This is a genomic window from Streptomyces sp. Inha503 (assembly GCF_047215865.1).
GTDB lineage: Bacteria > Actinomycetota > Actinomycetes > Streptomycetales > Streptomycetaceae > Streptomyces > Streptomyces lycopersici.
Genome location: NZ_CP178360.1, coordinates 744737 through 801113 on the forward strand (window position 1 = coordinate 744737; position 56377 = coordinate 801113).

Consider the following 56377-nt stretch of genomic DNA (forward strand, 5'->3'; position numbering starts at 1 on the left):
CCCGGACCGATGGCTGGCCGACTTCGACAAGCTCTCCATCAAGGAGGCGGTCAAGCCGAAGATTCTCAAGGAGAACGCGGCCGGGCTGCTCGGCCTGACCAAACCGTGAGAGGTGTCGGATGCGCAACGAAGGACTGGGGTCATGGCCCGCACGCCGGGCCCGCAAGACCCCGCACCGCACGGCCCTGATCCACGGCGAACGGTCGACCGACTACCGCACCCTGCACACCCGCACCACCCGCCTCGCCCATGCCCTGCGCGCCCGGGGCATCAGGCGTGGCGACCGCATCGCCCACCTCGGCCCCAACCACCCCGCCTATCTGGAGACCCTGTTCGCCGCAGGCCTCCTCGGCGCCGTCTTCGTCCCCCTCAACACCCGGCTCACCGGCCCCGAGATCGCCTACCAGCTCGCCGACTCCGGTGCCAAGGCCCTCATCCACGGTGCCGCACAAGCCGGGCTCGTCGCCGGACTGCCCACCGACACCGGCGTACGGACCTGTATCGAGATCGGCGACGCATACGAACGGACCCTGGCGGCCGCGCCGACCGAGCCGATCGATGAACCGGTCTCCCCCGACGACACCTGCCTCATCATGTACACCTCGGGGACGACCGGCCGCCCCAAGGGCGCGATGCTCACCCACTCCAACATCATCTGGAACGCCGTCAATGTGCTGGTCGACCACGATCTGCTCGCCGACGAGCGCGCCCTGGTGTCCGCCCCGCTCTTCCACACCGCCGGTCTGAACATGATCACCTTGCCGGTACTGCTCAAGGGCGGCACCTGCGTTCTGGTGGAGGCCTTCGACCCCGGAACGACCCTCGATCTGATCGAACGGCACCGCATCACCTTCATGTTCGGAGTGCCGACGATGTTCGGCCAGGTGGCCCGGCATCCCCGCTGGGCGAACGCCGATCTGTCCTCGCTCCGCATCCTCACCTGCGGCGGATCCCCGGTGCCGACCCCGCTCATCGCCACCTACCAGCAGCGCGGGCTCACCTTCCTCCAGGGCTACGGCATGACCGAGGCCGCGCCCGGCACCCTCTTCCTGGACGCCGAGCACGCCGCCGACAAGGCGGGCTCGGCGGGTGTACCGCACTTCTTCAGCGACGTACGGGTCGTCCGGCCCGACCTCACCCCGGTCGGCACCGGCGAGACCGGCGAAGTGGTGGTGCGCGGACCACATGTGATGTCCGGCTACTGGGGGCTGCCCGAGGAGACGGAGGCCGCGTTCGCGGGCGGCTGGTTCCGCAGCGGGGACGCGGCCCGGGTCGACGAAGACGGTTATGTGTACATCGTCGACCGGATCAAAGACATGATCATTTCCGGCGGCGAGAACGTATACCCCGCCGAGGTCGAGGATCTCCTCCTCGCCCACCCGGGCATCGCCGAGTGTGCGGTGATCGGTGTCCCGGACGACGCATGGGGCGAGGTGCCCCGCGCGGTCGTCGTCCCGGCGGCGGGCGCCGAACTCGACCCGGAGCAGGTGCTTGGATCACTGTCCGGGCGGCTCGCCAAGTACAAGATCCCCAAGTCGGTGGTGTTCGCGGACGAACTTCCGCGCACCGCCTCCGGAAAGCTCCTCAAGTCCCGGGTGCGCGACCGCTACGGCACCCCTGCCCCTGAACAGGAAGCCGATTCATGAGCATCACCGTCAACGGCCTGGACGAGCTGAAGAAGCTCGCCGACTCGGACCTCGGCACCAGCGAGTGGATCGAGGTCACCCAGGACCGCATCGATACCTTCGCCGACGCCACCGACGACCACCAGTGGATCCACACCGACCCGGAACGAGCGGCCCAGGGCCCCTTCGGCGCGCCGATCGCGCACGGCTACCTCACGCTGTCCCTGTTCATCCCCCTCTTCACCCAGCTGCTGGACGTACGGGGCGTGGCCACCAAGGTGAACTACGGCCTGGACAAGGTGCGCTTCCCCGCACCGGTGAAGGCCGGATCCCGGATACGGCTGGCGGCCCGGCTCACCTCGGTCGAGGACGTACCCGGCGGCGTCCAGATCACCGTCGACGGCACGATCGAGGTGGACGGCGGCACGAAGCCCGCCGCCGTGGTGCGGAGTCTGTCCCGCTTCTACGTCTGACCTATCAGCGGATGACGCGGTCCGGGCGTCCGGCTTCCATGCGCACCGTGGTGCGGCGCGGATGCGGCTGCCGGACCCCTCACAGGCTGCATCTCCCGGCGGCCAGTGCTGTGATCGCGCACTCGGCCGCGTGCCGGGCCGCGAGCGCGGCGGGGAAGGGTCCGCGGCCGTGGGAGGCACGGTCGGCCGCCCCGCTCACGATCCGCCATTGCCAGGCGGTGGGTGCTGCGAGAGACGAGGGGTGGTGCCAGACGGGCCGTGCGGCCGAGGGCGCGTTCCCGGCCCGCTGGACCAGGACGCCGTGTACCACCCCGCCGATCACGGCGGAGGCGTGCCTCCCGCCGTCGTCGACGGTCCAGTCCAGAGGTGTCGGGGTTGACTCCGACACCTCCAGGAGGACATCGGCGAGGTCGGCCAGATTCCGGTACAGCGCGGCACGTACCGCGTCGGCGTGGTGTCGGCCCCAGTGGTGCGGAGCCCGTTCGGCGGTCGCGTCCACGAGGGCCTGTGCGGCGAGTTCGTCCAGGGGGTCTCGCCGTACCGGACGTCCCCGCGCCTGGGTTGCGGCAGCGCCCCACACGAGTTCGTCGCGGGTCACGGCGGTGCCACGAGCCAGCGCCCACAGGTCGGCGGGCCCCAGGTCGTCGACCGTGTGCTGGATGCAGAGGGCGGCCGCGTCCGACGGGGGCGGGACTTCGGCGTTCAAGAGGCCGGCGCGCACCTCCGTGGCCGCGCTCACGTCGCCCGGCTGTAGCACGCCCAGCGGCAGCGACCCGACCGCCTGGAGCACCTGCCCGTAGACCCGGCGTACCGGATGAGGTCCGGAATGTGACGATGGGCGCCCCGACAGTGCGCACATCGCGTCCAGCAGGTCCGTCGGCGGAACTCTCAGGCTGGTGCACGCCTTCGACAGACGACCGGCCATCCCGGCCCCTTTCGCCTCTCAGGGATGGTGCGGCCGGTCCGTCACGATCCCGGGACCGTGACGGACCGGCCTTGCTCTGCGCCGAGGTCAGCCGTCCAGCACCGCCAAAGCATCGACCTCGACGAGCAGCCCCGGCGGAAGCCGCGTGTAGACGGTGGTGCGGGCGGGGAACGGCTCGCCGACGGCCGCGGCGTACGCCTCATTCATCTCGGCCAGATGGCCGGGGTCGGTGAGGTAGACGCGGAGCATCACCACGTCCTCCAGTGCCGCACCGCCCGCCTTGAGCACGGCGGTGACGTTGCGCAGGGTCTGTGTGGTCTGCTCGGCCACCGTGGTGCCGACGACCTCGCCGGTGTCCGGGTCGAGCGGGAGCTGCCCGGAGACGCACAGGACGGGGCCCTTGCGGATGCCCTGGGACAGCGGGGCCGGCAGTGCGGGTGCGTCCTCGGTGGTGATGACGGTTCTGGTCACGGTACGTCCTTGATGGTGTGTCCTTGACAGAGGTGCGCATGGGGATGCGCGGCGGGTTCAGATCCAGGCCCGCCGTTCCTGGCCGCGGGGGTCGTCGGCTTGGGTCCACTCGGCATCGATGCGCATCGTGGCCCGGCGCTCGGTGTCGTACGGGTCCCAGCCGGGGTGGCCGTCCCTGGCGAAGCGGACCCAGGTCTGGTGCATGCGGGCGGCGAGCTCCACGGGGGGCTGGTCGGGGCCGAGCAGGGCGCCCGCCCCCCGCAGCTGAGGGAGTTGCGCGAGATCGAAGACGAACGGGAGCTCCACCGCGTGGGTGGCGCCGAGCTCTCCGTCCAGGGCCGGCGACCGCCAGGCGAACTCGTAGGCGAAGGTGGCGGACTGCGGGTGAGCGGCGTGCGCACCGGCCAGGGCCCAGCTTCCCGCGCCGAACAGCGCGTCGCCCATGATGGCGGACCGCAGCTCGCCGAAGGACGCCTCGGGGTGGGCCTTCCGGTACGTCTCGACGAGCCGCGTCGGATTCGGATGCGAGCGCGCCGCCGTGTCCTCGACGTCCTCGGCGGTAGAGGTGGCGTACATGCCCACGGGGACCAGATAGAGGTTTCCCTCCTCGGTGTTGGTCCCGATGAGCAGGTCGATGTCGGCGCTGAGGCCGGCGGCGACGGACTCGGCGGGCTGGGTGTCCAGGACCAGGCTGAAGGGGCTGAGGCCGATCAGCGGGTCGTAGTGCGTGTCGGTCCGCAGGTCGATGCCCGCGAGCCGGGAGGCGGCCTCGACCAGGCGTTCGTCGGGGATGTCCGCGAAGGTGCCGACATGAGGCTCGATGCCCAGCGCCTCGGCGGCGGCCTTGGTGACGCGCGCGGCCTGCTCGGTCGTGAACGCCCCCAGGCCGCTGCCGCTTTGCACGATCGCCCGGCGGAAGAGGCCACCGGCTTCCGGGGTGCCCAGGACTCCGCCGACGATGGTCGCCCCGGCCGACTGGCCGAAGAGGGTCACCTTGTGCGGGTCACCGCCGAAGGCGGCGATGTTCTCCCGCACCCAGCGCAGGGCGGCGACCACGTCGAGCAGGCCGCGGTTGGCGGGCGCCCCGGGGATGTCGAGGAACCCGGAGATGCCCAGCCGGTAGTTGAGGGTGACGAGGACGACGCCGTCACGGGCGAAGGCCGAGCCGTCGTACAGGGCGGAGCGCGTCGATCCGGCGACGAATCCACCGCCGTGGACGAACACCATGACGGGCAGATCGCCGTTCGCGGCCGCGGGCGTCCAGACGTTGACGGTGAGGTAGTCCTCGCCGCGACTCCAGCCGGCACCGAAGTAGGGGGACATGTCCACGGTGCCGAGTTTGCGCTCGGACTGGGGTGCGTTGGGTCCCGGCATGGTGGCGTCCCGTATGCCGTCCCAGGGCTCGTGCGGCTGCGGCGGGGCGAACCGGCCGGCGCCGCGGGGAGGGGTGGCGTAGGGGATGTTCAGGAAAGCGGCGGTGCCGTCGTCCTGGCGCAGACCGCGGACGGCCCCCTGCGCGGTGGTCACGACGGGGTCGGGGTGGTGGTTCACGGTGATGCCTTTCTCCGGGCCTCAGCCCTGCTCGCCGTACGGGGTGAACGGGGCCCAGCCCTTGACGGCGAACGTGCCGCCCTCGCGCACGACCTCGGCAGCGCCGTGGCCGCCGAAGTGTGCGGGGATCACGAGTGCGTTGTTGTCGGCCGCCCAGCCCAGCACCTTGCGGCGGGTGGCGCGGGCGCCGGCGGGGTCCTCGCAGAAGCAGCTGTTGGCGTGTGGTTCGAGGATCTGCACAGGGTTGTGCAGCATGTCGCCGACGAACACGGCGCGGTCCGTCCCGGAGGCGAGGGTCAGCACGGAGGAGCCGGGGGTGTGGCCGGGAGCCGCGTCCAGGCGCAGATCGGCGTCGATCTGGTGGCTGTTCTCCCACAGCAGCGTCTGGCCGGCCTGGTGGACCGGGGTCACGCTGTCCTCGAAGACGTTCTGGTTGCCGCGGCCGAGCAGCGGCTTGTGACCGTTCTCGGGGTTCCAGAAGTCGAAGTCGTCCTTCGGCATCAGATAGGTGGCATTCGGGAAGGTGGGAACCCAGCGCCGCCCGTCCAGGCAGGTGTTCCAGCCGACGTGATCGATATGGAGATGTGTGTTGATCACGATGTCCACGTCTTCGGGCTCGACACCAGCGCGCGAGAGATTGCCCAGGAAGTCCGTTTCCAGATGGCTCCAGACCGGCGCGTACGGGCGCTCCTTGTGATTGCCCACGCCCGTGTCGACGAGGATGGTCCTGCCCTCGCTGCGCAGCAGCCAGGTCTGGATCGCGGAGTTCACGATATTGGTCTCAGAATCCAGGAAATGCGGGGTGAGCCAGCGGGATCCGGCTTCCCAGACTTCCTTCGAGCTTTCCGGGAAGAAGGTGTCCGGCGTCATTTCGACCGACCCGTAGTATTCCCAGACCCGGGTGATGGTGACGTTGCCGAGCTTGATCTGTTCCATGGGGTTTTCCTCGATAATTCGAAGGCTTTCTTCAACGGTATGTGCGGCCCCCGGGGCCTGGTATCCGTCACGTGACTGCACCTGCCCGCATGCCCAGGGCACCGGGCGGGACCGCTTGTAGCCTGGGTGCGTCAAGGCAAGGCGGCTCCGATCGGAGAGCCACAATTCCTGGAGACCCCGTGGACGAGCACACAGGCGACCCCCGTGCGGTCGCGGGACCGCAGTCGGATGGGGAAAGGCCGCTATTCGGCCGGGACGCGGAGCTGGCACGCCTCTTTCGTGCGGTGGACTCGGCGTCGGCCGACCCGGTTCTGGTGCTTCTCGGTGATGTGGGTATGGGAAAGAGCGCGCTGCTGGACCGCGCGGTGCGCCGGGCCGAAGCGAGTGGCGCCCGCGTCCTGCGCGCCGAGGGCAGCGAATCGGAGGCAAAGCTCGCTTTCTCCACTCTGCACCAGTTGCTGCGGCCGGTGGCAGCTGAGGTGGACGGGCTGCCGGAGAGGCAGCGCGCGGCACTGCACGGTGCCTTCGGAGCGGGGCCGGCCCCGGCGGGACGCGACCCGATGCTGATCGGTGTCGCCGTACTGGGCCTGTTCTCAGCCCTGGGCGAGCGAGGGCATGTGCTCGTGGCCCTGGACGACGCGCAGTGGTTCGACCGTGCCTCCGTGGACGCGCTGTCCTTCGCCGCCGGACGGCTGGCAGGCGAACCGGTCACGATGCTGATCGCAGCCCGCGTCGGCGGTCACCTCCCGGGGCTGGACCGGCACGTGCCGACGCTCACTCTGGGACCACTCGACAACGCCGCGGCCGGCCGGTTGCTGGACCTCCAGCCGCGGCACCCGACCGGTCGGATGAGGACGCGGATCCTGGACCAGGCCGACGGCAACCCGCTGGCGCTGATCGAGCTGGCAAGGGCGGTCACCGCACACGATGCGGCCGCGAAGCCGCCGTCCACGGGCCCGCTCCCCCTCACCGATCACCTGGAGTGGATCTTCGCGGCCCGTCTGAACGGCCTTCCGGCCGCCACCACGCGCGCCCTGCTGCTCCTGGCCGCCATGGACACCGTCGACTCCGCGATCGCCGTGCTGCCGAACGCCGGGGACGACACATGGCCGGCCGCCGAGCAGGCCGGACTGATCCGACAGACCGGCGGGGACCTCCGGTTCAGCCACCCGCTGGTCCGGTCCGCCGTCTATCACGCCGCATCCTTCGATGCCCGGCGCGAAGCCCACCTGACGCTGGCCGAGCTGCTGCGGGACGAACCGGACCGGCGAGCCTGGCACCTCGCCGCCGCGGCCACGCCCCCGGACGCGGCCGTATCGGCGGACCTGGAGCAGACCGCCGACCGGGCCCGCCGCCGCGGCGGCCACGCGGCGGCGGCCAAGGCCCTGCAACGCGCCGCGGAACTCGCACCGCGTCGCGAGGACAGTGCCCGCCTGCTGGTCGAAGCCGCTGCGGCGGCCGTGCTCACCGGAGACCTCGCCTGGGTCGAGGAACTGGCCACCGCGGTACGCGCGCGTACCGACGACGCGTCGCTCCTGGCCGGCGCCACCGCGCAGGTCGGACGACTGGCAGCACTGACCGTGCGCCACGCCGTGGTCTTCTCCCGGCTGGCCGACTCGGCCGAGGAGCTGGCCGTCGCGCAGCCCGCCACCGCGCTGGATCTCCTGGCCGGCGCCGCCGTGGTCCGTTTCTACTGCGGAGAGGACGTCCAGCGGCACCGCATCGAGGCCGTCCTGCGGCGTCTTCCCCAGGACGCGTCCCACGCTTGGTTGCGCACCTGGGTGCGGGCCGTGTCCGACCCCTTCGGCGACCGGGCCGAACTGTACTCCCTACTCCCACGGGTCGCTGCCGAGGCGCGGCGCCGCCCCGACCGGCTCACCGCGTTCGCGGTCATGGCCTGGCTGCTGGACGAGACCCCGCAGGCCGTCCGCGCCTTCGACGAGGCATTCGACCGCTGGGGGTCGCGCGGGCCTCTGCCGGAGGGGCTGGGCGGCGCGGCCGCCTGGAGCTATGTGGAACTAGGAAGGTGGGGGCGCGCCCGGGAGGCATGCGCCCGCAGCAGCGCGCTCGGCGCGACGGCCGGTCTCGACCACGCCGTGGCATGCGCGACCGCGGTGGACGCCACCGTGCTGGCCTACCAGGGGGACGCGGCGGCGGCCCGCGCCCGGGCCGAGGACGCACTCGCCCTGATCGACCCGTTGGAGAGCCGCTCGGTAGCCGTCTATGCCCGGCGTGCGCTCGGCGCCACGGCCCTCGCGGAAGGCGCGCACGAGGCGGCGTACGACCACCTCCGCACGGTCTTCACGGCGGATGGCGCACCCGTGCACTACCACGCCTCGTATCCGGCCCTCGCAGATCTCGCCGTCGCCGCTGTGCGCAGTGGCCGGCGCGAGGAGGCCGCCGCGATCATCGAGCATTCCGCACGTGTGCTCGCGGCGGGCGCCTCACCGCGCCTGCGCGCGCTGATCAGCCGGGCCCGTGGCCTGCTTACCGACTCCGAGGACGCCGAGCCGCACTTCCGGGCGGCCCTGGCGGACCCGGTGCTGGAGCACTGGCCCTTCGAACGTGCCCAGACCCTGCTGGACCTCGCCGAGTGGCTGCGGCGGCGTCGACGCATCTCAGAGGCGCGAGCGCCGCTCACCGAGGCCCTGGAGACCTTCCGGCGCCTGGGCGCCCGCCCATGGATCGAGCGCGCCCGGGCCGAATCTCGCGCTGCCGGCATCGACGTCACGGACTCCACCCCCGACGCCCTCGCCGAGCTCTCCCCGCAACAGCAGCAGATCATCCGGCTCGCCGCCCGCGGACTGACCAACCGCGAGATTGGTGAGAAGCTCTTCCTCTCCCCGCGCACAGTCAGCTCGCACCTCTACCGCAGCTTCCCCAAGCTGGGCATCACGGCCCGCTCCCAGCTGCGCGACCTCGTCGAGGACACCTTCGCGACGGCCGGCCGCCAGGACTGAGACCACCCCCGGCGGCCGGAAGCAGTCATCTGACGCATACCGCGCGGTGTCCCTCCGCACCAGACTGGCCACGAGGCGAAGGCGGCAGCAACCGTCTTCGCCCGTGAATCCCGACGCCCGCCTGTCTCCGGACGCTCATGCATGGATGCCTATGCCAGAGGCGCAGGCCGGCCGGCGTTCCCCGGCGCCGCGCCCGGCCTCGCCTTCGCCGTGGCCGGGCAGCGATGGCCCCCGCCTCGAAGGAACGGAAATCCATGGTGGCTGCGAAGACAGCGGCGCTTTGGGACCGGATCGCCGCAGCCGACCCGGGGCTGCTGCGTCTGGCCGCCGGCCTGCGAGCCGCCCTCAGTCTGACTCTTACCCTGGCCGCACTGACCGCGCTGGGTCAGCCCCCTGTGGTGCTCCTGGCCGGCGGCTTCACGGCCGTGGTCACCTCGTTGGCCATCAGCGATCCGCACCCCCGCAACCAGTTCCGCACTCTGCTCGCCGGTGCGCCCGTGGCCCTCACGGCTCTGACCGCCGCGGGTTTGCTGGCCCCGTTCCCCCTCGTCTCCCGCCCGGCCTTCCTGCTGCTGATCTTCGCCGCGGTCTACGCCCGCCGCTTCGGACGACGTGGCCTGGACCTCGGGATCTTCGCCTTCATGGCCTACTTCCTCTCCCAGTTCGCAGCCATCCGAGCCCATCAACTCCCTGGCGTTCCTGTTCGCCTGCGTCTTCGGCATGTTCTACACGCCGTCCGGCAACTACTGGGCGGTGACCTTCTTCATCACCGGTTCCCTCAGCATAGTGCTCGCGCTCCTGCACACACTCTCACCGGAGCTCCTCTCGCTGCGTATCCAGGAAACCGCTCTGGGGGCCGGGTGCGGGATCCTCGCCGCGCTACTCGTCGTTCCCACAAGTGTCCGCACGGTCGCCGACGAGTGTCTGAGGGAACTGCTCGTCGTTCTCGACCACCTCATGCACTGCACACCGCAGGTCAATGGCCTGAGTCCCACGCCCGACGCACATGACCTCGACCAAGCGCTGGAAGCCTTCCGCAGGGCATGCCGTCCCCTCATGCACCCCCTCACCCCCCGCCGCGCCGAACGCGCCCGGGCCCGTCGCCTTCTCGAGCACGTGGAAACCACCGCCTTCCTCGCGCGAAGCCTCGCCACCGAAACCGGGCGAGCGGTGTGGGCGTCTGACGGCGCACCGTGCAGCGGTGGGGTGGGCGGCGGCGGTGCACCGAGGGAACCTGAATGTGGTCACGGCCGAGCACACCGATGACATCGTGATGTTCGGACGCTGGGTGGTGGCGCACCGGCGCCACTACTCCCCCGACCTCCACGGCCCGGAAACGCGCCGGACGAAGACCGATCCCCGCCCCTGATCCCGAGCGCCCGCTGACTACCCGAAGACCGGAGAACGCGTCACGCGGCAAGTGTCTGTGCCACCGCCATCGCGGGCAGACGCGCCGCCGGGATGCGTACGGGCGCGACCGGGCCATGAGCGGGCCATACGCGGTATGTGGTCTTGGCCGGATCCACCAGGGGCTCGCCGAGAGTGATCCGCCCCTGGGAGTACAGCCGGTCGCATACGCGGGTGGGCAGCGCGACATAGCAGCCGCCCCTGTTGGTGACGGAGTCGTACGGCTGCCAGTAGCCGTACCGGCGCCGTCCACTCGAGTGCACGGTGCAGAACACCGGAGTGCGGGAGTTGGACATGACGCGGAGAACACCGGCGTCGGCAGCCTCGAACGGGGCCTCGGAACGGGAGCGGGACGAGTAGAGGACCGGGGACATCAGGGCTGCCTTTCCGAGGGGCCGGGGCTCAAGATCAGCTACCCAATTAAAGCAGTGATTTGATCTCGATGGGGCCGCGGCCGAGCACAACTCCCGTTCAGACGGCGGGGCTTGAGCACCACTGGCGTTTCCCGCCGTGGTTCACCGGCGAGCGGCCGCGGCAAACCCGGTGTCGGCCTGTGGAGCCGGTGTAAGACCTCAACGGGAGTCCTCCCGGACGGGACAGTCGGTGACGAAGCAGGAAGGCCCACGGCGCGAACCGTAGGAATCCCCCTCGTTCCGGATCCGTACGCCCTCCGGTCAGGGTTGCGGATGGGCGTCGTGGGTGAGGAGGGCGAGCTGGACGCGGTTGTCCAGGTCCAGTTTGGCCAGGGCGCTGGAGAGGTGGGCCTTGACCGTGCCGAGGGAAAGGTGCAGGCGGGCGCCGATGTCCGTGTTGGACAGGCCCTCGGCGACCGCCTCGGCCACCTCGCGCTCGCGTTCGGTGAGCGACGCCAGCCGCTGCCGGGCGCGTTCGGCGCGGTCGTCCGGTGCGCCCGCCGCGTGCCGGATGAGGGCCCGCGCGGCGGACGGTGACAGCGCGGGCTCGTCGCGGGCGGCCCGCCGTACCGCCTCGACGATCTCCTCGGGTACGGCGTGTTTGACGAGGTACCCGGCGGCACCGGCGCGCATCGCCTCCAGCACCAGCCCGTGCTCGTCGAAGGTGGTCAGCACGATCACCTGCGGGGCCTGGGCACCGCGCCGGGTGAGCTCGCGGGTGGCCGCGAGGCCGTCCATGACCGGCATCCGGATGTCCATCAGGACTACGTCGAGCGCGTGTTCATGGACGGCGGCGGCCACCTCGGCGCCGTCCGCCGCCTCCCCCACGACCTCGATACCGTCCGCCCCGCGCAGCATCATCTTCAGCCCGGTCCGCACCAGGGGGTCGTCGTCGGCCAGCAGCACTCGGATCATCGCGTCACCTCGCGGGCCACGGTAGCCGGGCGCGCAGCGTGAAGGTGCCGTCGGCGGCGGCGTGGTCGAGGGTGCCGCCGTCGAGCCGGACCCGTTCGGCGAGCCCGGTCAGACCGGCACCGGTGCCCGGGACCGCCCCGTCCGCGCGTGGCGCGGCGGGCAGCCCGTTGCGGACCTCCACCGTGAGGCCGCCGCCGGGGCCTCCGGCCAGCCGCACGCTGACGGGTGTGCCGGGTGCGTGCTTACGGGCGTTGGTCAGGCCCTCCTGGGCCACACGGTAGACGGTCCGGTGAATTTGCCCTCGCACGGTGCGGATGGCGTCGGCGGTCAGCTCGGTGCGGAAGTCCACCGGCTGGCCCGTGGCCCGGGCGTCCGCGACCAGCCCGTCGATGTCCGCGATCCGTGGCAGCAGCGACACGGGCTCACCGCCGCCCTCCGCCCGCAGCAGGTGCAGCACCTCCTGCAACTCCTCCACCGCCTGGTGTGCGTTGCCCCGGATCACCTCGGCGCTCTCGGCGACCTCGGCACCGCTCAGCGCGGGCCCGGCGCCCGCCTCCGCCTGCCGGGTGCGGTAGGCCAGCGCGCCCGCGTGCACGGAGAGCAGGGAGATGCGGTGCGCCAGCATGTCGTGCATCTCGCGGGCGATGGCCTGGCGTTCGCCTCGGCGGGCGTCGGCGAGCCTGCGCTCGTGTTCGGCCCGGGCCCGCTCGGCGTCCACGCGCAGCCGCTCGAAGAGCAGCCGTCGGGAACGCAGGGCTCTGCCCGAGGCGAAGGCGGCCAGGAGGTAGGCCAGCGAGAACGCGACGTCGAGCCACAGGTCGTCAGCCGCTCCCGACATCAGCAGACCGGAGGGCACCATGCACACCGCGTACGCCCCGAGCATCAGCAGCGCCTGCCGCCAGCGCAGACGGAGCGCGAGGTTGGTGACGATCACCGCACCGGCAGGCAGAGCGCTGGTGGCCAGCGCCACCGCGGGCAGCCCGATCAGCGCCACGGCGAGCGGGGAACCGCGCCGCCACCACAGCGCGCAGCAGGCCACGAGCCCCAGCAGCGGGTCCAGTTCCGCCGCCCACCCCGGCAGTTCGCCCTGCTCCTTCACCACACCGAGCACGATCATGCCGAGGAAGACGGCCACGCAGAAGAGTCCCGCGTCCACCGCCCGGTCGGGCCAGGTGCGCCCGGCCGGGAGGGCGGGGTCGAGGCCGTTGGTCATGACGTGAGGGTATGCGGGCCGGGGAGGGCGGCACATCGGCCAACCGGCCAGACGTCCCCTGGCCATCGGTCTGACTCCCGCCGCCTTCTCCTGGACCGTCGGCGAATGGTGCCGACCCAGGTGGCTCCCGCAGGCTGCTGCCATCCGGAAGACGGGAGCGAAAGAGATGGGTGCAGTCCAGGTCAGCAGGGCGCGGTTGCTGCGGCTCGCGGGGGCCGTCGCAGTCGGCGCGGCACTGCCCGCCGGGTACGCCGCCGCGACGGAGTGGCACGACAGCGCACGTGCCCCGGCCGATCGGAAGCGGGCGGGGGACGCCCGGCCGGGCGGGGTGCGTTATCGCGGGGTCGTCTACGAAGTAGGCGAGGGCGAGACGCCTGCGACGGCGTGGAGCGCGGCTCGTACCCGCACCGATCTGCGGGCGATCCGCCACCAACTGCACGCCGACACGGTGAAGATCACCGGTGATGGCGTCGAACGCCTCACCCGCACCGCGGCCGAGGCGGCCGAGAACGGTCTGCGCGTCTGGCTGGAGCCGACCCTCGGCGATGTGCCCGCTTCGGACATCCTCGACCACCTCGCGGAGACCGGACGGTTCGCCGAACGACTGCGCCGGCAGGGCGTTCGGGCGCATCTGAACGTGGGTTGTGAGTTCCTGCTGTTCGTCCCCGGGATCGTGCCCGGCGCCACCGCGACCGAGCGGATCGAGAACCTGGTCAAGGGCGACTACGACCCGGTGCGGACCGCCCGGCGGCTGCGCCGCTTCACCGCACGGGCCGCCGCCGTCGGCCGCTCGGTCTTCCGCGGGCCGCTGTCGTACGGGGCCGCGCAGGACGAGGACGTGGACTGGGGCCTGTTCGACCTGGTGTGCATCGACTACTACGGCTGGTTTCCGAACCGTGCCGGGCACGTCAAGGAGCTGCGTACATACCAGCGTCACGGCAAGCCGCTCGCGATCACCGAGTTCGGCTGCTGCACCTTCGAGGGCGCGCCCCGCCTGGGCGGTATGGGCTGGGACGTCGTCGACTACGCCAAGACGCCGCCGCGGGTCAAGAAGGGGCTGGTGCGCAGCGAGCACACACAGGCGGCGTATCTGACCGATGTGCTCGATGTGTTCGAGTCGATGAACCTGTACGCGGCCATGGCCTACACCTTCGTGACGCCCGACGCCCCACACCGCCGCGAGCCGCGACTCGACCTGGACATGGCCGCCTACAGCCTGGTGAAGGTGATCCGGGACCGTCCGGCGGAGCCGGATTCCCCCTGGCACTGGGAGCCCAAGGAATCCTTCCGGGCCCTGGCCGGCGAGTACGCCCGCCACCGGCGGAGTCCCTGAGTGCGCGGCCGCTCATACGCTGGCTCATGCGCGCTCGTACGACTCGTCGGCACCGTACCGGCGCAGCAGCCACAGGCCGTACACCAGGTGGAAGGCGTACACGCTTCCCTGCCACCAGTCCGGGGCCGAGCCGGGAGAGCGGATCTGGAAGAAGTCGTCGAGGCCGTGGACGATCACCATCGGCCAGATCGAGCCGATCGCATAGCGCAGGGCGGCGCATGTGAAGCCGAAGAATCCGGCGGACAGCATCTGCCACAGCGTGTCGTCGAGCGGGTCGCCGAAGAACAGGAAGTTCTGGACGTGGCCCGCCCCGAAGAGGACGGCGACGCCGACGGCCGCGCGCATCGGACCGAGTGGGCCGAGGGTCTGCTGGACGAGTCCCCGGCTGTACATCTCCTCGTTGACGCCGACCCACAGCAGCGACACCAGGCCGCTGACCACCACGGTCGCGCTGCCGTCGAGGCCGGCCACGGTGTACGAGCAGGCGATCAGCAGCATCGGCGCGGCCAGCCACCAGCGGCGCGGACGGCCCGGCGCGGCCACCCCGGAGACGCGCAGCCACCCCCACCGCCACAGCACGAGCCACACCCCCGCGGCACAGATGGCGTTGACCAGGGTGGCGCCGAGGTCCGGGTACCAGGAGGGCGCCAGTGGGGGCAGGATGACCTCGGCGAAGAGCAGCAGCACGGTGTGCCATGCGAACGTCAACTCCACCGCGCCGCACAGTGGATGACGGATGACGTGGTCTTTCCACGACTGCATCACGGGGACGAGCGTAGCCGCGGGCGTGGAAAAGGGAACGCGGAGCCTTCGTGATCGAGATGATCTGGTCTTGCCCTGCTACTCCTGGCTGGACTTTCGGTACTGGGCCTCCTACGCCGGGCGGGTCCGGCGGGCGCGGTAGGCGCGTTGGCGGCAGGCGTCGGAGCAGTAGGTACGCGGGCGGCCGGTGGAAGCGGGGCGGGAGACGGGGTTGCCGCACTGCGGACAGGGAGTTTCGTAACGCTTTGGTGTTTCGTGGCGGCCATTGGACTGGTTCCGGACGAACGTCTCGATGCTGTCCAGCACGAGCCGGAGGCCGAACTCGAAGCCACGGTCGCGGGGGTGATGCAGGGCACCTGCCGCGCGAAGGCTCGCCACCATCGGATAGCGCGCCGGGACGAAGACGGCGTCCCAGAAGTGGGCGCGGGCGGCCCACCACTGCTCGTCGGTCAGGCCGGAATGCCGCTCGACGGCGGCCGCGTCGAGGGCGTCCCTGGCGGCGCCACGCACATAGGAGTCCACCATGTCGAACACATTGACCAGCGCCGCCGGGGGCAGACCGGTCGCGGTGAGCACCCGCAGGACGGATTCGTACCAGGCGAAGCCGTGGGGCCCCAGGGCGGGACGCCCGGCCGGAAGGCGCAGGATCCAGGGGTGACGGTGGTAGAGGCCCCAGTCGGCGCGGGCGGACAGCTCCAGCCGGGTCCGCCAGCCGCCCGGCGCGGCATCGGCCGGCGGGACTTCGCCCATCACGGCGTCCGTCATGAGGTCGAGCAACTCGGCCTTGCCGGGCACGTACCGGTAGAGCGACATCGTGGTGCAGCCGAGCCGTTCGGCGATCCGGCGCATGGACACGGCGGCGAGTCCTTGTGCGTCGGCGATCCCGACGCCGGTGCGCACGATCTGCTCAAGGGTGAAGGCGGGGCGCCGGCCTCGGTTCGGGCGCTCGCCCAGGCCCCAGAGCAGTTCCAGGCCGCACACGGCGCTCGCTTCCTCGCTGTGGCCGGATTTCATCCGCCATCACCCCGCCAGACGTTGACCACCACTCAGCGTATGCGTACAGCATAAACAATGAAATTGAACCGAATGACTCGTTCAACCATGGTCCTCGCCTGTCTCGCCGCCACCCTCTCCGGGACTCTCGCCGCCGGGCCTCCGGACCGGGCAGTGGCCCTGTCCCGGGAGCCGGTCGGCATGGATCCGGCCTGGCGACAGCAGGTGCTGCACGTCCCCGGCACGTTCGTGCGGCCCACATCGGTGACCGCCGAGGGAGACGGTGGCACCGTCACCGGCGCCGACGGGGCGTTACGCGAGGGCGGCGCGGCGGCGATCCTCACCACGACCGCCGCGCGGGGCGCGCGGCTGGTGATCGACCTCGGCGTACTGGCCGGAGGGTACGTCGAGTTGGGGATCCGGCGGGCGTCGGGCGCGCCGATCAGAGCGTCGTACGCGGAGGCGCGCCAGTACCTCGGCCCGGCCGGGGACGCCGATCCCGACCCCGACGGCTTCTTCTACGGGGGCCGGTCCCTGGGCACCGACGACGATCCCGACGGACGGGCGGACGTCTACGCCCCGCCGCGCGGATCCACCGTGCTGCGCAGCCCGGGGCTGCGCGGCTCCCAGCGGTACGTCGCGATCACGCTGGACGGGCCCGGTTCGCTCGCCCTGGACTTCGTACGGGTGCGACAGACGGCCTTCCCCGGCGCGTACGACGGGCACTTCCTCTCCAGCGATCCGGTGCTCAACCGTGCCTGGTACGCGAGCGTCTACGGCCTGGATCTGTCGACGGCCCGCGGCCGCCGTACCGCCGTGGGGCGGCCGTGGGTCGTCATGGACGGCCCCAAGCGGGACCGCACCGTGTACGCGGGCGACGTCCAGCTCGTGGCCCTGGCCGCGTACCAGCAGGGTGGCGCGTACCGCCGCGTACTGCGCGACACCATCAACCTGTTCGCCTGCCAGCAGCGGCCCGACGGCACGCTTCCGGCCACCAGCCTGATCGATGTGCCGTGCGAGCCCGGCGACCCCGGCCCGCCGGACGGGTCACCGGCCGGGTTCGAACCGCCGGGCGCGGCCGGGCAGGTCAGGCTCGACAGCTTCACCCTGCTGTGGGTCGTCAGCGTGGCGGACTACCTGCGCTTCACCGGGGACAGGGCCTTTGTGCGGCCGCTCCTGCCCGTGGCACGCCGCGCCCTGCGGTTCTTCGGCGAACACGCCCCGGACGCCGACGGCGGGCTGTTCCGGACCGCCGATTACGACGGGCTGCCCGCCCAGAACTGGCACACCCCGGACCGGGCCGCCGGCGTCGACGCCACCACCAACGCCGCCTACTACGCGGCGCTGCGCTCGCTGGCCCGGCTCGAGCGGTCCGTGGCGGGCGACCGGGGCGCCGCGGCGGCGCTCGACCGCCGGGCGCACCGGGTCCGGGCCGCGCTCCTCACCAGGCTGTGGGATCCGGCGGCCGGGGCCATGACGCTCAACACCGACGACCCGCGCCGCGACCACACCGCCGATGCCAACGCCGCCGCCCTCGCCTTCGGGGTGCTCGACCGACCGCGGGCCCGGCGCGCCATCGCATACCTGGACACGCGCCTCAGCGGTCCGTACGGCACGCTCACCACCCGGCACACCGACAACCCCTACATGACGCGGTACATCTCCCCGTATGTGATGGCCCAGGAGAGCCTGGGCCGGTTCCGCCACGGGGACGGCGCCGGAGCGCTCGGGCTGATCCGCACCGCATGGGACCACATGATCCGCCAGGGTCCCGGGACACCGTGGGAGGAGGCCGGCGCCGACGGGAAGCCTGCCGTGCCCCGGCCCGGAACATCGCTGGCCTGGGGCGGACACGTCGGCATGGCCCACGCCTGGAGTACCGCGGTGCCCGCGCTGTCGATGCATGTACTCGGTGTCCGGCCGCTCGCCGACGGCTACCGCACATGGGCGGTGGAGCCCGATCCGGTCGACCTGGGCTGGGCACAGGGCGACGTCCCGGTACCGGCGGGCACGTTGTCCGTGCGGTGGCGGCGCGGGGCGGACGATGACTCGTTCGTCCTCACCGTCCGGGCACCGGAAGGCACGGCCGGCCGGGTCGCTGTTCCCCTCCTCGACCAGGACCGCACCATCGCCGTGGACGGCCGGATCGCCTGGCACGACGGCCGCCCGTCGGGAGACGCGGGCCGGGGCGCCCACCGCGTGGGCGATACGGTCGTCTTCGAGGGGGTGCGTGGAACCGCCACCTTCGCCTGGGCGGGGTAGGTCCCGAGGCCGACGACGATCGACGACGTCGTACTGCCCGCCGGGACTGTATCCGTGTGGGTGCTCCCCCGCTTCGGCACGGTCGGGCGATTGACGTAGGTGTCACCGGGAGCGCCTCGACAACAGGCACTCCCGAAAGGCAACGGCGGCGGGCGAGCCGGTCGGCCCGATCGTCGTCCGCTGCAACGCCCACCTGGCCGAGCGTGCCGTACCGGAGTGGCGGGGCCACGCTGGACGCCCCTCCAGAAGAAGCCAGGATCACCGCCGCGGTCTTCGGCATCCTCTGGCACGACTTGGCCGAGACCGCGCGGCGGATCACCATCCCGATCGAGTTCGTGCTCCAGTGGGACGACGAGCACATCCCGCGCCAGTCGGGTCTGGCGTTGTTCGACGCCTTCGCCTCGAAGGAGAAGACGTTGCACGTCAACGCGGGCAGGCACAAGGAAGTGCCCAGGTTCGAGGCCGACAGCGCGGTCCGGTTCTTCGCCCGGCACCTCGCGGCGGCCCGTGAGCTCGCCGGTTCGCCCCCGCCGTCCGCTTTGGCCTGATCCCTGTGGCCCCCGTCTCACCGTGCCGGACACGATGGGCCTTATGTGACCGATCCACGGACACGAGGGGGAAGCACAATGCACGAGAAGTACTCGCCGAGGGGCTTATCGCGTGCGTCGGATTCGCGAGAGCTGATCACCAGGAAACCCGGCGCCGCCGCGCGCGAGCATGTGCTGGGATACCGGGGCTTCCGGTTCGGCGCGCGGCAGCCTCGATGTCGGCTGCTGGTGCCGGACGGTGTGGTGAAGGTGATGCTCGGGTTCGGCGAGCCGGTACGGATCGCCGACGCGGTGGATCCGCGCCAGTCCGTCACCGGAACCTCAATGATCAACGGCTTACGGGCCACCGCCACGCTGGGCGAGCACACCGGCCAGTTGTCCGGCGTGACGGTCATGCTGACGCCGATCGCGGCCTTCCGCTTCTTCGGCATGCCGATGGCCGAGCTGGCGGAGCGCAATCTGGACCCGGCCGATCTCCTCGGCCGGGAGGCGGGCCGTCTCCTCTGCCGCCTGTCCGAGTGCCGCGACTGGGCCTCGCGCTTCGCCCTGCTCGACGGGGTGTTCTCGGCCCGGGCCCAGGCCGGGCCGGTGTGCGCGCCCGAGGTGGTCTGGACGTGGCGGCGGCTGGGACGCACCCACGGCCGGATACGCGTGGGGGAACTGGCCGCCGAGACCGGATGGAGCCGCCGACGGCTGGAGCGGCGCTTCCGCGAGCAAGTGGGCCTGCCACCCAAGCAGTTCGCCCAGGTGCTGCGGTTGCAGGAGGCGCTGCGTCTTCAGGACGGCGGTCTGCCCTGGGCGGAGGCCGCGGCCCTCGCGGGCTACTACGACCAGGCCCATTTCGCCCGGGCCTTCAAGGACCGGGTCGGCTGCACGCCGGGCCGGTTCGGAACCCGCCGGGCGTCCTCCAAGCCCGGCGACCCGCTGGACTTCCTGCCCGATCAGGTCACCAGCGTTCTGCTCGCCGAGTGAGGGCCGCGCGCTCCCGGCGTCGCATTCGTACAAGACATCCCTTCTGCCGGATCGCGATGGTGGCGGAGTCGGCAGGCGCCGTCTGTCGGCTCGACCCAACATCGGCCCGCGCCCAGTCCACGGAGCCGGGCCGGACCCGACGGAAGGAGGGTGGACATGTACAGGACGCTCACCACGATGGGCAGCAGGCTGCTCGGCCTGTTCGTTCCCCAGGTGGAGGCCTCTGCCGTGCAGGTGAAGCAGTGCTGGCCGCAGTGCTGGCAGTGCAACCGGCAGTACGGCGGTCCGTGCGGCTGCAACGCCCGGTGCTGCAAGAACTCGGCCGGAGGCTTCGACTGCGCCGGTTGCGTGGGCTGCTGACACCACGCGGGGCCGCGCCGACCGCCGTCCGCTCCTGGGCGACGGCGTACGCGGCGCACCGCTGAACCACGGCGGACGGGCGGCCCCCGAGTGGCCAACGGGGGCATTCGGGGGCCGCCTTCACGCTCAGCCCGCACCCCTACCTCGATCGAAAGGGTTGCCGTGCAGTATCTGGTGATCGCGGTCCGGGCCATGATCGGCGTGGTCTTCCTGATCGCCTTCCTGAGCAAGTCGGCGGGGCGGGGCAGGTTCACGGCCTTCGTGGAGTCGCTGCCCGCCATGGGAGTGGTGCCACCGCGGCTGGTCGGACCCGCGGCGGGGGCCGTGGTCGCCGCGGAGGGCGCGGTCTGTGCCCTGCTCATCGTGGAGTACGACGGCGTCACCGTGGCCGGACTGGCCCTCGCGGCGGGGCTGCTCAGCGTTTTCGCGGCGGCGATAGCCCGCACGATACGGCGGGGAACGGGCGCCGCCTGCCGCTGCTTCGGGGCCTCGGCGGCCCCGCTCGGCCGCCGCCACCTGCTGCGCAATGTGGTACTGACCGCCGTCGCGGCGGCGGCCGGACTGATGACACTGGCGGACCCGGCACCGGCGACGGCGACGGGAGCGCTCGTGGCGGCGGTGGCCGGACTCGTCGCGGGTGTCCTGGTGACCGTACTCGACGACCTGGCCGAGCTCTTCAGTCCGTCCAGGGCCCGGCAGATCCCCGATTCGACGCGCGCACACACCATCCGAAGGCCATCCGCAACATCCGGGATATCCGGTACATCCGGGAGGAACGATGCCAGTCCTGATCAGCGCCGTGGTGCTCGTGGGGGCACTGTGTTCGCTGGACCTGATCCTCACCCTGGGCGTGATCAAGCGCCTGCGGGAGCACGGCGAGCTGCTGGCGGCGAGGCCCGTCGACCGGCCGCGCTCGGCGATCGAACTCGGCGAGCCGGTGGGTGAGTTCGCCACCCACACCGTGGACGGCGAGCCGTTGGGCCGCGCCATGATGACCGGGACCACCTTGGTGGGCTTCTTCACGCCGACCTGCGGACCGTGCAAGGAGCAGCTGCCGAAGTTCATGGAGTACGCCCGCACGATGCCCGGCGGACGCGATCGGGTGCTGGCCGCCGTGGTGGGCGATGAGGACCTGGCCGCGCCCATGGTCGCCGAACTGCGATCGGTGGCGAAGGTCGTGACCCAGACCCGCAACGAGGAGCCCATGGGCGCGGCGTTCGAGATCATGGCGTTCCCCACGGTGCTCATGGTCGCGCCGGACGCCGAGGGCGATGTCGTGGTCACCGACGACGCGGTGGACCTGTCCCGGCCGACGCTTCCGGTGTGAGGGCCATGCGCGGGCGAGGCGGCCACGAGGAGTCGGCGGGGGACACCGACCGCGCCCCTTCCGACGCCCCTTCCGGACACTCGGGGCGCGCCTCGGGGGGCTCGGGACGCGCCGTGATCGCGCTGCGGCGGCTCGCCGCCGTCTGCGCCGTCACCGCCCGCGCCGCCCCCGGCACCCTGCTGCTCCATATAGGGCTGTCGCTGCTGGTGAGCGCGTTGCCGGTGGTGACGGCGTGGCTGATGAAGCTGGTCCTGGACGATCTGGCGAGCGGTGCCCCGAGCACGCTGCTGTGGCCAGGTACGGCGATGGCCTGCATCGGTGTGACGGCGGTGGTGGCCTCGCAGGCCATGCGCTACGCGCGAGCGGAGCTGGACCGCCGGGTGGGGCTGGAGATGCAGGACCGGCTGTTCGCCGCCGTCGACGGGTTCGTCGGGCTGGGGAAGTTCGAGAACCCGCACTTCCTGGACCGCCTGCGGCTGGCCCAGCAGGCGGGCCACGAGACGGCCACCCATGTCGCGGAGAGCATCCTGGGCGTCGTGCGCGCCGGGGCGACCATCGGTGGCTTCCTCGGTTCGCTTTTCCTCGTCAGCCCCGTGATGGCGGGGATCCTGCTGGTGGCGGGGGTGCCGGTGCTGTGGTCGGAAGTGGCGCTGGCCCGGCGGCGGGCGCGGATGCTGTGGGAGGTCGGACCAGTCGAGCGGCGGGAGTTCTTCTACGCGGATCTGCTGTCGAGTGTGGAGGCGGCCAAGGAGGTCCGGCTCTTCGGAATCGGCCCGTTTCTGCGCGAGCGGATGCTGACGGAACGGCGTACGGCCAACGCCGCGAAGCGGGCCATGGACCGGCGGGAAATCGCCGTACAGACGGGGCTGGGCGGACTGGCGGCGCTGGTCTCCGGCGGTGGACTGCTCTGGGCGGTCCTCGCGGCGCGTGGCGGGGCGCTGTCGGTGGGCGATGTGACCATGTTCGTGGCCGCGATCGCCGGTGTGCAGGGGGCGCTGACCTCGTTGGCGGGCGACGCCGCGCAGGGCCAGCAGACACTGCTGATGTTCGATCACTACACGGCGGTGACGCGGGCCACCTCGGACCTCCCGGTCGCGGACCGGCCCCGCCCGTTGCCGGCACTGCGCCATGGAATCGAGCTCCGGGACGTCTGGTTCCGCTACTCTCCCGATCTCCCGTGGGTACTGCGCGGCGTCGACCTGCACATTCCGCAGGGCCGTGCGCTGGCCCTCGTCGGGCTCAACGGGGCGGGCAAGTCCACTCTGGTGAAGCTGCTCTGCCGGTTCTACGACCCGACGCACGGCGCGATCCTGTGGGACGGCGTGGACATCCGTGAGGTCGATCCGGCGCGGTTGCGGGAGCGCGTGGGCGCGGTGTTCCAGGACTATATGCAGTACGACATGACGGCGGCGGAGAACATCGCGCTCGGCGACCTCACCGTGCTGGCGGATCGGGGCCGATCGCGTGAGCGGATGCGTCAGGCCGCCCAACGGGCGGGAATCGACCGTCAGTTGGCCGCACTCCCCCGTGGCTATGACACCTTGCTGACCCGGATGTTCTTCACGGAGGAGGACAAGGACAACCCGGAGACGGGCGTGGTCCTCTCCGGCGGCCAGTGGCAGCGGCTGGCGCTGGCGAGGGCGTTCCTGCGCGATGCGTGTACGCGCCGCGAACTGATGATCCTCGACGAGCCGTCGGCCGGGCTCGACGCGGAGGCGGAACACGAGATCCACGCGTCCCTGCGAAGCGAACGGAGCACCCGTACCAGCCTGCTGATCTCGCACCGGCTCAGTGCGCTGCGGGACGCGGACATCATCGTCGTACTCAAGGACGGGCGGGTCGCCGAGCGGGGGGACCACACCCTGCTGATGGCGGTGGGCGGCGAGTACGCGCGGCTCTTCACCCTCCAGGCCGGTGGCTATCAGCTCTCTGCCGAGGAGTCTTCGGTGGCGCCGGAAGAGGCCGTGTGATGGGTCTGCCGGTACTGGGACTGGGGATGGCCCTGGGCGCGGCTCTCATCACGGGAACGGTGCTGCGGCGGACACTCGTGGTCGTGACCGTACGCGGCGGGAGCATGGAACCCACGTACCGCGACGGGGAGCGAGTGCTGGTGCGGCGCGGCGGACGGTGCGCGGTCGGGCACGTGGTCGTCGTGCGACAGGAGGACGGCGGGCGGTCGTCGCCCACCCCGAGCCAGGCGGTAGCGGCCGTCGGTACGGCACGAGAGTGGATGATCAAGCGTGTGGCGGCGGTGGCGGGCGACCGGCCGCCCCCGGGAGCTCTCCCGGAGCCGTACGCCGCCGGTGGCCCCGTCCCACCCGGGGCACTGGTCCTCCTGGGCGACAACACCCACAACAGCTTCGACTCCCGCGAGGCGGGCTACTTCCCCACGGCACACGTTCTGGGCACCGTCCTCCGGCCCCGACCCCCGGCCGACGTACGATGAGGACGCCACCGCCACGGGGACCGGGGTACCACACGAGGACGCACACGAGGAGCTGCTAGCGTCCGGCACCGTGAGCGACAGCGTGTACGTGGGCAAGGCGGGCAAGGACGCGGCACTGGACCGGGGGTGGCTCCTCGGACACTTCAAGGACGCCGGCGATCCGCGCCACAGCGAGGCCGTGGAGATCAAATGGGGCGTCCACCCCCGTGGCGACGAACGGGCGGAGTGGGTGAGGGGCGAGGAACGCACCGCTCTCCTGGTTCTCATCAGCGGCCGTTTCCGCGTGGAGCTCCCCGGCCGCGACGTCCTTCTGGAAGAGCAGGGTGATTACGTCGTGTGGGGACACGGAGTCGACCATTCGTGGTTCGCGGAGGAAGAGTCGGTGGTGCTGACCGTCCGATGGCCGTCCGTGCCCGGTTACGCGGTGGCGGAGAGCGGAGAACGGTGAAGCGCGACCTCGGAGCCGACCATTGGCCCACGCGGTCAGCCAGCGCGGCGGGTTCTCCGAAGGTCTCGCCGCACGAGTGCGTCTGGAGAACGGCAAGCGTGCCTTCGTCAAGGCGGCCAGCGCACTGGTGGCACCGGCGGTGGCGGACTTCCACCGCCGGGAGATCGCCGTGTCCGAGCGGCTTCCCGGGGAGGCGCCGGCGCCGCGGCTGCTCGACGCGTACGACGACGGCACCTGGGTCGTTCTGGCCTTCGAGGAGATCGAGGGACATCTGCCCGCCCAGCCGTGGCAGCGGAAGGAACTCGACAGAGTGCTCGCGGCGGTCACCGATATGGCGGAGGTCCTGACGCCATCGCCGGTGGACGAGGCCGTCTTGGGCGAGCCGCGTCTCGGAGGGTGGTCGGCGATGGCGGACGACGCCGCTGTCAGGGGCAGGGTCGAGGAGTTGTCACCGTGGGCGGCCCGCCATTTCGACCGGCTCATCGCTCTGGAAGAGAACGCTTCGCTGGATGGCGCCACTCTCCTGCACGGAGACCTGTACCCGTTCAACATCATGCTGACCGCGGACCGTGTCTTCGTCGTCGACTGGCCGCACGCCTGGATCGGCCCCCGCCACTGTGACGTGGTCACCCTGGTGTCAAGCGCCTCCCTCAGCGGCGTGGACCCGCGGCCGATCGCCGAGAACCACCCGCTGACCCGCGATCTCGACCCCGCCCGGATCAACGAGGTGCTCGCCCTGCACGCCGGTTTCCTCCTGCGGACCGCGGCCTCGGCGGGGCCCGGCGCCGATCCCAACATCGTGGCCATGATGACCGCATTGGGTCTCGCCTCACTGCGCTGGCTGCGCGGTGCTCACCCCTAGGCATACCGGCGACCGGGCGGGGCGGGCCCGTCCGGTCGCCCCGAGCCGCGTGGCTCATTCACCGACCGCTGTGAACCGGGTCGCCCGATAGGGGTCCAGCACATCCACCCGGACGTCGTCCAGGACCTCCGTGGCCAGCAGTTGTGCGAGACACGGGCCGAGGGTGATACCCGCGTTCGTGGTGACGCTGTGGACGTTGTGGTACAGGGGGCTGCGGCCGATGACGGGAAGGCCATCGGCGGGAACGATGCGGCGCCCGACGGTGACCTTCTCGATCTCCGCCCGCCGCAGTGGCGGCAGCACCGTGGCCGCCTCGGCCAGAAGCCCCTCGCCGTCCAGCCCCGCCGGGTCGGAGACCGGTGTACCGGTGTAGTGCCTGGCCAGCACCACCCGCCCGTCCGTGCGCTGGATGGCGTGGATGTCCGAGGCGAGCAGCACCCGCTCCAGGAAGGGCGGCAGCGGGGCGAGATGGACGATGGTGCCGGAGGAATCGACCAGCGGCACGGTGACGCCCAGCGGATCCAGCAGTGCGGGCGAGTCAGCGCCACAGGCGACGACCACGTGATCGCACTCGATCCGCCCGCTCGATGTGACCACGGCGCGGGCGCGGTCACCGGCGCCCTCGACAGCCGTGACGTCGGCGCCGTAGCGGAAGTCCACGCCGAGCCGCGTACCGGCGTCCACCAGTGCGGTGACGGCCCTGGCGGGGTCGACGGAGCCCTCGTCGGGTGTGAAGAAGCCGACGGCGTCGTCGGCGACGACGGCGCCGGGGAGCAGTTCCCTGGCCCCGGTGGCGGTGATGGCACGGGAGGGGCTGCCCCAGGTCAGCCGTCGGCGCAGGTCGCTGCGGAGAAGGTCGTGTTCCGCGCCGTGGCCGGGCGCGAGCTGTACCGTTCCGCCCCAGCGGACCGCCAGCGCCTCGCCGAGCTCGTGGTGCAGCCGCCGCCAGGCGCCGAGCGCGAGACGGTGCAGTCCGAAGTAGTGCCGGGACGTGCCGTCCGACAGCGAGGTGCCGTTGCGGAAGTACGTCTGGTTGGTGAGCCAGGCGAAGGCGGCGGACGTGGCCCCGGCCGCGGGACCCTCGCGGTCCAGGACGGTCACGCGGGCGCCGCTCAGGGCGAGCTGCCTGGCCAGCGAGGTGCCGAGGATACCGGCGCCGACGACCACCACATGGGCGGAGGAGGGGGAAGGGAGGGCTGGCATGGGTCTCCTTGTTCGTTGTGGTCCGCGGTGTCAGATGGGCTGGGTGTCAGATGGGCTATTGGGCCGGCCGGCCAGGTCGCGTGGTGTCGGCCCGCTGGCGCTGCCCGTGGCCCCGCTCCTCGGCCCCGCTCGCCTGGGCGAGGCTGAGCCGGCGGGTTTCCGGCGCCATGCGCCATGAGACGGCGAGCCCGGCCGTTCCGATGCCCGCCGCGATGTACAGGCCGGTGCTGGTGCCCCATCGGTCGGTGGTGAGGGGCAGGAGGAAGGTGCCCGTGGCCGACCCGATGCGGCTCACGGCGGTGGCCACACCCATGCCCGTACCGCGCAGATCGGTGGGGAACAGCTCATTGGGGTAGACGAACTGGAGCGCGGCGCCGGCCGCCTCGGCCAGGTTGAACACGATGAACAGCGTGATCACCAGCCCGCTGGTGGCCCAAGGGTTGATCCCGAGGACCAGCAGCGCCACGGTGAACACGGCCGTGGAGACGAGCAGCAGCGTCCTGCGGCCGAGGGCGTTGATGACGAGCATGCCGAGGGCGGTGCCCACAATCGCGAACGACTGCACCAGCACGCTGGCCCCCAGCGCGTTGTCGACCCCGAGCGAGGTGAGCAGCTGCGGCTGGAAGGTCTTCACCGCGAACGAGGGCGCCACCTGGCAGACCCAGAAGATCGAGCAGAACGCCAGCATCGGCCCGTAGCCGCGGCGGAACAGCTCACCGATGCCGTTCAGCGCCGGGCCCTTCCGTACGGGGGCTGCTCGCGTCTCGGCGGCCAGCGCCTCGAAGTCGGCCTGCGGCCCCAGGTGTTCGGTGACGACCGCGCGCGCCTCGTCGGTGCGGCCGACGCTCAGCAGCCAGCGCGGGGACTCGGGGGTGCCCAGCCGTAGCAGCAGGAAGACGAGCGAGGGGACGGCCGCACTGGCCAGCATCCAGCGCCAGGCTCCGTCACCGAGACCGGCCATCAGGTAGCCGACGGCGTAGCTCGCGGTGAAACCCACCCACAGGACCAGCACCAGCGAGGCGAGCACCGGCCCGCGCAGCCGCCGGGGCAGGAATTCGGTGGCCAGGGCGGTGGCAATGGGGTAGTCGGCGCCGAGCGCGACGCCCATGACGAAGCGCATGAGGAACAGGGACACGGCGTCCACGGCGAAGAACTGGAGCGCGGAACACACCACGAACACCAAGAGGTTCACGGTGTACATTCCGCTGCGTCCGAGCCGGTCGGTGAGCGGGCCGAATATCAGGCCGCCGAGGAACATGCCCATCAGCGCCGAGGCACCGATGAGTCCCTCGCCCAGCGAGCCCATTCCCAGGTCCGTGGCGATCGTGGGCAGTGCCACCGCGATGATGCCGAGCAGATAGCCGTCGCAGAAGGGGCCACCTGCCGCGACGAAGGCGACCTTGCGGTGGAATCGGCAGGTGGGCAGGTCGTCCAGGGGGACTTTGGGCGTGTCCACGGTGTCTCATCTCCCCATGGGAATCGGCAGTCGGATGTGACGTAGGTCTCCGGCCGGTGGACACACGTTAGGTCGGGCTTAAGATGCCTGTCACGCTCAAGTTTTCGAGATCGAATATCGACGGGATCGATATGTTCGTCGTAGAGGAGGTCGAGACTTTCCTCGCGATCGCCCGCTCGGGAAGCCTCGCCCAAGCCGCCCGGATCGTGCACACTTCCCAGTCGACCGTGAGTTACCGGCTGGAGCGGCTGGAAAAGCGCCTGGGGCGGCGTCTTGTCCTTCGGGCGCGGGGAGCGAAGGGGATCGGGCTGACGGTCGCGGGTGAGCGCTACCGCGAGCTCGCCGAGCAGTGGGAGCGGCTCGTCGGCGAGGCCGCCCGGATCCGCGAGGCGCCGGACGCGGCCCTGGCCGTGGGCGGCGCCGACGCCATCAGCATCTATGTGTTCGACTCGCTCGTCGGAGAACTGCGCACGCGGCTCCCCCAGTTGCGGCTCACCCTGGAAAGCGGGCGCAGCACAGCGCTGTGCGACCGGGTCGTCGCCGGCCATCTCGACGTCGCCTTCGTCTTCTACGAGCCGGTCCACACCGACCTTCGGGTGCGGCCACTCGCGCGATATCCGATGCTCGCCGCCGTCAACTCACCATCGATCGACGGCGAATACCCGGGAGCGGCCGGGGCGCTGCCGCTCTCCGCGCTGTCCCGGTCGAACGAGATATACCTGCCCTGGGGCCCCGACTACGACCTGTGGCGGGAGCGGAACCTGCTGCGGGAGCCCGCCCACACCGTCACCATGGTGCATACGCTGCCACCGCTGCTGCGCACCCCGGACTGCTGGACGGTGGCCCCCTCCTTCATGGCCGACGACCTGAAGGCGCGGACGGGATGCCGTGTCATCCCGCTGCGCGACGGGCCACCCGACCGGACCATCTACTGGGTGGAGCACAAGCGCCGCCGGGCCGACAACGCCACGGCGTTGCGAGCCCTGGAAGACCTGCTCACCCGGCGTTGAAGGGCTGGACGGCCGATCAGCGGTGAAGGACCATCAGGTCCGGCCGTTCGAGGAAGCGTGCGATGTCGCGCAGAACGAGCGAACCGAGTTCGCCGTCGACGAGACGGTGGTCGAACGACAGGGCGAGGGTCGTGGTGTCGCGCAGCCGTATGCGTCCCTTGTGCTCCCACGGCGTGCGCCGCACCTGGCCGAAGCAGAGGATCGCCGCCTCGCCGGGGTTGAGGATCGGTGTTCCGCCGTCGATGCCGAACACACCGATGTTGGTGATCGTGAACGTCCCGTTCCTCATCCGCTCGGGTGGCGTCTTGCCGGCGCGGGCCTGCTCGACGAGGTCGGTGAGCGCCAGGGCGATCTCACGCAGGGAGAGTCGCTGGGCCGCGGCGATGTTGGGGACGATGAGCCCTCGCGGTGTCGCCGCGGCGACGCCGAGATTGACGTCGGGGTACTGGACGATCTCACCGGCCTCGGCGTCCCACTTCGCGTTGATCCCGGGATGCCGCGCGATGGCGGTCAGCGCTGCCTTGAGGACGAGACACAGCGGTGTCAGGCGCACCCCGTCGAACGCCTTGTCGGCGCGTGCCCGCTTCAGCAGTTTGAGGGACCGCGTCACGTCGACGGTGACCCATTCCGTGACGTGCGGAGCGGTGAAGGCGCTCTTGACCATGGCCTCCGCGGTGTGTTTGCGCACTCCGCGAATCGGTGTGCGCACCACGTCGTCACGGGTGGGATCAGGGGTGTTCGACGGGGTTGCCCGCTTCTCGGCGAGGCGGTGGACATCCTCGCGGGTGATGCGTCCCGACGGGCCCGTGGCGGTCACCAGGGTCAGGTCGACTCCGAGGTCGCGGGCGAGCTTGCGCACCGGTGGGGCCGCGCGGAACTTCCCGTTGGACGGTGTGACGACCGGTGGCGTGGGCTTGCTCTTGCGCGGGCGGCGCGCCGTCCGGGCGTGGGCCGGCCCATAGCCGACCAGGACGGGCTCGCGGGCGGGGGCGGACGGCTGCTCGTCCCCGGCACCGTCCGGGGCGGGTGGAGCGGGTGGAGCGGGCGGAGCGGCGGGCTCTTGGATTGTGGCGTCGGGTTCGGGCCCCGTCCGCGGGGCGGTGTCGTCCTCGACCTGGAACGCGATGATGGGCGCGCCGACGGCCACCGCCTCGCCGGCGGCACACAGGATCTCGGTGACGGTCCCGGCGTAGGGGCTGGGCAGTTCCACCGCCGCCTTCGCCGTCTCGATCTCCACGATGATGTCGTTGACGCCGACCCGGTCACCGGGTGCCACGCGCCACTCGAGGATGTCGGCTTCGGTGAGACCCTCGCCGACGTCGGGGAGGTGGAAGTGCTTGGTGACGGGCATCGCGTCCTCCGGGAGGTTCGCCGGGTGGTTCACGGGGCACACACCCGGTCGACGGCGTCGAGAACTCGATCGAGGTCGGGCAGGTAGTCGCCTTCGGCTCGGGCGGGCGGATAGGGGATGTTGTAGCCACCGACCCGTTCCACGGGGGCCTCGAGGTCGTAGAAGCAGTGCTCCATGACCGTCGCGGCGATTTCCGCGCCCAGGCCGACGTTGACGGGTGCCTCGTGGACGACCACGACGCGTCCCGTCTTCGACGCCGAGCGGCACAGTTCGGTGGTATCCAGCGGCGACAGCGAGCGGAGGTCCAGGACTTCCAGCGAACGGCCTTCGGTGGCGGCGACCTCGGCCACGCCGAGCGCGACCGCGACCGCGGGCCCGTACGCGACCACGGTGGCGTCGGTGCCCTCGCGCAGGATCCGGGCGCGCCCCAGCGTGTCGCCGTCCACGGGGCGGGCGAGGTCGACCTCGGCCCGGTCCCAGTAGCGGCGCTTCGGCTCGTAGAAGATGACGGGGTCGTCGCACGCGATCGCGGCGCGGAGCATGTCGTACGCGTCCTGAGGGTGGCCGCATGCCACGACGCGCAGCCCGGCCGTGTGGCAGAAGTACGCCTCATTCGACTCGCTGTGGTGCTCGACCGCGCCGATCCCGCCGCCCACCGGGATCCGGATGGTGACCGGAAGCCGCAGCAGCCCGCGGGAGCGGGCCCGCATCTTCGCCAGTTGGCTGACGATCTGGTCGAAGGCGGGGTAGACGAAACCGTCGAACTGGATCTCGCACACCGGTCGGTACCCGCGCAGGGCCAGGCCGATCGCCGTCCCGACGATTCCCGATTCGGCCAGCGGAGTGTCCACGACACGGTCGCCGAACTCGGCGGCGAGGCCGTCGGTCACCCGGAACACCCCGCCCAGGGAGGCGATGTCCTCGCCGAGCAGGACCACCCGCTCGTCGTCGCGCATCGCCTGCCGCAGGCCCTCGTTCAGCGCGCGTCCGAGCGTGGTCGTGGCGGCCTTGGCCCGGGTGTCTTTCCCGGCCGGTGTGGCCGGGGCGGTGGTGGTCACAGGAAGGACTCCTTGAACATCTCGAAACCTTCGCGCTCGCGTCGCAGGGCCTCGGTCTCCTCACACAAGGTGTTGCGGAAGGTGTCGCTCAGGGACGGCTCGGGAAGCGCACGGCACTCCCCGCGCGTCCTCGCGGCGAGCTCCTCGGCGTCGGACGCGACCGTGGCGAAGTAGTCCTCGTCGGCCCAGCCGCGCGCCGTGAGCAGAAGGCGCACGCGCTCCACCGGGTCGTGTGCCTCCCACCGGGCGAGCTCGGCTTGGTCGCGATAGCGCTTGGGATCGTCCGAGGTGCTGTGTCCGGACATCCGATACGTGTGCGCTTCGATGAGCCCGGGTGCTCCGCCCGCCCGTACCCGCTCGACCATGGCTCGGGTGGCGGCGTGGACGGCCAGTACGTCGTTGCCGTCCACGGACACCGCGTCGAGTCCGAACCCCTTCGCACGTTGGCTGAGCGGGCTGGCGTACTGCTTGCTCGCGGGTGTCGAGATCGCCCATCCGTTGTTCTGGCAGAAGAACACGATGGGTGCCGATGTCACCGCCGCCCAGTTGAGCGCCTCGCTGGCGTCCCCCTGGCTGGACGCGCCGTCACCGAAGTAGGTGAGCACGACGCTGTCGGCGGCGTCGTACCGAACGCCCATCGCATAGCCGACCGCGTGCAGTGTCTGCGTGGCCAGCACAAGGCTGTAGATGTGGAAGTGATACCGCTCGGGGTCCCATGAGCCATGGCTCGCGCCACGCCACTGCGACAGCAGTTCCGTCGGTGAGATCCCGCGGCACAGGGCCGCCACGTGTTCGCGGTAGGACGGGAAGACCCGGTCGTCCGCTCGGAGAGCGCGGATCGACCCGGCCTGGGCCGCTTCCTGTCCGAGGGACATCAGCCAGAGTCCGAGCTCGCCCTGGCGTTGCAGGGAGTACGCCTCCTGGTCGAAGCGGCGCCCGAGCACCATGTCGCGGTACAGCCCGCGTACCAGTTCACCGGTCACGTCGAGCATGTCCGCGGCCGCTCGTTCGTCCAGCGTCCCGGCGGGGTCGACCAACCGCAGGACGTCGTCGGCGCGGGCCGCCGCGGGTGCCGAATCCGTACTCATCGCTGCCCCCAGGTGCGGCCGCGGTCCGCGGCGGTGTGCTTCCGGAGCGGACGCGGGATCCGCAGCGGCGCGGCCATCACGAGCTCCCGGATGGTGAAGCCGGAGAGCGCCTTGACGAGGTCGTCGACACGGGCGGGCTCCGCCGCGGTGAAGACGGTGCAGCGGGTCCGGTCGGCCTCCACGATCTCGGCGGAGAACGCCCGGGCGATGGCGACGGCCTCGGCGAGCCGGCCTTCGGGGAAGGTGACCGTGACGAATGCCCCGCGGCGGTTGTGCGACATGTCGTCGGAGAGGCGGATGACCTTGACGACATCGGATGAGCGGTTCAGGAACTTGACGAGTTGCTGCACTCTGATGTCGTCCGCCGTGTCCACCTCGATGGTGATCCGCCGCACCCCGTCGACGGGCGCGGCGATGTCCATGGTGACGACGTCGAATTGGCGATGGGCCAGGATCGAGGTGATCCGGGCGACCGCCAGGGGCGTGGCGAGGACATCGAGTCGCAGTACGGCACCGGCCTGGTGGCTGCCTGGCCGCACGGTTTCGGAGGGGGCAACGTGTGTTGCCGGTTGCGTCGACGCTGACATGCGGGACACCGTTTCAGGGGCCCGCTCCCTCCACAACGAAAGTGTGCACAGCGAAGCGGAACACGCTCCTCCTGAGCAGTCCGGGCGGGGCGCGAGTGAGCGTTGGTGGAAGTACCGCTTACACTTTCGGCATGTCGGCACCTGTACATCTCGACTCGGTCGATCTCCAGATCCTGGAGTTGTTGCGAGCCGACGGGCGGCGCACCGTTCGGGACATCGCACGCCTGGTGAAGCTCTCCCCGGCACCGGTCCGCCGGCGCATCGCACGGCTGGAGGAGTCGGGAATCATCACCGGCTACACGATCACCACGGATCAGGCCAAGCTGGGTCAGGGCCTTCAGGCGGTCACCGAGCTGCGCTTCACGGGCGACACCGATATCCACGACATCGTGGAGTTCGCGTCGACCCTGCCGGAGGTCGACGAGGTGCTGACGCTCACCGGCGATGTGGACGCGCTCGTCAGATTGCATGTCGACAGCGTTGATGACCTGCAAAAAGTGGTCAATCGTCTACGTCGTAAGGGGGTTGGTGTGCTCCAGACGAAAACGCTGATCGTCATCGACTCCTGGCAGCGCGGAGCTCCCGTGCCCTGAGGTATTCGGGGAGCCGCGGCCCTGGACACACCTGGCTCGGTGACCTACTTTGCTACTGGTCCGACCAGTAGCTAGGTCGCAAAAACCACGTCTCAGGGAGGCTCATATGCCCACGACCGCCAGACCCCCGAACGTGGCGCAGACCGATACCGCGCCGTCCGGCCACAGCTCGCGCCGTGCGGTCGTCGCCGGTGGCATCGGCAACTTCATCGAGTGGTACGACTACGGCGTCTACGCCGCGCTCAGTCCGGTGATCTCGTCACTGTTCTTTCCGAGCGAGTCCACCGTGGCCTCGACGCTGTCGACGTTCGCGGTGTTCGGTGTCGGCTTCGTGGTCCGGCCGCTGGGCGGGCTGTTCTTCGGGCAACTCGGCGACCGGCGTGGCCGGCGTACCGCACTGGCGTGGGCCCTGATCCTGGTGTCGGCGAGCACCCTCGGCATGGGGCTGCTGCCCACGTACGCCGCCGCCGGGGTCGCGGCACCGTCGCTCCTGGTGCTGCTGCGTCTGCTCCAGGGTTTCTCGGCCGGTGGGGAGTTCACCGGCTCGGCCACGGTGATGACCGAGAACGCCCCGGTCGGCCGGCGCGGCCGGGTGTCGAGCTGGCAGCAGTTCAGTGTCATCACCGGGACGCTGGCCGGCGTGCTGGTCGTCACGGCGATCACCAACCTCGGCTCGGCCGACGCGCTGGAGAACGGCGGCTGGCGCATCCCGTTCCTGTTGTCGCTTCCGCTGGGCGCGATCGGCTTCTACATCCGGTTCCGGATGGAGGACACGCCGCACTTCCAGGCCCTGCGGGAGGCCGGTGAGGTGGCCGAGCGGCCGGCCGCCGAGGCGGTGCGGACGCAAGCCGGGGCGATGTTCACCGCGTTCTTCTACACCGCGCTGCCGAACATCGGCTTCTACACGTTCCTGACCTACACCCCGACGTTCCTGCACAACGAGGCCGGGCTGAGCCTCGGCGACGCCTATCTGGCCAATGTCGTCGGGATGGTCGCCTACGCGGCGCTGACGCTGGTCATGGGGCGGGTGTCGGACAAGGTGGGCAGGCGGCCGATCCTGATCGCCCACGCCGCCGTGTTCTTCGTATCGGCGATCCCGATCTACCTCTTGATGTCCCATGGCTCGTTCTGGGCCGCGCTGGTCGCCCAGCTCCCGGCGATGCTCATCATGGCGTGCTACTCGGGTCCGGGCACGGCGGGCCTGACCGAGTTGTTCCCGACCCGGCTGCGCTATTCCGGCATGGCCCTGCCGTACAACCTCAGTTCGGCGATCTTCGGCGGGACCGCCCCGTTCATCGCGACGGGTCTGATCGCATGGCTCGGCACCCCGCTCGCGCCGGCGTTCTGGGCGATGGCCGCCGCGATTCCGACGCTGATCGTCTATCTGCGGATGCGCGAGACGGCCTTCGAACCGCTGCGGGATCGATGAGCGCCGGGAAGGGAGCGCCCGCCGCGGTGGTGACCGGCTCGTCGTCGGGCATCGGACGGGCGTGCGCCGTCGCGCTCGCCCGCACCGGCTGGGACGTGGTGGTGCACGGTCTCGACGCGGACGGCGACCTGGCGCGGGCGGAGTCGGAGGTGCGGGCCGAGGGCCGTGGCTGCGTCGCGGTGGCGGGCGATGTCGCCGATCCGGCGACCACCCGGGCGCTCGTCGAGGTCGCGGAGTCGGCCTTCGGACGCGTCGACGGGGTGGTCAGCAACGCGGGCACCGGCATGACCCGCTCGTTCCTCGACATCGACGACGCGGGCTGGCATGAGCTGTGGGCGGTGCATGTCGAGGCCGCCGCCCGGCTGCTGCGCACCGCCCACCCGCTGCTCGCCGTCCGCGGGGGCGCGGTGGTGGCGATGTCGAGCCTGGCCGCGGGGCGGGCGCTGGACGGCCGGACGGGGTACGGCGCGGTGAAGGCGGGGCTCGAAGGGCTCGTCCGCCAGCTTGCCGCCGAGTGGGCCGCCGCCGGGATCCGGGTGAACGCGGTCGCGCCGGGCACGATCCGCACACCGCTGGTCGAGCGCAACTTCGCCCGCGGTCTGCTCGATGAGCAGGGCGTCCTCGGACGTACCCCGCTGCGCCGCCTCGGTTCGCCCGGCGAGGTCGCGTCCGTGGTGCGCTTCCTGCTCTCGGCCGAGGCGTCCTATGTCACGGGCCAGACCCTCGCCGTTGACGGCGGCTGGTCGATCTTCGGCGGCTGGTCATGACCGCCCCCGGTCATTCCCGAACCACGATCGGAGTGAACACCTTGGCGAGCGCCCCTGACACACAGCACGACGTACAGCGGAACGCACAGCAGGACGTACAGCGGGACTCACAGCGGAAGGAGCGGGCCCGGTCCGCCGTGACGGCCACTCGGGAGAGCCTGGACCGGATCCGCGACCGCGATCCCGGGCTGCACGCCTTCCTCACGGTCTGTCCCGAGCGGGCGCTCGCCGATGCCGAGGCGGCCGACGCGGCACCGGATCGCCCGGGGCCGATGCACGGGGTCCCCTTCTCGGTCAAGGACACCTACCCGACCGGCCATGTCCGTACGACGTTCGGTTCCGCGGTCTTCGCCGAGCACGTGCCGGAGCGGGACGCCCCCGTGGTCGCCCGCATCCGGCGCGCGGGGGGAATCCTCGTCGGCAAGACCAACACCCCCGAATTCGCGATCTACATCCGCACGGTCAACGAGCTCCAGCCGGAGACGCTCAACCCGTGGGATCCGGCCCGCATCTGCGGCGGGTCCAGCGGGGGCGCCGCGGCCTCCGTCGCCGCCGGTCTGACCCCGGTCGCCCTGGGCAGCGACGGAGGAGGATCGGTGCGCATTCCGGCGGCCCTGTGCGGTGTGGTCGGGCTCAAGCCGTCCCGTGGGGCCACGCCGGCCGGTGGCGGGTTCATCGGCACCCGCCGGTTCTCCGTCCCCGGCCCCCTGGCGTTGCGGGCCGCGGACGCCCGTGCGATGTGGCAGGCCATGCGGGGGCCGTGGGACGCCGAGCGGAGCACGCGCACCTTCGTCGACCGCGATGCCCCGATGCGGTCCGCGCATCCCGGGTGGCGGCTGCGCTGGGTCGCCGACAGCGGCCGGGACGCCGCACCCGAGGTGGTCGAGGCGGTCCGCCGCGCGGTGGGACGGCTCGCCCTCCTCGACGGCGTCGAGGTCGACGACGGCCGGCTCGGCCTGGACACCCCCCGGTTCGCCGAGCCCTTCTATGACGCCATGATGGCCGACCGGCTGGCCACCGGGGGCGACCGGATGATGGCCGACGCGGCCTCGCGCCGGCTCCTCTCCGGTTACGCACGCCACCACTTCGAGCGTGCGGCCGAGGTCAGCGGCGCGCGGTACTCGGAGTCGCTGGGCCGCGCGGACGCCGCCGCTGACCACCTCGACACGCTGCTCGACGGCGTCGACTTCCTGGTGACGCCCACCACGGGAGTGATCGCACCGGAAGGCGCGGGCGGTCCGCCCGACGTCCTGCCCGAGATCGCCCGCCGCGAACTGGTCGCCTACACCTTCCTGGCCAACTACACCGGCTATCCGGCGATCACGGTGCCGTGCGGAACGGTGGCGGGCATGCCGGTGGGGTTGCAGGTGCTGGGCCGCCCGGGGGCCGAGGACCGGCTCCTGGACGTGGCCGACGCGGTGCAGAGCCATGTCTTCCCGCCTCGCCCCGCACCGTGGCCGACGCGTTCGGCCACGGCCGGGTGAGGTGGGCTCAGTGGTCGCGCGAGTTCCGCACGTCCGGCTCGAGCAGCACCGCGAGCCGGTGCCGCTGCTCCTCGTCGAGGGCGCCGGAGTAGGCGTCGTACAGGGTCTGGCTGGCCAGCCGGGCCGCGGTGTCGCCGTCGCGCCCGGCGATCGCGGCGAGGATGCGGCGGTGGTCCGCGATGAACTCCCGCCGCATCCGCGACGCACCGGCCGACGGGCCGACGGCCCCGGCCACCAGATCGAGGGTGGCGTCCTGGATCACGCCGCCCACCATGCCGAGCACACGGTTCCCCGCCGCCTCCCGGACGACCACGTGAAAGCCGTCGTCGGCCGCGGCGAAGGCGGCGGCGTCGGTGGCGGCCTCCATCGCCTCGATCGCCGCCTCCATCCGCTCGAGGTGCTCATCCGTCCGCAGATGGGCCGCGAGCCGGTTGGCGGCGGCTCCGGCGATGATCCGGTACTGGACGAGGTCCACCACCGGGATCTCCTCCATCCGCACCGCGCCCCGCAGCATCCGGGTCAGGCCCGGGGTCACCGAGCCGCAGACCTCGGGCCCGCTCCGGCTGCCCGGACTGGTCCGCACCAGGCCCATGCTCTCCAGGATCCGCAGCGCCTCGCGGACCGTGGACCGGCCCACCCCGAAGTCCTCGACCAGCGTCCGCTCGGGCGGCAGGAAGTCACCGGGGGCGTACTCACCGGCGTAGATCGCCGACTCGATCTGCTGGACGACCGCCTCGAAGGCCCGCTTCTTGTCTACCGGCGTGAACATCGCTCCCCAGTCCCGTCGTCCCCCGAGCCGCGCCCCACACGGCCACATACTCAACCTAGCAGCTGTTCAGACCACAACCGCGCCAGGGACGCAACGTCCCGTACGGATCCAGCCAGGAGCACATCGATGACCACGCCCGTTCTGCTGACCTTCGACATGGACGCCGAACTCCTCTGGACGGCCCGCGACCCGGCCGGGGCGGACAAGCCGGTCTGGGTGTCCCAGGGACACTACGGCCCGAAGGTGGGGCTGCCCCGGATCCTCGCTCTGCTGCGCCGCTACGACATCACGGCCACCTTCTTCGTCCCCGGCCAGGTCGTGGAGCGCTACCCCGCCCAGATCGAGGCGATCCTGGAGGCCGGGCTGACCATCGAGCACCACAGCCACACCCACGCCTGGTCGGAGGGGCTCGACGAGGAGCAGGAGGCCGAGGAGTTCCAGCTCGCCGCGGACGCCATCACGCGGGCGACGGGCCGCGCGCCCCAGGGCTGGCGCTCGCCCGCCGCGGAGCTGACCCCGCACTCGGTGAAGCTGATGGAGAAGCACGGCATGCGGTTCTCCTCCAACCTCTTCGACTCCGACTCGGCCCATCTGCTGGACACGCGCGACCGCACGACCGGCATCGTCGAGCTCCCGTTCGCCTGGGCCCTCGTCGACACCCCGGTCTTCATGTACACCAACCGCGTGGCGGGACGGGTGATGTCGGCGCCCTCGGCGGTGCTGGAGACCTGGACCCGGGAGTTCGACGGTCTGGTCGAGGAGCCGGGGACGCACTTCATGCTGGCCATGCACCCGCAGATCATCGGACGGCCGTCCCGGATGTGGGTCCTGGAACAGACGGTCCGGCATGTGCTGGCCTCCGGGCACGCGGAGTTCCTGTCCTGCGCCGACTACGCCGAGCGCGTTCGCCCCGGGCTCCTCGCCGAGCGGGACGCCACATGAGCGCCGGCCTCGCTCCGGGCGTCGCGGTGGTCACGGGGGGCGCCAGTGGAATCGGTGCCGCCGTGGTCGCGCGGCTGCGGGCGGGAGGCACCGCCGTGGTGGTGGCGGACCGGGCTCCGGCCGCGGGGGTAGAGCCGGTGGACGTCACCGACAGCGCGTCCGTCCACGCGCTCGCCGAGCGGGTCGCCCAGGCCCACGGCCGCCTCGACCTGCTGGTGCACTGCGCGGGAGCGGTCGCCGTCGGAGCGGTCGACACCGCGGCCGGGACGGCGGAGGAGGACTGGCACCGCGCCTTCGCCGTGAACGTGACCGGGGTGTGGACGGTCAGCCGGGCGCTGCTGCCCCTCATGGGCGAAGGCGCGGCGATCGTGGTCGTCTCGTCGGCCGCCGGGGTGCGGCCGATCCCCGAGATGGCCGCCTATGTCGCGTCGAAGTCCGCGGCCGTGGGACTGAGCCGCTCGATGGCCCTGGACCTCGCGCCCCGGGGCATCCGGGTGAACTGTGTGTGCCCCGGTCTGGTCGACACCCCCCTGGCCAGGGCGGCTCAGGAGCGGCGCTCGCCGAGCGAGCGCCGACACGTCGACGAGCGGCGCGGCTACCTGATCGGCAGAGCGGGCACGGCCGAGGAGATCGCCGAGGCGGTGGTGCTGGCCGGGACCAACGGCTATCTCACCGGAGCCACCCTCGCCGTCGACGGCGGCCGCTCGCTGCACTGAGGGACCGCACCGAGGGACCGCACTGAGGGAAGCGGCCCCCGCGCCGGGAGGGCGGCGGCGGGGGTCAGCCCTCCTCGTCCTCCACGAGCGCGAGCAGCGGCCCCCGCTCGTTCTCGGGGACGTAGCCGGCGTAGTACTCGTAGAGCTTGCGCCGCGAGATGCGTGCCGCCGCCTGGCCGTCCCCCGCCCGGATCGCCTCGAGCACCTCCTGATGGTGGCGGAGCGACTCCCGCATGAGCGCCGCGCTGTTGTGCGCATGGGCGACCTTGTCCGAGATCAGCCCGAGGACCGCGCCCCTGACCACCTGGTTGCAGACCTCGATGAGGGAGTTGCGGCTGGCCACGGCCACCGCCTCGTGGAACGCGACGTCGGCCTTGCTGAACTCCTCGTACCCCTTCTCGATCGCCTCCGACATGACGGCGATCGTCCGTTCCATGGCGGACAGCTCCTCCTCGGACCGCAGCCGGGCCGCCAGCGAGCTCGCCGACCCGTCGAGGATCATGCGGAACGAGATCAGTTCGGCCATCGACACATTGTCGAACTGGACGAGCCGGGTCATCTGCTTGGTCAGGCCGGCCGACGAGTAGGGCAGGATCTCCGGGCCGTTCGGATCACCCGGGCGCGAGCGGACGAGGCCGTCGCTCTCCAGCACGCGCAGCGCCTCGCGCACCGTGGGACGGCTGGCCCCGAACTGCGTCACCAACTCCCGCTCACTCGGCAGTCGTTGACCGGGCTTCAGGTCACCGCGCACGATCGCCTGCTCGATCTGCTCGACGATGCGCTGGTAGAGCCGTACCGGCGCGACCTGCCGGAACTGTGCCCCGTCGCTCAAGGCTTCTCCCCTTCGGGCGTGGTCCATGTCGTCTTCTCCCCCGTGAGCGCCCCATCGGCGTCATCCGGCCAGTGCGGGACCGCCTCGGCAGGCCGGTTCCGTTCGTACCATGCCGCCGCCCTCAGGACGCCGAGATCGTCGAAACGGCGGCCCGCGATCTGCACCCCGATGGGACGGCGGTCCGCCGTAAAGCCGCAGTTGACGGTCGCCGCGGGCTGGCCCGACATGTTGTACGGCGCGGTGAAGCCGATGTGGGCCATGGTCTTCTCGTCCCCCGCGAAGGGCATCGGCTGCTCGGCGGGAAAGGCCGCCACCGGCGCCACCGGCGAGAGCACCAGATCGTACGGGAGCGTCGCCGCCACCGTCCGCGCCTGGATGCCCATGATCTGCTGGTAGCACTGGAGGACCCTGGTGCCCGGCACATCGGCGCCCCCCTGACACCACCGGATGATATGGGGGTGGACACGCAGCCGGGCCTCGGGCTCCAGGGCGCGGAAGTCGTTCCAGGACCGCACCCGCCAGAACAGATCCAGGTCGTCCAGGAGCTCTTGGGTCATGAACTCCCCGACCGGCTCCACGACGGCTCCCGCCGCCTCGAAGACCGCGGCGGCGCGGTTCACCGCGTCGAGGATCTCGGCGTCGCACGACTCCCCGCAGCCGGCGTCCAGGTGCACTCCCACCCGCAGTCCGCGCACCTCGCCGTCCAGCGCCGACCAGTCGATGTCCTGCGGCGGCAGGCTCGACCAGTCCCGGGGATCGGGCCGGCTCAGGACACGCATGAACAGGGCAGCGTCCGCCACGGTGCGGGTCATGGGGCCCGCGGCACGCCCCAGGTACGGGGTGTCCAGCGGGATCCGACCGTAGCTCGGCTTGAGCGTGGCGAGGCCCAGCCAGGTGCCCGGCAGCCGGATCGAACCCCCGATGTCGGTGCCTACGTGCAGCGGACCGTATCCCCCGGCGGCCGCGGCACCCGCGCCGGAGCTGGAACCGCCGGTCGTCCAGCCGGGGTTCCAGGGGCTGCGCGTAATGCCGTGCCGGCTGGAGACGCCCGAGGAGAGCATGCCCCAGTCCGGCATCACGGTCGATCCCAGTATCACTCCGCCGGATTCGGCGACCCGCGCGGTGATGGGCGCGTCCGCCTCGGGGACGACCGGTTCGGTCCCCGCGTTGCCCGAGGGCATCGGGACGCCCCGGCGGGCGACGTTCTCCTTGAGGGTCACGGGCACGCCGTCGATGAGCCCGAGCGGTTCCCCCGCCGCCCATCGGGCCTCGCTGGCCAGTGCCGCCTTGCGGGATTCGTCCGGATCCCGCACCCAGAACGCGTTGAGCACGCTCTCGCGCGCCTCGATCACCGACTGGACGGCGTCGTGGACCTCGACCGGCGACAATGTGCCGTCGGCGAATCCGGCCAGCATCTCGACGGCCGGCATGGCGGCCAGGTCCTGTTCCGTGCGCACTCTCACTCTCCTCCTCCCCCCAGCTACCGCTGGGCGGTGCCCCTCATCATTCCCGAGGTGTTCGAACCCTTGACAGGAACAGCTTCAGTCGTCACGGTACCTGGCAAGTGAGCTTACTGGTCAGGCCAGTAATAACGGAAGGTGGCGTCCATGACGCGGGACACCAAAGTCGTGCGGCTCGCGGTCATTCCAGGAGACGGAATCGGCCCGGAGGTCGTCGCGGCGACCGTGCCCACGCTCCGGGCGGCGCTGGAGGCCGACGGACACCGGCTCGATGTGACCTCGTTCGACTGGGGAGGTGAGCGGTTCCTCCGGCAGGGCGCGGCGATGCCGGCCGACGCGGCCGACCTCGTCAAGCAGACGGACGCGGTATTGTTCGGCGCCGTCGGGCGGCCCGATGTGCCGGAGCACGAACTGATCTGGGGCCTGATCATCGGCCTGCGGCAGCAACTCGACCTCGCCGTGAACCTCCGCCCGGTCCGCGCCTTCCCCGGCGTTCCCACCAAGGTGCGCGACACCGATGGCGTGGACCTGGTGATCGTGCGCGAGAACACCGAGGGCGAGTACGTCGGCGCCGGCGGGCTGGCGCACGCCGGGAGCGGACACGACCTCGGCATCGAGGTCGCCGTGCACTCCCGGCGCGCCATCGAGCGGGCGGCACACCATGCCTTCGCCCTGGCCGGCCGCCGGTCGGGGCGCCTGTGCCTGGTGACCAAGTCCAACGCGATGCGGTACGGCTATCCGCTGTGGGACCGGGTGGTGCGCGAGGTCGGCGAGCAGTACCCGGAGGTCCGGCTGGAAACCGTGCTGGTCGACGCGATGGCCGCCCGTATGATCCAGGCCCCGCGGTCCCTCGACGTACTGCTCACCAGCAACCTGTTCGGCGACATCCTCTCCGATCTCGCCGCGGTGCTGGCCGGCGGTATGGGCATGGCACCCAGCGCCAACGTCCTGCCGGGCGCGGATGTGCCGGGCATCTACGAACCCGTCCACGGCTCCGCGCCCGACATCGCCGGGAAGGGCATGGCGAATCCGGTGGCCTGCATGCTCTCCGGCGCGATGCTGCTCGACGACCTCGGGCACACCGGCGCGGCCCGCCGCGTCCGCGACGCGGTGGCGGGCGCCTTGCGAGACACCAAGCACCACACGGCCGACCTCGGCGGCAACGCCACCACGGCGGACGTGGCATCAGCGGTTCAGCACGCGATGGAAGGCCAGGAACAGAACCCATGAAAGATCACAGGCGGCCGACACGAGGTACCGGGGCGGTCGCAGCCACGCTCGCATGCCTGCTGCTGGCATCCTGCTCGGCCGGTTCCACGGCAACCGGCGGCAGCGCGGGGAAGAACTCCCTGAGCATCGGCCTGACCGCCGAGCCGGCCAACTTCGACTTCACCAAAACCGCGGGTAACGCCATTCCGCAGGCACTGCTCTACAACGTCTATCAGAACCTGGTGAAACTGGACCAGTCCGGCAGGATACGGCCTCAACTGGCCACGTCATGGAGTCTGTCCAAGGACCGCAAGACGTACACGTTCCATCTGGTGAAGAACGCCAGGTTCAGCAATGGCGCACGGTTCACGGCCGAGGACGCCAAGTTCTCCATCGAACGCGTCCCGTCCGACTGGACGGTGGCGCAGAAGACCCAGATGGACGTCGTCGACACGGCGCGGGCGGTGTCCCCCACCGAACTGAAGGTCACTCTGAAAAGGCCGAGCAACGACTGGCTGTACCGGATGACCACCCGCGTCGGCGCGATGTTCAGCCGGACCGGCGTGAGCAAGCTGGCCACTGAGCCCGTGGGCACCGGCCCGTATGTGGTGAAGAGGTGGAACCGCGGCGACTCGATCACGCTGGCCCGCCGTGATGGCTACTGGGGGCGCGAACCGCACTTCAAGTCGGTCACCCTCAAGTACTTCAAGGATCCGACGGCCCTGAACAACGCGCTGCTCACAGGCACCATCAACGTGATCAACGATATGCAGTCCCCGGATACTCTGTTCCAGTTCCAGAACAATCCGAAGTACAAGGTCATCGAGGGCTCGACCAACTCCGAGGTGGTCCTCTCCCTCAACAACAAATCGGGCCCGATGCGGAACCGGAAGGCCCGTCAGGCAGTCCGCTACGCCATCGACCACAAAGCCCTGATGGACACCTGCTGGGGAGGCCGAGGCAAGCTCATCGGCAGCATGGTCCCTCCGACCGACCCGTGGTACCAGAACCTCACGAACCAGTATCCGTACGACCGGGACAAGGCCAAGAAGCTCCTCAAGGAGTCCGGCGAAGCCGGCCGTACGTTGCGGCTGCGCATTCCGACGCTGCCTTATGCCATCGCATGCGGCACCGTGGTCAAGAGCCAGCTCGAACAGGCCGGTTTCAAGGTCAAGCTCGACCAGTTGGAGTTCCCCGCCACCTGGCTGAGCACCGTATTCAAGAACGCCGACTACGACATGTCCATCATCGGCCATTTGGAGCCCCGAGACATGCAGACAGTGTTCGGGGGCAAGGGCTACTACACCGGCTACGACAGCCCTGAATTCCGCGCGTTGATAAAGAAGGCGGACCAGGGCACCAAGAAGGAGCAGATCACCTACATGCGGGCGGCTGCCCGGCTCCTGTCCAAGGACGCCGCGGCCGACTGGCTGTTCCTGCTGCCGATGCTGACGGTGGCGGACAAGGACATCACCGGCCTGCCGGTGAACTACGTCTCCGAGTCAATGGATCTCACCGGCCTGGGCCGGTCATGAAAGGCGGCCTCAACCGATGATCGTCCGTCTAGTCCAGCGGATCGCGGTCCTCCTGGTCAGCCTTGTCGTGAGCTCCGTTCTGGTGTTCGCGTTCATGGCGGTGCTGCCAGGTGATCCGGCCCGCGTCGCCCTCGGCACCAGCGCGTCGGATACGGCGGTGGCGCAACTTCGCGAGCAGTTCGGGCTCGACCGCCCGTTCGTGACCCAGTACCTCAGCTGGGTACACGGGCTGGTGACCTTCGACCCGGGCACCTCCTACATCTCCCACACGGAGATCGGCCCGCAGATCACCGACCGCCTCCAGGTCACCCTGTGGCTCGTCGGCGCCGGCATGGTGCTCGCCTGCATCCTGGCGGTGCCCATGGGCATCCTCATGGCCGTCCGGCACCGCAGGCCCTCCGGGCTCGTTCTCTCGGCCCTGTCCCAAGTCGGCGTGGCCGTCCCGGCCTTCCTCGCGGGCATCCTCCTGATCACCGTGTTCGCGGTGGGCCTCGGGTGGCTTCCGGCGAACGGCTGGACACCCCCGGCGCAGGATCCGGTCCTGTTCCTCAAACAGCTGATACTGCCCGTGCTCTCCCTCGGAATGGTGCAGGGGGCAGTTCTCACCCGCTATATCCGCAGCGCTGTGCTCGATGTCCTCCGAGAGGACTACCTGCGCACCGCTCGCGCCAAGGGACTTCGCCCGATGCAGGCGCTGGTGCGGCACGGCCTGCGGAACGCGGCGGTGCCCGTCGTCACCGTCCTGGCGTTGCAGCTCGCCACGCTGCTGGTGGGTGCCGTCGTCATCGAACGGGTCTTCGTCATTCCCGGGCTCGGGAGCCTGCTGCTGGACAGCGTCTCCAACCGGGATCTCATCATGGTGCAGGACGTAGTCATGATCATCGCAATGGCGGTGCTGCTCGTGAACTTCTTGGTGGACATCATCTATCTGATGATCGACCCGCGGCTCAGGGGAGGCGCGTCATGACTGTTCTGGACACGGAAGCGGCCGTCGCGTCCGCGGCGCCCGACGACCGCCGACGGCGCCGCCCGATGACGGGCAGCCTCTTGGTGGGCGGTTTCATCGTCATGGTCGTGTTCGGCCTGGCGCTGCTGTCCTTCGTGTGGACCCCGCACGACCCGACTCTGGTGAACCCCTCGGCGCGGCTGGAGAAGCCGTCGCTGGAGTACTGGTTCGGCACGGACAAATTCGGCCGTGATGTGTTCAGCCAGATCCTGATGGGCTCGCGCACCACGCTGTTCGTCGGCTTCGTGGCGGTGGGGGTCGCCGCCGTGGTCGGAGTGCCGCTCGGAATCATCGCCGGGATGTCGCCCGGCTGGCTCGGTGAGCTGCTGATGCGCGGCAACGACCTGCTTCTCGCCTTCCCGGCGCTCCTGTTGGCGATCATGTTCGCCGCCGTGTACGGCGCCAGCACACTGGTCGCGATGGTCGCCATCGGCATCGCGTCCATACCCCATTACGCCCGGTTGATCCGCGGCGGCACGCTTCAGGTCATGGAGGCCGAATACGTCGTCGCCGCGCGCGCGGCGGGCCGCGGGCCGTTCTCGATCGGCCTGCGGCACGTCCTGCCCAACGTCAGCAGCCTCGTCATCGTGCAGGCGTCGGTCGGTTTCGCCATCGCCGTACTCGCCGAAGCCGCGCTGTCCTTCCTGGGCTTCGGAACCCCACCCCCCACACCCTCCTGGGGCCGGATGCTCCAGGAGAGCCAGGAGATGCTGTCGGTCGCCCCCCGGCTCGCCGTGTTTCCGGGCATCGCGATCGCGGTGGTGGTGCTCGGATTCAATCTGCTCGGCGACGGCCTGCGCGACCGTTTCGACCCCAAGCTGGAGGACCACCGATGACCCCGGCACCTGATACTGCACCTGCCACGGCATCGGCTTCCGGACAGGGCTCCCCCGACCGCCCCGATGATGTACTGACCGTTCGGAACCTCGGCATCACGGTGCGCGGCCGCAAGCTCGTCGAAGATGTCGACTTCACCATCCGGGCCGGTGAACGGGTCGGCCTGATCGGTGAGTCGGGGTCGGGCAAGTCGCTGACCGCGCTGAGCGTCATGGGCCTGCTCCCCGAGAGCCTGCGGGCTTCGGGTTCGGTGCGGCTCGCCGGAGTCGGCCACGACCTGGTGGGTGCCGACGAGGCGCGGATGTCCCGGGTGCGGGGCAAGGAGATCGCCATGGTCTTCCAGGAGCCCATGACCGCCCTGAACCCCACGATGAAGGTCGGGCGGCAGATCGCCGAGGTGCTGCTGATCCACCGGACCAGGCCCGACCGCGCGTCCGCCCGGGCCGCCGCGGTGGAACTGCTCGCCCAGGTGGGACTCCCCGATCCCGCGGCCGCCGTGGACGCCTATCCGCACCAGTTCTCCGGCGGCCAGCGGCAGCGGGTGGTGCTGGCCATCGCCCTCGCGAACGACCCCGCGCTCCTGGTCTGCGACGAACCGACCACCGCGCTCGACGTCACGGTGCAGGCGCGGGTGCTCGACCTGATCGTGCGGGGCGTCCAGGACCGCAGGTCGGCCATGCTCTTCATCACCCACGACCTGGCCGTGGTGGCCACCGCCTGCGAGCGGGTCATGGTCATGTACGGCGGGCGGGTGGTCGAGTCCGGGCCGGTCCAGGAGGTGTTCACGCGCCCCCGGCACCGCTACACCCGGGGTCTGATCGGCGCGTCGGACCTGACCGCCGTCGACGACCGCGGCCGGCTGGCCACGATTCCCGGATCGGTTCCGCCGGCGGGCCGGTTCCCCGCCGGATGCGTGTTCAGAAACAGGTGTGCTCACGCGACCGAGGCATGCGCCACCCGGCCGGACTGGGTGCCGACCGGACCGGACTCCGGCTACGCCTGTTTCCACCCGGTAGCCGAGAGCGGCGCACGCGGGACCGCCATATCTACGAACCAGGAGGCCGGCCGTGGCTGAGCAGCCCACCAGCGCCCCCCTCGCGCCCGAGCCGCGGACCGGCGCGGTGGACGCCATCAGCGTCCGCGACGTCACACGCGACTACCGGCGGCCCCGTGCCTCGTTGCGCCGCCCCAGCCCGCCGGTGCACGCCCTGCGCGGCGTCAGCTTCGCCGTCCCCCAGGGGCAACGGTTCGGCATCGTCGGCGAGTCGGGGTGCGGCAAGTCGACCCTGCTGCGGATCCTCGCCGGACTCGACCAACCCACCAGCGGTAGCGTCGCGATCGACGGCCGGGACATCACCGGGCTCCGTGAGCGGCAGCTGCGGTTCGTCCGCGAGCGGCTCCAACTCGTGTTCCAGGACCCGATGAGTGCGCTGGACCCGCGGATGCGCGTCGGCGACATCGTGGCCGAGCCGCTCGTCGCGCAGGGGCACCAGAACCGCAAGGAGCGGGTGGCCGAGTTGCTCGAGGCCGTCGGCCTGCGGGCCGACGCGGCGAACCGGTATCCGCACCAGTTCTCCGGTGGCCAGCGGCAGCGCATCTCGATCGCGCGCGCCCTCGCCCCCCGTCCGAAGATCATCGTGGCCGATGAGCCGGTGAGCGCCCTGGACGTGTCCGTACGGGCCCAGGTGCTCAACCTCATCGCCGACCTCGTCGACGAGCTGTCCCTCACGCTGGTCTTCGTCTCCCACGATCTGTCCGTGGTCCGCCATGTGTGCGACCGGGTCGCGGTCATGCACGCCGGGCAGATCGTGGAGACCGGGTCCACCGAGCAGGTGTACGAGGACCCACAGCATTCCTACACACGCAGGCTGATCGCCGCCGTTCCGACTCTGGACAGGGCACTGTCCGGAGTGTCGGCGGCCGACCTCAACCGGGAGTAGCGACCGTGACCACCCATGTCAAACCCGCCGTCGGCGAATCCCCCGTGGTGAGGGAGTTTCCCGAAGGTCTTCCCATCGGCGACCACTGGGTCGAGGCGCCCGCCACCGAGGACGTCCGTTTCCCCTACGACGGGACGCTCGTCGCCCGTGCCCCCGTCGGGGACACCGGTCTCGCCCGCCAGGCCCTGGACGCGGCCGTCGCGGTCCGCGAACAGGTCGGGCGGCTCCCCTCGCACACCCGCAGGGCGGCACTGCTCGCCACGCACGAGGCCATCGCCTCCCGACGCGCGGACTTCGAACGGCTGCTGGTCCTGGAGACCGGAAAGCCGCTGGTCGACTGCCGGGTCGAGGTGGACCGCACCCTGCTGACCCTGCTGACGGCGGCCGAGGAAGTGGCCCGGCTGCACGGGGAAACCGTGCCGCTGGACCTGCTGCCGTCGGGCGAGGGGCTGCTCGGCTTCTGGACCCGCAAGCCGATCGGCGTGGTGGTGGGCATCGCGGGCTTCAACTACCCGCTGCTGCTCGCCGCGCACAAGGTCGCGCCGTCGCTGGCCGCCGGCTGCCCGGTCATCGCCAAACCCGCCCCGCAGACCCCGCTGGCCACCCTGTGGCTGGTGCACCTCCTCCGCGAGGCACTGCGCGCCGCCGGCGCGCCGCAGGCCGCCGTCCAGTTGGTGACCGGCGGCCCCGAGGTGGGCGTCGCGCTGACCACCGACCGCCGGATCGGGGCGGTCTCCTTCACCGGTTCCGCCGCGGTGGGCCACCAGATCGCCCGGGACGCGGCACCCACCAAGGTGCTGCTCGAACTCGGCTCCAACGCCGCCTTGGTGGTGGCCGCCGACGCCGACCTCGACGCCGCCGCCGACGCGGTGGTGCGCGGCGGGTACTACGGGTCCGGCCAGGCGTGCATCAGCGTGCAGCGGGTCATCGTGGTGGACTCGGTGCGGGAGGAGTTCGTGGCCCGCTTGACGGAACGAGTGGCCCAGGTGACCGTGGGCGACCCGCGCGACGCGGCGACGAGAGTCTCGGCACTCATCGACAAGCGGTCGACCGAGCGCGTGTGCGCGTGGGTGGAGCAGGCGGTGGAGGCGGGTGCGTCCCTGGCGGCCGGAGGCGGGGTCGCCGACGGGGTGATCGAGCCCACCGTGCTCGTCGACGTGGACCGTGCCCTCCCCGTCTGGGACGAGGAGGTCTTCGGCCCCGTGGTCGCGGTACGGTCCGTCCCCGACCTGGACACCGCCCTCGACCTGGTCAACGACTCGCGCTACGGACTCCACGCGAGCGTCTACACCAGCGCCCTCGACACCGCGTTCGCCGCTCTCGACCGCCTGGAGGTGGGCGGAGTGGTCATCAACGAGGTTCCCGGATTCCGGTCCGATGTCATGCCGTACGGCGGTGTGAAGGACTCCGGGGCCGGACGGGAGGGCCCGAGGTTCGCCATCGAAGAGCTCACCGTCACCCGTATGGCAGTGATTCGCCCGACCACAAAGAAGCCGTGAGGACCACCTTGCAAGCACAGGACCACACCGATGCGCTGGACGCTTACTCCCGCCTGTTCAGGCTCGACGGCCGCAAGGCCGTCGTGGTGGGCGCGGGCAGCGGAATCGGCCGCGAGAGCGCCCTGGCGCTCGCCGCGCACGGCGCCACGGTGGTGTGCGCCGACCGCGATCTGACGGCGGCCGAGGAGTCGGCGTCGATGGGCCCAGGCCTTGTCCCATACACCCTCGACGTGCTCGACGGCGAGGCGGTCGCACGGGCCGCCGAGGAGATCGGGCCCATCGACGTGCTCGTCTTCACGGCCGCGACGAACGTGCGCAAGCCCCTGCTCGACTACACGACGGAGGAATTCGAGCGGGTCGTGGCGCTCAATCTGCGCGCGTCCTTCGACCTGGTGCGGGCGTTCGGCCGTGGCATGGCCGAGCGTGGCGGGGGAAGCATCATCGGCTTCAGCTCGATCCGCGCGGTGGCCGTCGAGCCGGGGCAGGGGGTGTACGCGGCCACGAAGGCCGGGCTCGTCCAGCTGCTGCGGACCGCCGCGGCCGAGCTGGGTCCGTCGGGTGTGCGGGTGAACACCATCGCTCCGGGTGTCGTGGACACCCCGCTGACCGCGCAGATCCGGGCGGTGCCGGAGTGGTCGGAGGCCTACGCCAGCAAGAGCGCCCTGGGCCGCTGGTCCCGGGCCGACGAGTTGGCCGGCGCCGTCGTCTACCTCGCGTCGGACGCGTCTTCCTTCGTCACGGGGAGCCAGCTCTTCGTGGACGGAGGCTGGACGGCGATCGACGGACGCTTCACACCGCCCAACTGACCGGACGCCGGCGGGTCCTTGCCCGCCGATCCGGCGCGGTTCACCCCGGAAGAGAGCCGGAGGCCTCAGGGGCCCCTCTGCCCGTTGAAGGGCGGAGGGGCCCTTGACGGCTCACGGCCGCCGACATCAGAGCGGTACGCAACGGCAGCCCGTGTGCCGCGCGGTCACCGGATCGGATACCGGCCGGTGGATCAGCAGACCGAAACAGCCCGCCCCCGGGCCGCGGTGCCAGGAGCGAGGCACCGTCGGCCCGGGGGCGGGCTGTCCGCCGAGCGGCGGGAACGAACCATGACGCTGATCGCTCCCGCGGATCGCGGCGTCAGGTCCGGGCGAGCGGGGCGTCGGCGCCGTCCGCCGCTCGCCCGGGCGGAACGTCGGCCAGACCGTGGTTCAGCTCCAGTGCGTGCGCCGCGCGGATGAGCACCCCGTCATCACCGTGGCGGCCCGCGAGCATCATGCCGACCGGTAGACCGTCGACCAGACCGGCGGGGACGTTCAACGCGGGGTGTCCGGTGTGGTTGAACGCGCAGGTGTTCGCGATGAGTCCGGGGTCGAGGGCCAGTTCGGTCAGCTCGACCACCGAGGCGTCGGCATCGGGCAGCGGCGGCGCCGTGGTGCGCACGGTGGGCAGGGCGAGGACATCGACGTCCTCGAGCAGCTGGTCGTACTGCTGACGCAGGCGTATCGCCAGGTTCTGCGCCTTGGCGTAGTAGTGGCCACCGTAGACATCCCACAGGTAACCGCCGACGGCCGCCGCATACTTGACGCTGGCGAACAGCAGATCGGAGTGGAGCGCCCGGCCACGGGCCGCCGCCAACGCCACCTCGGCGTCGTAGAACCCCTTGCCGGGCAGCCCGATCGCGTTGCCCTTCAGCATGAACTGCGCCCCGCCCTGGAGCAGCACCGAGGAGTGGATGTCCATCGCGTAGGAGTGCAGCGGCGCCGAGACGTCCACGATCTCGGCACCGAGCGAGGCCAGCAGCGCCACGCGCGCCCGTACGGTCTCATCAACGGCGCTCTGCGCCTCACCGGCGGTGAATCCCTCCGCGAGCACGCCCACGCGAAGCCCCCGCAGCGAATCCCCCAGCATTTCGCCGTATGCCGGTACGGTGGTCCGCGACCGCTGGCGCGGGTCGAGACCGCCGTCGAAACCCGCGATCACTTCGAGCAGCGCCGCGAGGTCCCGGGCGGTCCTCGCCATCGGCCCTACGTGGTCGACGCTGGGATCAATCGGCAGGCAGCCGGTGTACGGCACCAGGCCGTAGGTGGGCTTCAGCCCGTAGATACCGCACTGCGCAGCCGGGATCCGGATCGAACCGCCCTGGTCGGCGCCGATTCCGATGTCACAGGCACCACTGGCGACCAGTGCCGCGACGCCGCTGGAGGAGCCTCCGGCGGATCGCGAGGTATCCCACGGGTTGCGGACGAACCCGTCGGCGGAGGAGACGCTCGCACCCGACAGGCACAGGTCTTCTGTCGTCCCGATGCCGGTGATCCGGCCGCCGGCGTCAAGTACCCGGGTGACGATGGTCGCGTCGTAGGAGGGTGTGTGTCCCCGCAGCAGCTGGGACCCACCGCCCATCGGAACGCCGGCCACCGGGATCATGTCCTTCAGCGCCACGGTCCGGCCCGCCAGCCGCCCGGTGGCGGCCCCTCGCACATCGCAGCGGACTGCCCACGCGTTCAGCGGATTGTCCTCCGCGTCCGGCCGCCGCGAACCCGCCCTGGGGTAGCGGACCGGCGGTTGGTGGCCGCTCACCTCATCCAGCCGCTCGCACGCCCGGAGCGCGCCCTGTCCGAGGGTGAGCATCATCCGGAGCTCGTCGTCGTCCATCGTGAGCCCGGCGTTCTCCGCGGCTCGCCTGACCGCGTCGAGGGAAAGTGGCGCAAGTGTCATCGCTGCTCCTTTGGGTGCCTGGAACTGGAGGAGGTGAGCGGGAGCGAATCAGTCGATTCGCTCGAAGGGTTCCTCGCCCTCCTCGTCCGGCGCGACCGTGAAGACGAGCTTCTCGAACTTCCCGGTGAACGCGAATTCGCCGTCATAGCTCGGTGAGGAGGGCGACAGGGTGTCCCGGCCGACGTCGAGGCCCTGCCATCCGAAGAAGTGCGGGAGGACCCGCGGAATGACCTCTTCGCCGACCGGCCTTCCTGACACGTACAGATGTCCAACGCCCTGCATGTCACCGGTCTTGACGAATTCGAAGGTCAGCTCCGCCGGGCCGGTCGGGAGTTCTTCCTCCGAGGTCACCGTGTACCGGGTGCCGAGGAAGTTGTACTCGTAGACCAGCCGGTTGTCCTTGACGTACAGGACGTATCCGCTGCTGATGTTGCCCAGGGACACCAGGACACCCTCGTCCGACGCGGTGGCCCGGTCGACGAACGCGGTGATACGGTGTGCGCGGTTCATCACCGGTGGTACCGCGGCACCGGGCAGATGAGCCATGCCGGGGTAGTAGGTGAAGGTGGTGCGCTTGCGCGGAGAGCCGGGACGCGGAATCTTCGCCCGGAGGGCGAACCCTTGGTCGTCCAGCGGCAGCACATCGTATTTTCCTGCTTCCACCCAGAAGCGGGAGATCATCTTCTGTAGTTGCTCGGGCCGCGTCTGCGCCAGATCGTTGCATTCCGAGAAGTCGGTGTCGTGGTGGTAGAGCTCCCACTGGTCGTCGTCGAAGGACGTTCCGCGTTCGTGGTAGGCGACGGCCTTCCAGCCGTCGTGCCAGATCGCGCGGTGCCCGAACATCTCGAAGTGCTGGGCTTCCTTGCGCGTCGGCGCGGTCGGCGAGTCGAAGGTGTAGCCCATGCTGACACCGTGGATCGGCATTTGCGGGATGCCGTTGTAGACCGCGGGAGCTTCCAGACCGAGCAGTTCGAAGAGGGTCGGGGCGATGTCGCTGACATGGTGGAACTGCTGCCTGATCTCGCCGGTACGCGGCAGCCCCTGAGGCCAGTTCACGATGAGCGGGCAGCGGACGCCGCCTTCGTGGGTGTTCTGCTTGTAGCGCTTGAACGGCGTGTTGCCCGCCTGCGCCCAACCCCAGGGGTAGTTGGCGTGAGCGCGCGTGGTGCCGATCTCATCGATCCGCGCGAGCATCTCCTCGAAGTCCTCGGGCAAACCGTTCTGATACGCGGTGGGGTTGATCGAACCCTGCTGCCCGCCTTCCTGGCTGGCCCCGTTGTCCGAGAGCAGGATGGTGATGGTGTTCTCCATCCGGCCTATCTGCTCCAGGAATTCCATGAACCGGCCGATGTGGTGGTCGGTGTGGTCGACCATCGCCGCGTAGGCTTCCTGGAGGCGTGCGGACAGCTTCTTCTCGTCGTCCGACAGTTCGTCCCAGGGAAGGACCCCGGGGTTGTGCGGCGCCAGTTCGGTGCCCTCTGGCAGGATGCCCCGTTCGATCTGGCGGGCGTGCCGGGTGGCGCGCTCGACGTCCCAGCCGTGGTCGAACCGGCCCCGGTACTTCTCCAGGTATTCCTGGGGGGCCTGGTGCGGGGCGTGCGCCGCGCCGAAGGCCATGTACATGAAGAAGGGCTTCTCCGGAGTGACCGACGTCTGGTCCCTGACGAAATCGATCGCCCGGTCGACGATGTCCTCACTGAGGTGGTAGCCCTCTTCCGGGCTCTTCGGCGGATCCACGGCGTGGTTGTCGTGGAACAGCTCCGGATAGAAACTGTCCGTCTCGGCTTCCAGGAATCCGTAGTAGCGCTCGAACCCGCGGGACAGCGGCCACTGGGTGTACGGCCCGGAGGCGGTGGTCTGCTCCATCGGCGCCAGGTGCCACTTGCCCACGGCCATGGTGTTGAAGCCGGCGTCGCGCAGCACCTCGGGCAGTATCGCGGCGGACTTGGTGATCTGTCCGCGGCCGCTGGGGAAGCCCGTGTCGAAGTTGGACAGCATGCGCATACCGACGGAGTGGTGGTTCCGGCCGGTCAGCAGGGAGGCACGGGTCGGCGAGCACAGCGTGGTGGTGTGGAAGTTGGCGTAGCGAAGGCCGCCGGTGGCGAGGGCGTCCATGGCCGGGGTGTCGATGTCCGAGCCGAAGCAGCCGAGGTCGGAGAAGCCGACGTCGTCGAGCACGATCACCACGACATTGGGCGTGCCCTCGGGGGGCGCCTGCTGATCGGGCCACCACGGGGTGGACTCCTCGTAGGTCGTGCCGATCTTGCCTTGGAAAGTACCGTTCGCGGACGGCGGACACGGAGAGGCGTTGGTCATCCAGGACGCTCCTTTGCATGGAGATTCGAACGTGCGCCGCACCGGCAGCGGGTCCGCACTCATGACATCTGCTGGGCGGCGCGGCGGTCGGACGGGCGGAGTCCGAAGACTTGACGCGGCCGACAGGCCGTCCCGAAGAAGACTCCAGTTAACTGGTCTTACCAGTAGGTTGAGTGCAAGTTTGGCCTGCTCATGTTCCGGTGTCAACCATGTGGCGGCCACAGCCACCCGATGTCTGAGCGCCCCTCTCCGGGCGGCGGTTCTCGCTCCGTCAGCGCTCCGTCAGCGCTCCGTCAGCGGGTCGAGGGCAGGTCCGCCGCGCAGCGGAACCCCATGTGCCCGGTGCTGCTGTCCGGTGTGTTGGATGTGCGCGCGGCGACGCGGTAGCGGTTGCAGTACGACGCGTGGCACAGATAGGAGCCGCCGCGGATCACCTTCGCCTCGCCGGTGGGAGGTCCGGCCGGGTCCCGGCGGGTCTCCGGGCGGTCGGCCGCGTGCCATGTGGCGCTCCACCAGTCCGAGCACCATTCCCACACATTGCCGGATGTGTTGTACAGGCCGAAGTTGTTGGCTCGGTAGGCCTTGACCGGCGCGGTTCCCAGATACCCGTCCTCACCCGTGTTGACCTGCGGGAATCGTCCCTGCCAGATATTGCAGCGGTGCTGTCCCCGAGGCAGGAGCTCATCCCCCCAGGGGTAGCGGGCGCGCTCCAGACCGCCACGCGCCGCCATCTCCCACTCCGCCTCCGTGGGCAGGCGCTTGCCCGCCCACGCCGCGTAGGCGGACGCGTCGTGCCAGGAGACGTGGACGACGGGGTGGTTCGCCAGCTCGGTCCAGGACGACCCCGGCCCATAGGGAGCCCGCCAGCACGCCCCGTCGACCGCGAGCCACCAGGGCGTCTGCGCCACGGTGCCGTCGCGCACCATGCGCCGGGCGTCGGGGTGGACGAGCGCGTAGAACACGAAGGACCAGCCGTGGCGCTCGGCGTCGGTCCGGTAGCCGCTGCTGCGCGTGAACGCCGCGAACTGCCGGTTGGTGACGGCGGTCGCGTCGATGAGGAACGGTGACAGCCGCACCTCCCGGACCGGGCCCTCACCGTCCTCGGGAAACGCGTCGGCGTCGTCACCCCCCATCGAATACGTCCCTCCGGGGATGCGCAGCATGGCGCGCAGCCCCTGCGCCCGGTCCCGCTCCGGGGCCCGCACCCGCATGGCGGAAGCTCCGGGAATCTCCTCGCCGCCCCCCGACGTGGGGGCACAACATGCGCCTGACATCGTTCCTCCGACCGCTGTTCCTCACCCGGCTGACCACACATTCTCCGTCGGATCGAGCGTACGGCCCGCCGTGCCCGCACCGACCGGCGGCCGGGGCGGGCACCGGTACGG

General features: G+C 70.8%; 52 protein-coding genes and 1 pseudogene (1 of these 53 only partly in view). 32 read left to right on the forward strand and 21 right to left on the reverse strand.

Going from position 1 to position 56377, the window contains the following annotated elements; translation table 11 throughout:
- The 3 genes in view from ACJX2R_RS03370 to ACJX2R_RS03380 are tightly spaced (at most 10 nt apart) and all read left to right on the forward strand, a layout consistent with a single transcriptional unit that may run on beyond the window.
- Window positions 1-109: the final stretch of an amidohydrolase family protein gene (locus ACJX2R_RS03370; RefSeq protein WP_413098673.1), read on the forward strand. The gene continues 767 nt to the left of window position 1, outside the view; only the last 109 of its 876 coding nucleotides appear in the window; its start codon lies beyond the left edge, outside the window; its stop codon occupies window positions 107-109.
- A 10-nt stretch (window positions 110-119) separates the two neighbouring features.
- The gene (gene menE, locus ACJX2R_RS03375; protein WP_413098674.1) at window positions 120-1646 is read left to right on the forward strand and encodes an o-succinylbenzoate--CoA ligase; all 1527 of its coding nucleotides are present in this window, start codon (window positions 120-122) and stop codon (window positions 1644-1646) included.
- Complete coding sequence (locus ACJX2R_RS03380; RefSeq protein WP_413098675.1) at window positions 1643-2098, forward strand: MaoC family dehydratase; 456 nt, start codon at window positions 1643-1645, stop codon at window positions 2096-2098. The genes menE and ACJX2R_RS03380 overlap by 4 nt, the downstream gene beginning before the upstream one ends.
- Window positions 2099-2177: 79 nt before the next feature.
- Here the strand turns inward: ACJX2R_RS03380 and ACJX2R_RS03385 are convergent, their stop codons facing one another.
- From ACJX2R_RS03385 to ACJX2R_RS03400, 4 genes are all read right to left on the reverse strand, one after another.
- On the reverse strand, window positions 2178-3023 hold the full coding sequence (locus ACJX2R_RS03385; RefSeq protein WP_413098676.1) for a hypothetical protein: 846 nt from the start codon (window positions 3021-3023) through the stop codon (window positions 2178-2180).
- Window positions 3024-3110: 87 nt separating this feature from the next.
- Window positions 3111-3494 carry a RidA family protein gene (locus tag ACJX2R_RS03390; protein ID WP_413098677.1) on the reverse strand — a complete coding sequence of 128 codons (384 nt, stop codon included), beginning with the start codon at window positions 3492-3494 and terminating at the stop codon, window positions 3111-3113.
- A 57-nt stretch (window positions 3495-3551) separates the two neighbouring features.
- On the reverse strand, window positions 3552-5045 hold the full coding sequence (locus ACJX2R_RS03395) for a carboxylesterase/lipase family protein (RefSeq protein WP_413098678.1): 1494 nt from the start codon (window positions 5043-5045) through the stop codon (window positions 3552-3554).
- 21 nt (window positions 5046-5066) lie between these two features.
- Complete coding sequence (locus tag ACJX2R_RS03400; protein WP_413098679.1) at window positions 5067-5981, reverse strand: MBL fold metallo-hydrolase; 915 nt, start codon at window positions 5979-5981, stop codon at window positions 5067-5069.
- A gap of 179 nt (window positions 5982-6160) precedes the next feature.
- Between ACJX2R_RS03400 and ACJX2R_RS03405 the strand changes: the two genes are divergently transcribed.
- The 3 genes from ACJX2R_RS03405 to ACJX2R_RS03415 all read left to right on the forward strand — a co-directional run bounded on the left by ACJX2R_RS03405 (window position 6161) and on the right by ACJX2R_RS03415 (window position 10310).
- Complete coding sequence (locus ACJX2R_RS03405) at window positions 6161-8941, forward strand: helix-turn-helix transcriptional regulator (RefSeq protein ID WP_413098680.1); 2781 nt, start codon at window positions 6161-6163, stop codon at window positions 8939-8941.
- A 720-nt stretch (window positions 8942-9661) separates the two neighbouring features.
- Window positions 9662-10207: a hypothetical protein gene (locus ACJX2R_RS03410; RefSeq protein ID WP_413098681.1), complete on the forward strand. Its 546-nt coding sequence runs from the start codon at window positions 9662-9664 to the stop codon at window positions 10205-10207.
- Window positions 10182-10310, forward strand: a complete 129-nt coding sequence (locus ACJX2R_RS03415) for a hypothetical protein (protein WP_413098682.1) — start codon at window positions 10182-10184, stop codon at window positions 10308-10310. The genes ACJX2R_RS03410 and ACJX2R_RS03415 overlap by 26 nt, the downstream gene beginning before the upstream one ends.
- Before the next feature lie 40 nt (window positions 10311-10350).
- Here ACJX2R_RS03415 and ACJX2R_RS03420 read toward each other — a convergent pair whose 3' ends face one another.
- The 3 genes from ACJX2R_RS03420 to ACJX2R_RS03430 form a co-directional block, all read right to left on the reverse strand.
- A complete protein-coding gene (locus tag ACJX2R_RS03420) occupies window positions 10351-10722 on the reverse strand; it encodes a hypothetical protein (RefSeq protein ID WP_413098683.1) in 372 nt (123 codons plus the stop codon).
- Between the two features lie 300 nt (window positions 10723-11022).
- On the reverse strand, window positions 11023-11676 hold the full coding sequence (locus tag ACJX2R_RS03425; protein WP_413098684.1) for a response regulator transcription factor: 654 nt from the start codon (window positions 11674-11676) through the stop codon (window positions 11023-11025).
- Between the two features lie 4 nt (window positions 11677-11680).
- Window positions 11681-12889: a sensor histidine kinase gene (locus ACJX2R_RS03430; protein ID WP_413098685.1), complete on the reverse strand. Its 1209-nt coding sequence runs from the start codon at window positions 12887-12889 to the stop codon at window positions 11681-11683.
- Window positions 12890-13055: 166 nt separating this feature from the next.
- On the opposite strand from ACJX2R_RS03430, the gene ACJX2R_RS03435 reads away from it, so the two are divergent.
- Complete coding sequence (locus tag ACJX2R_RS03435; RefSeq protein ID WP_413098686.1) at window positions 13056-14222, forward strand: abortive phage infection protein; 1167 nt, start codon at window positions 13056-13058, stop codon at window positions 14220-14222.
- A gap of 24 nt (window positions 14223-14246) precedes the next feature.
- On the opposite strand, the gene ACJX2R_RS03440 is transcribed toward ACJX2R_RS03435, so the two are convergent.
- Both ACJX2R_RS03440 and ACJX2R_RS03445 read right to left on the reverse strand, forming a co-directional pair.
- A complete protein-coding gene (locus ACJX2R_RS03440) occupies window positions 14247-14984 on the reverse strand; it encodes a CPBP family intramembrane glutamic endopeptidase (RefSeq protein ID WP_413105762.1) in 738 nt (245 codons plus the stop codon).
- 111 nt (window positions 14985-15095) lie between these two features.
- On the reverse strand, window positions 15096-15998 hold the full coding sequence (locus tag ACJX2R_RS03445; protein WP_413098687.1) for a TetR/AcrR family transcriptional regulator: 903 nt from the start codon (window positions 15996-15998) through the stop codon (window positions 15096-15098).
- A gap of 72 nt (window positions 15999-16070) precedes the next feature.
- Here ACJX2R_RS03445 and ACJX2R_RS03450 point away from each other — a divergent pair, with 72 nt between their 5' ends.
- From ACJX2R_RS03450 to ACJX2R_RS03495, 10 genes and pseudogenes are all read left to right on the forward strand, one after another.
- Entirely contained in the window at window positions 16071-18239 is a 2169-nt protein-coding gene (locus ACJX2R_RS03450; protein WP_413098688.1) for an alpha-L-rhamnosidase C-terminal domain-containing protein, read from the forward strand.
- 136 nt (window positions 18240-18375) lie between these two features.
- Window positions 18376-18787 (forward strand): annotated as a pseudogene (locus ACJX2R_RS03455) (alpha/beta hydrolase); the annotation flags it as partial.
- 78 nt (window positions 18788-18865) lie between these two features.
- Window positions 18866-19759: a helix-turn-helix domain-containing protein gene (locus ACJX2R_RS03460; RefSeq protein ID WP_413098689.1), complete on the forward strand. Its 894-nt coding sequence runs from the start codon at window positions 18866-18868 to the stop codon at window positions 19757-19759.
- Window positions 19760-19915: 156 nt separating this feature from the next.
- Entirely contained in the window at window positions 19916-20119 is a 204-nt protein-coding gene (locus tag ACJX2R_RS03465; protein ID WP_164426075.1) for a hypothetical protein, read from the forward strand.
- A gap of 162 nt (window positions 20120-20281) precedes the next feature.
- Window positions 20282-21064: a MauE/DoxX family redox-associated membrane protein gene (locus ACJX2R_RS03470; RefSeq protein ID WP_413098690.1), complete on the forward strand. Its 783-nt coding sequence runs from the start codon at window positions 20282-20284 to the stop codon at window positions 21062-21064.
- Window positions 20970-21446 (forward strand): hypothetical protein, encoded by a 477-nt coding sequence (locus tag ACJX2R_RS03475; protein WP_413098691.1) that lies wholly within the window; start codon window positions 20970-20972, stop codon window positions 21444-21446. Before ACJX2R_RS03470 ends, ACJX2R_RS03475 begins: the two co-directional genes overlap by 95 nt.
- Window positions 21447-21451: 5 nt before the next feature.
- Entirely contained in the window at window positions 21452-23416 is a 1965-nt protein-coding gene (locus ACJX2R_RS03480; RefSeq protein WP_413105763.1) for an ABC transporter ATP-binding protein, read from the forward strand.
- On the forward strand, window positions 23416-23892 hold the full coding sequence (locus ACJX2R_RS03485) for a S26 family signal peptidase (RefSeq protein WP_413098692.1): 477 nt from the start codon (window positions 23416-23418) through the stop codon (window positions 23890-23892). Before ACJX2R_RS03480 ends, ACJX2R_RS03485 begins: the two co-directional genes overlap by 1 nt.
- A 70-nt stretch (window positions 23893-23962) precedes the next feature.
- On the forward strand, window positions 23963-24340 hold the full coding sequence (locus ACJX2R_RS03490) for a signal peptidase I (RefSeq protein ID WP_262698471.1): 378 nt from the start codon (window positions 23963-23965) through the stop codon (window positions 24338-24340).
- Between the two features lie 22 nt (window positions 24341-24362).
- A complete protein-coding gene (locus ACJX2R_RS03495) occupies window positions 24363-25202 on the forward strand; it encodes an aminoglycoside phosphotransferase family protein (protein ID WP_413098693.1) in 840 nt (279 codons plus the stop codon).
- A gap of 54 nt (window positions 25203-25256) precedes the next feature.
- Here ACJX2R_RS03495 and ACJX2R_RS03500 read toward each other — a convergent pair whose 3' ends face one another.
- A complete protein-coding gene (locus ACJX2R_RS03500; RefSeq protein WP_413098694.1) occupies window positions 25257-26405 on the reverse strand; it encodes an NAD(P)/FAD-dependent oxidoreductase in 1149 nt (382 codons plus the stop codon).
- Window positions 26406-26460: 55 nt separating this feature from the next.
- Window positions 26461-27861 carry an MFS transporter gene (locus ACJX2R_RS03505; RefSeq protein ID WP_413098695.1) on the reverse strand — a complete coding sequence of 467 codons (1401 nt, stop codon included), beginning with the start codon at window positions 27859-27861 and terminating at the stop codon, window positions 26461-26463.
- A gap of 131 nt (window positions 27862-27992) precedes the next feature.
- On the opposite strand from ACJX2R_RS03505, the gene ACJX2R_RS03510 reads away from it, so the two are divergent.
- Entirely contained in the window at window positions 27993-28871 is an 879-nt protein-coding gene (locus ACJX2R_RS03510) for a LysR family transcriptional regulator (protein WP_413098696.1), read from the forward strand.
- A gap of 16 nt (window positions 28872-28887) precedes the next feature.
- On the opposite strand, the gene ACJX2R_RS03515 is transcribed toward ACJX2R_RS03510, so the two are convergent.
- From ACJX2R_RS03515 to ilvN, 4 genes are read right to left on the reverse strand one after another with little or no spacing between them, the layout of a single operon-like run.
- Window positions 28888-30255, reverse strand: coding sequence for a dihydrolipoamide acetyltransferase family protein (locus ACJX2R_RS03515; protein ID WP_413098697.1), 1368 nt, complete (start codon window positions 30253-30255; stop codon window positions 28888-28890).
- Window positions 30252-31280 carry an alpha-ketoacid dehydrogenase subunit beta gene (locus ACJX2R_RS03520; RefSeq protein WP_413098698.1) on the reverse strand — a complete coding sequence of 343 codons (1029 nt, stop codon included), beginning with the start codon at window positions 31278-31280 and terminating at the stop codon, window positions 30252-30254. Before ACJX2R_RS03520 ends, ACJX2R_RS03515 begins: the two co-directional genes overlap by 4 nt.
- Window positions 31277-32368: a thiamine pyrophosphate-dependent enzyme gene (locus ACJX2R_RS03525; RefSeq protein WP_413098699.1), complete on the reverse strand. Its 1092-nt coding sequence runs from the start codon at window positions 32366-32368 to the stop codon at window positions 31277-31279. The genes ACJX2R_RS03520 and ACJX2R_RS03525 overlap by 4 nt, the downstream gene beginning before the upstream one ends.
- Window positions 32365-32907: an acetolactate synthase small subunit gene (gene ilvN, locus ACJX2R_RS03530; protein ID WP_413098700.1), complete on the reverse strand. Its 543-nt coding sequence runs from the start codon at window positions 32905-32907 to the stop codon at window positions 32365-32367. The genes ACJX2R_RS03525 and ilvN overlap by 4 nt, the downstream gene beginning before the upstream one ends.
- Before the next feature lie 179 nt (window positions 32908-33086).
- On the opposite strand from ilvN, the gene ACJX2R_RS03535 reads away from it, so the two are divergent.
- The 4 genes from ACJX2R_RS03535 to ACJX2R_RS03550 all read left to right on the forward strand — a co-directional run bounded on the left by ACJX2R_RS03535 (window position 33087) and on the right by ACJX2R_RS03550 (window position 37228).
- Complete coding sequence (locus ACJX2R_RS03535; protein ID WP_037961091.1) at window positions 33087-33548, forward strand: Lrp/AsnC family transcriptional regulator; 462 nt, start codon at window positions 33087-33089, stop codon at window positions 33546-33548.
- 106 nt (window positions 33549-33654) lie between these two features.
- Window positions 33655-34977 carry an MFS transporter gene (locus tag ACJX2R_RS03540; RefSeq protein WP_413098701.1) on the forward strand — a complete coding sequence of 441 codons (1323 nt, stop codon included), beginning with the start codon at window positions 33655-33657 and terminating at the stop codon, window positions 34975-34977.
- Window positions 34974-35744, forward strand: coding sequence for an SDR family NAD(P)-dependent oxidoreductase (locus tag ACJX2R_RS03545; protein WP_413098702.1), 771 nt, complete (start codon window positions 34974-34976; stop codon window positions 35742-35744). Before ACJX2R_RS03540 ends, ACJX2R_RS03545 begins: the two co-directional genes overlap by 4 nt.
- A 32-nt stretch (window positions 35745-35776) precedes the next feature.
- Window positions 35777-37228, forward strand: a complete 1452-nt coding sequence (locus ACJX2R_RS03550; RefSeq protein WP_413098703.1) for an amidase — start codon at window positions 35777-35779, stop codon at window positions 37226-37228.
- 7 nt (window positions 37229-37235) lie between these two features.
- Here ACJX2R_RS03550 and ACJX2R_RS03555 read toward each other — a convergent pair whose 3' ends face one another.
- Window positions 37236-37997 carry a FadR/GntR family transcriptional regulator gene (locus tag ACJX2R_RS03555; protein WP_413098704.1) on the reverse strand — a complete coding sequence of 254 codons (762 nt, stop codon included), beginning with the start codon at window positions 37995-37997 and terminating at the stop codon, window positions 37236-37238.
- A gap of 126 nt (window positions 37998-38123) precedes the next feature.
- Between ACJX2R_RS03555 and ACJX2R_RS03560 the strand changes: the two genes are divergently transcribed.
- Window positions 38124-38939, forward strand: a complete 816-nt coding sequence (locus ACJX2R_RS03560) for a polysaccharide deacetylase family protein (protein WP_413098705.1) — start codon at window positions 38124-38126, stop codon at window positions 38937-38939.
- Window positions 38936-39655, forward strand: coding sequence for an SDR family NAD(P)-dependent oxidoreductase (locus ACJX2R_RS03565; RefSeq protein WP_413098706.1), 720 nt, complete (start codon window positions 38936-38938; stop codon window positions 39653-39655). The genes ACJX2R_RS03560 and ACJX2R_RS03565 overlap by 4 nt, the downstream gene beginning before the upstream one ends.
- 64 nt (window positions 39656-39719) lie before the next feature.
- Here the strand turns inward: ACJX2R_RS03565 and ACJX2R_RS03570 are convergent, their stop codons facing one another.
- Window positions 39720-40487, reverse strand: coding sequence for a FadR/GntR family transcriptional regulator (locus ACJX2R_RS03570; RefSeq protein ID WP_262698457.1), 768 nt, complete (start codon window positions 40485-40487; stop codon window positions 39720-39722).
- Window positions 40484-41944, reverse strand: coding sequence for an amidase (locus tag ACJX2R_RS03575; protein WP_413098707.1), 1461 nt, complete (start codon window positions 41942-41944; stop codon window positions 40484-40486). The genes ACJX2R_RS03570 and ACJX2R_RS03575 overlap by 4 nt, the downstream gene beginning before the upstream one ends.
- Before the next feature lie 150 nt (window positions 41945-42094).
- Here ACJX2R_RS03575 and ACJX2R_RS03580 point away from each other — a divergent pair, with 150 nt between their 5' ends.
- From ACJX2R_RS03580 to ACJX2R_RS03615, 8 genes are read left to right on the forward strand one after another with little or no spacing between them, the layout of a single operon-like run.
- Complete coding sequence (locus ACJX2R_RS03580; protein WP_413098708.1) at window positions 42095-43177, forward strand: isocitrate/isopropylmalate dehydrogenase family protein; 1083 nt, start codon at window positions 42095-42097, stop codon at window positions 43175-43177.
- Window positions 43174-44691, forward strand: coding sequence for an ABC transporter substrate-binding protein (locus ACJX2R_RS03585; protein WP_413098709.1), 1518 nt, complete (start codon window positions 43174-43176; stop codon window positions 44689-44691). Before ACJX2R_RS03580 ends, ACJX2R_RS03585 begins: the two co-directional genes overlap by 4 nt.
- 16 nt (window positions 44692-44707) lie before the next feature.
- Entirely contained in the window at window positions 44708-45658 is a 951-nt protein-coding gene (locus ACJX2R_RS03590) for an ABC transporter permease (protein WP_413098710.1), read from the forward strand.
- Window positions 45655-46533: an ABC transporter permease gene (locus tag ACJX2R_RS03595; protein WP_413098711.1), complete on the forward strand. Its 879-nt coding sequence runs from the start codon at window positions 45655-45657 to the stop codon at window positions 46531-46533. The genes ACJX2R_RS03590 and ACJX2R_RS03595 overlap by 4 nt, the downstream gene beginning before the upstream one ends.
- Entirely contained in the window at window positions 46530-47609 is a 1080-nt protein-coding gene (locus tag ACJX2R_RS03600; RefSeq protein ID WP_413098712.1) for an ABC transporter ATP-binding protein, read from the forward strand. Before ACJX2R_RS03595 ends, ACJX2R_RS03600 begins: the two co-directional genes overlap by 4 nt.
- Entirely contained in the window at window positions 47602-48474 is an 873-nt protein-coding gene (locus tag ACJX2R_RS03605) for an ATP-binding cassette domain-containing protein (RefSeq protein WP_413098713.1), read from the forward strand. Before ACJX2R_RS03600 ends, ACJX2R_RS03605 begins: the two co-directional genes overlap by 8 nt.
- Window positions 48475-48479: 5 nt before the next feature.
- Window positions 48480-49973: an aldehyde dehydrogenase family protein gene (locus tag ACJX2R_RS03610; protein ID WP_413098714.1), complete on the forward strand. Its 1494-nt coding sequence runs from the start codon at window positions 48480-48482 to the stop codon at window positions 49971-49973.
- Between the two features lie 8 nt (window positions 49974-49981).
- On the forward strand, window positions 49982-50779 hold the full coding sequence (locus tag ACJX2R_RS03615) for an SDR family NAD(P)-dependent oxidoreductase (protein ID WP_413105764.1): 798 nt from the start codon (window positions 49982-49984) through the stop codon (window positions 50777-50779).
- Between the two features lie 319 nt (window positions 50780-51098).
- Here ACJX2R_RS03615 and ACJX2R_RS03620 read toward each other — a convergent pair whose 3' ends face one another.
- The 3 genes from ACJX2R_RS03620 to ACJX2R_RS03630 all read right to left on the reverse strand — a co-directional run bounded on the left by ACJX2R_RS03620 (window position 51099) and on the right by ACJX2R_RS03630 (window position 56266).
- A complete protein-coding gene (locus tag ACJX2R_RS03620) occupies window positions 51099-52676 on the reverse strand; it encodes an amidase (protein ID WP_413098715.1) in 1578 nt (525 codons plus the stop codon).
- Between the two features lie 48 nt (window positions 52677-52724).
- A complete protein-coding gene (locus ACJX2R_RS03625; protein ID WP_413098716.1) occupies window positions 52725-54992 on the reverse strand; it encodes an arylsulfatase in 2268 nt (755 codons plus the stop codon).
- Window positions 54993-55285: 293 nt separating this feature from the next.
- A complete protein-coding gene (locus ACJX2R_RS03630; RefSeq protein ID WP_413098717.1) occupies window positions 55286-56266 on the reverse strand; it encodes a formylglycine-generating enzyme family protein in 981 nt (326 codons plus the stop codon).
- Between the last annotated feature and the right edge of the window lie 111 nt (window positions 56267-56377).

Bases quoted from the DNA above. Each gene is read 5' to 3' on its own strand.
- ACJX2R_RS03525 (WP_413098699.1), bottom strand. From the start codon at position 32,368: ATGAGTACGGATTCGGCACCCGCGGCGGCCCGCGCCGACGACGTCCTG.
- ACJX2R_RS03540 (WP_413098701.1), top strand. From the start codon at position 33,655: ATGCCCACGACCGCCAGACCCCCGAACGTGGCGCAGACCGATACCGCG.
- ACJX2R_RS03480 (WP_413105763.1), top strand. From the start codon at position 21,452: ATGCGCGGGCGAGGCGGCCACGAGGAGTCGGCGGGGGACACCGACCGC.
- ACJX2R_RS03435 (WP_413098686.1), top strand. From the start codon at position 13,056: ATGGGTGCAGTCCAGGTCAGCAGGGCGCGGTTGCTGCGGCTCGCGGGG.
- ACJX2R_RS03625 (WP_413098716.1), bottom strand. From the start codon at position 54,992: ATGACCAACGCCTCTCCGTGTCCGCCGTCCGCGAACGGTACTTTCCAA.
- ACJX2R_RS03445 (WP_413098687.1), bottom strand. From the start codon at position 15,998: ATGAAATCCGGCCACAGCGAGGAAGCGAGCGCCGTGTGCGGCCTGGAA.
- ACJX2R_RS03450 (WP_413098688.1), top strand. From the start codon at position 16,071: ATGACTCGTTCAACCATGGTCCTCGCCTGTCTCGCCGCCACCCTCTCC.
- ACJX2R_RS03620 (WP_413098715.1), bottom strand. From the start codon at position 52,676: ATGACACTTGCGCCACTTTCCCTCGACGCGGTCAGGCGAGCCGCGGAG.
- ACJX2R_RS03465 (WP_164426075.1), top strand. From the start codon at position 19,916: ATGTACAGGACGCTCACCACGATGGGCAGCAGGCTGCTCGGCCTGTTC.
- ACJX2R_RS03440 (WP_413105762.1), bottom strand. From the start codon at position 14,984: ATGCAGTCGTGGAAAGACCACGTCATCCGTCATCCACTGTGCGGCGCG.
- ACJX2R_RS03430 (WP_413098685.1), bottom strand. From the start codon at position 12,889: ATGACCAACGGCCTCGACCCCGCCCTCCCGGCCGGGCGCACCTGGCCC.
- ACJX2R_RS03630 (WP_413098717.1), bottom strand. From the start codon at position 56,266: ATGTCAGGCGCATGTTGTGCCCCCACGTCGGGGGGCGGCGAGGAGATT.
- ACJX2R_RS03460 (WP_413098689.1), top strand. From the start codon at position 18,866: ATGCACGAGAAGTACTCGCCGAGGGGCTTATCGCGTGCGTCGGATTCG.
- ACJX2R_RS03545 (WP_413098702.1), top strand. From the start codon at position 34,974: ATGAGCGCCGGGAAGGGAGCGCCCGCCGCGGTGGTGACCGGCTCGTCG.
- ACJX2R_RS03385 (WP_413098676.1), bottom strand. From the start codon at position 3,023: ATGGCCGGTCGTCTGTCGAAGGCGTGCACCAGCCTGAGAGTTCCGCCG.
- ACJX2R_RS03580 (WP_413098708.1), top strand. From the start codon at position 42,095: ATGACGCGGGACACCAAAGTCGTGCGGCTCGCGGTCATTCCAGGAGAC.
- ACJX2R_RS03585 (WP_413098709.1), top strand. From the start codon at position 43,174: ATGAAAGATCACAGGCGGCCGACACGAGGTACCGGGGCGGTCGCAGCC.
- ACJX2R_RS03485 (WP_413098692.1), top strand. From the start codon at position 23,416: ATGGGTCTGCCGGTACTGGGACTGGGGATGGCCCTGGGCGCGGCTCTC.
- ACJX2R_RS03510 (WP_413098696.1), top strand. From the start codon at position 27,993: ATGTTCGTCGTAGAGGAGGTCGAGACTTTCCTCGCGATCGCCCGCTCG.
- menE (WP_413098674.1), top strand. From the start codon at position 120: ATGCGCAACGAAGGACTGGGGTCATGGCCCGCACGCCGGGCCCGCAAG.
- ACJX2R_RS03425 (WP_413098684.1), bottom strand. From the start codon at position 11,676: ATGATCCGAGTGCTGCTGGCCGACGACGACCCCCTGGTGCGGACCGGG.
- ACJX2R_RS03400 (WP_413098679.1), bottom strand. From the start codon at position 5,981: ATGGAACAGATCAAGCTCGGCAACGTCACCATCACCCGGGTCTGGGAA.
- ACJX2R_RS03555 (WP_413098704.1), bottom strand. From the start codon at position 37,997: ATGTTCACGCCGGTAGACAAGAAGCGGGCCTTCGAGGCGGTCGTCCAG.
- ACJX2R_RS03565 (WP_413098706.1), top strand. From the start codon at position 38,936: ATGAGCGCCGGCCTCGCTCCGGGCGTCGCGGTGGTCACGGGGGGCGCC.
- ACJX2R_RS03590 (WP_413098710.1), top strand. From the start codon at position 44,708: ATGATCGTCCGTCTAGTCCAGCGGATCGCGGTCCTCCTGGTCAGCCTT.
- ACJX2R_RS03600 (WP_413098712.1), top strand. From the start codon at position 46,530: ATGACCCCGGCACCTGATACTGCACCTGCCACGGCATCGGCTTCCGGA.
- ACJX2R_RS03410 (WP_413098681.1), top strand. From the start codon at position 9,662: ATGTTCTACACGCCGTCCGGCAACTACTGGGCGGTGACCTTCTTCATC.
- ACJX2R_RS03380 (WP_413098675.1), top strand. From the start codon at position 1,643: ATGAGCATCACCGTCAACGGCCTGGACGAGCTGAAGAAGCTCGCCGAC.
- ACJX2R_RS03560 (WP_413098705.1), top strand. From the start codon at position 38,124: ATGACCACGCCCGTTCTGCTGACCTTCGACATGGACGCCGAACTCCTC.
- ACJX2R_RS03595 (WP_413098711.1), top strand. From the start codon at position 45,655: ATGACTGTTCTGGACACGGAAGCGGCCGTCGCGTCCGCGGCGCCCGAC.
- ACJX2R_RS03500 (WP_413098694.1), bottom strand. From the start codon at position 26,405: ATGCCAGCCCTCCCTTCCCCCTCCTCCGCCCATGTGGTGGTCGTCGGC.
- ACJX2R_RS03420 (WP_413098683.1), bottom strand. From the start codon at position 10,722: ATGTCCCCGGTCCTCTACTCGTCCCGCTCCCGTTCCGAGGCCCCGTTC.
- ACJX2R_RS03535 (WP_037961091.1), top strand. From the start codon at position 33,087: ATGTCGGCACCTGTACATCTCGACTCGGTCGATCTCCAGATCCTGGAG.